The 57,671-nt window shown below is 46.5% G+C and carries 57 protein-coding genes; 51 read left to right on the top strand and 6 right to left on the bottom strand.

What is annotated here, in order from left to right; all coding sequences use genetic code 11:
* Window positions 1–140 precede the first annotated feature (140 nt).
* From CRG97_RS22420 to CRG97_RS22390, 6 genes are all read left to right on the top strand, one after another.
* Complete coding sequence (locus tag CRG97_RS22420) at window positions 141–1,034, top strand: phosphotransferase (RefSeq protein WP_098747835.1); 894 nt, start codon at window positions 141–143, stop codon at window positions 1,032–1,034.
* Window positions 1,035–1,093: 59 nt separating this feature from the next.
* Entirely contained in the window at window positions 1,094–1,462 is a 369-nt protein-coding gene (locus CRG97_RS22415) for a hypothetical protein (RefSeq protein ID WP_153047511.1), read from the top strand.
* A gap of 231 nt (window positions 1,463–1,693) precedes the next feature.
* Window positions 1,694–2,467, top strand: a complete 774-nt coding sequence (locus CRG97_RS22410; RefSeq protein ID WP_098747577.1) for a class I SAM-dependent methyltransferase — start codon at window positions 1,694–1,696, stop codon at window positions 2,465–2,467.
* Between the two features lie 62 nt (window positions 2,468–2,529).
* Window positions 2,530–2,928 (top strand): DUF1801 domain-containing protein, encoded by a 399-nt coding sequence (locus tag CRG97_RS22405; RefSeq protein WP_098747574.1) that lies wholly within the window; start codon window positions 2,530–2,532, stop codon window positions 2,926–2,928.
* 63 nt (window positions 2,929–2,991) lie between these two features.
* A complete protein-coding gene (locus CRG97_RS22400) occupies window positions 2,992–3,804 on the top strand; it encodes a class I SAM-dependent methyltransferase (RefSeq protein ID WP_098747572.1) in 813 nt (270 codons plus the stop codon).
* A 353-nt stretch (window positions 3,805–4,157) separates the two neighbouring features.
* A complete protein-coding gene (locus CRG97_RS22390; RefSeq protein ID WP_237566542.1) occupies window positions 4,158–4,601 on the top strand; it encodes a GNAT family N-acetyltransferase in 444 nt (147 codons plus the stop codon).
* Window positions 4,602–4,676: 75 nt separating this feature from the next.
* Here CRG97_RS22390 and CRG97_RS22385 read toward each other — a convergent pair whose 3' ends face one another.
* Window positions 4,677–5,180 (bottom strand): VOC family protein, encoded by a 504-nt coding sequence (locus CRG97_RS22385; RefSeq protein ID WP_098747568.1) that lies wholly within the window; start codon window positions 5,178–5,180, stop codon window positions 4,677–4,679.
* Window positions 5,181–5,401: 221 nt separating this feature from the next.
* On the opposite strand from CRG97_RS22385, the gene CRG97_RS22380 reads away from it, so the two are divergent.
* The 10 genes from CRG97_RS22380 to CRG97_RS22335 all read left to right on the top strand — a co-directional run bounded on the left by CRG97_RS22380 (window position 5,402) and on the right by CRG97_RS22335 (window position 13,732).
* On the top strand, window positions 5,402–5,878 hold the full coding sequence (locus CRG97_RS22380) for a GNAT family N-acetyltransferase (protein WP_098747566.1): 477 nt from the start codon (window positions 5,402–5,404) through the stop codon (window positions 5,876–5,878).
* A gap of 20 nt (window positions 5,879–5,898) precedes the next feature.
* Complete coding sequence (locus tag CRG97_RS22375; protein ID WP_098747563.1) at window positions 5,899–6,639, top strand: SDR family NAD(P)-dependent oxidoreductase; 741 nt, start codon at window positions 5,899–5,901, stop codon at window positions 6,637–6,639.
* Between the two features lie 54 nt (window positions 6,640–6,693).
* Window positions 6,694–7,173, top strand: a complete 480-nt coding sequence (locus CRG97_RS22370) for an NUDIX hydrolase (protein ID WP_098747561.1) — start codon at window positions 6,694–6,696, stop codon at window positions 7,171–7,173.
* 42 nt (window positions 7,174–7,215) lie between these two features.
* Complete coding sequence (locus CRG97_RS22365) at window positions 7,216–7,749, top strand: GrpB family protein (RefSeq protein WP_098747559.1); 534 nt, start codon at window positions 7,216–7,218, stop codon at window positions 7,747–7,749.
* 21 nt (window positions 7,750–7,770) lie between these two features.
* Entirely contained in the window at window positions 7,771–8,652 is an 882-nt protein-coding gene (locus CRG97_RS22360) for a class I SAM-dependent methyltransferase (protein WP_098747557.1), read from the top strand.
* Between the two features lie 17 nt (window positions 8,653–8,669).
* Window positions 8,670–9,212 carry a histidine phosphatase family protein gene (locus tag CRG97_RS22355; protein WP_098747554.1) on the top strand — a complete coding sequence of 181 codons (543 nt, stop codon included), beginning with the start codon at window positions 8,670–8,672 and terminating at the stop codon, window positions 9,210–9,212.
* Window positions 9,213–9,356: 144 nt separating this feature from the next.
* Entirely contained in the window at window positions 9,357–10,052 is a 696-nt protein-coding gene (locus CRG97_RS22350; protein ID WP_098747551.1) for a response regulator transcription factor, read from the top strand.
* Window positions 10,049–11,584 (top strand): sensor histidine kinase, encoded by a 1,536-nt coding sequence (locus tag CRG97_RS22345; protein WP_098747548.1) that lies wholly within the window; start codon window positions 10,049–10,051, stop codon window positions 11,582–11,584. Before CRG97_RS22350 ends, CRG97_RS22345 begins: the two co-directional genes overlap by 4 nt.
* Before the next feature lie 177 nt (window positions 11,585–11,761).
* Window positions 11,762–12,970 (top strand): hypothetical protein, encoded by a 1,209-nt coding sequence (locus tag CRG97_RS22340; RefSeq protein WP_098747545.1) that lies wholly within the window; start codon window positions 11,762–11,764, stop codon window positions 12,968–12,970.
* 72 nt (window positions 12,971–13,042) lie between these two features.
* The gene (locus CRG97_RS22335) at window positions 13,043–13,732 is read left to right on the top strand and encodes a stalk domain-containing protein (protein WP_098747542.1); all 690 of its coding nucleotides are present in this window, start codon (window positions 13,043–13,045) and stop codon (window positions 13,730–13,732) included.
* A 290-nt stretch (window positions 13,733–14,022) separates the two neighbouring features.
* Here the strand turns inward: CRG97_RS22335 and CRG97_RS22330 are convergent, their stop codons facing one another.
* The gene (locus tag CRG97_RS22330; RefSeq protein ID WP_098747539.1) at window positions 14,023–14,283 is read right to left on the bottom strand and encodes a hypothetical protein; all 261 of its coding nucleotides are present in this window, start codon (window positions 14,281–14,283) and stop codon (window positions 14,023–14,025) included.
* A 139-nt stretch (window positions 14,284–14,422) separates the two neighbouring features.
* On the opposite strand from CRG97_RS22330, the gene CRG97_RS22325 reads away from it, so the two are divergent.
* From CRG97_RS22325 to CRG97_RS22305, 5 genes are all read left to right on the top strand, one after another.
* Window positions 14,423–14,797: a nuclear transport factor 2 family protein gene (locus CRG97_RS22325; protein ID WP_098747830.1), complete on the top strand. Its 375-nt coding sequence runs from the start codon at window positions 14,423–14,425 to the stop codon at window positions 14,795–14,797.
* Window positions 14,798–15,121: 324 nt separating this feature from the next.
* Window positions 15,122–15,556, top strand: a complete 435-nt coding sequence (locus tag CRG97_RS22320) for a GNAT family N-acetyltransferase (RefSeq protein WP_237566541.1) — start codon at window positions 15,122–15,124, stop codon at window positions 15,554–15,556.
* Window positions 15,557–15,585: 29 nt separating this feature from the next.
* Window positions 15,586–16,467: a GNAT family N-acetyltransferase gene (locus tag CRG97_RS22315; protein ID WP_098747533.1), complete on the top strand. Its 882-nt coding sequence runs from the start codon at window positions 15,586–15,588 to the stop codon at window positions 16,465–16,467.
* Between the two features lie 28 nt (window positions 16,468–16,495).
* Window positions 16,496–16,939, top strand: a complete 444-nt coding sequence (locus tag CRG97_RS22310) for a GNAT family N-acetyltransferase (protein ID WP_098747530.1) — start codon at window positions 16,496–16,498, stop codon at window positions 16,937–16,939.
* A 39-nt stretch (window positions 16,940–16,978) separates the two neighbouring features.
* The gene (locus tag CRG97_RS22305) at window positions 16,979–17,437 is read left to right on the top strand and encodes an NUDIX domain-containing protein (protein WP_098747528.1); all 459 of its coding nucleotides are present in this window, start codon (window positions 16,979–16,981) and stop codon (window positions 17,435–17,437) included.
* Window positions 17,438–17,510: 73 nt separating this feature from the next.
* Here the strand turns inward: CRG97_RS22305 and CRG97_RS22300 are convergent, their stop codons facing one another.
* The gene (locus CRG97_RS22300) at window positions 17,511–18,719 is read right to left on the bottom strand and encodes an S-layer homology domain-containing protein (protein WP_098747525.1); all 1,209 of its coding nucleotides are present in this window, start codon (window positions 18,717–18,719) and stop codon (window positions 17,511–17,513) included.
* A 301-nt stretch (window positions 18,720–19,020) separates the two neighbouring features.
* Here CRG97_RS22300 and CRG97_RS22295 point away from each other — a divergent pair, with 301 nt between their 5' ends.
* Together CRG97_RS22295 and CRG97_RS22290 are read left to right on the top strand one after the other, a co-directional pair.
* Window positions 19,021–19,698: a class I SAM-dependent methyltransferase gene (locus tag CRG97_RS22295; RefSeq protein ID WP_076325200.1), complete on the top strand. Its 678-nt coding sequence runs from the start codon at window positions 19,021–19,023 to the stop codon at window positions 19,696–19,698.
* A 40-nt stretch (window positions 19,699–19,738) separates the two neighbouring features.
* Window positions 19,739–20,212, top strand: a complete 474-nt coding sequence (locus CRG97_RS22290; protein WP_098747523.1) for a DinB family protein — start codon at window positions 19,739–19,741, stop codon at window positions 20,210–20,212.
* A 55-nt stretch (window positions 20,213–20,267) separates the two neighbouring features.
* Here the strand turns inward: CRG97_RS22290 and CRG97_RS22285 are convergent, their stop codons facing one another.
* Window positions 20,268–21,752 carry an endonuclease/exonuclease/phosphatase family protein gene (locus tag CRG97_RS22285; RefSeq protein WP_098747520.1) on the bottom strand — a complete coding sequence of 495 codons (1,485 nt, stop codon included), beginning with the start codon at window positions 21,750–21,752 and terminating at the stop codon, window positions 20,268–20,270.
* 220 nt (window positions 21,753–21,972) lie between these two features.
* On the opposite strand from CRG97_RS22285, the gene CRG97_RS22280 reads away from it, so the two are divergent.
* From CRG97_RS22280 to CRG97_RS22170, 24 genes are all read left to right on the top strand, one after another.
* Window positions 21,973–22,332, top strand: coding sequence for a hypothetical protein (locus CRG97_RS22280; protein WP_098747517.1), 360 nt, complete (start codon window positions 21,973–21,975; stop codon window positions 22,330–22,332).
* A gap of 171 nt (window positions 22,333–22,503) precedes the next feature.
* Window positions 22,504–23,772, top strand: a complete 1,269-nt coding sequence (locus tag CRG97_RS22275) for a LamG-like jellyroll fold domain-containing protein (RefSeq protein ID WP_098747514.1) — start codon at window positions 22,504–22,506, stop codon at window positions 23,770–23,772.
* A 148-nt stretch (window positions 23,773–23,920) separates the two neighbouring features.
* Window positions 23,921–24,409 carry an NUDIX hydrolase gene (locus CRG97_RS22270; protein ID WP_098747511.1) on the top strand — a complete coding sequence of 163 codons (489 nt, stop codon included), beginning with the start codon at window positions 23,921–23,923 and terminating at the stop codon, window positions 24,407–24,409.
* Between the two features lie 45 nt (window positions 24,410–24,454).
* Complete coding sequence (locus CRG97_RS22265; protein WP_098747509.1) at window positions 24,455–24,877, top strand: hypothetical protein; 423 nt, start codon at window positions 24,455–24,457, stop codon at window positions 24,875–24,877.
* Window positions 24,878–24,988: 111 nt separating this feature from the next.
* The gene (locus CRG97_RS22260; protein ID WP_237566540.1) at window positions 24,989–25,528 is read left to right on the top strand and encodes a YfiT family bacillithiol transferase; all 540 of its coding nucleotides are present in this window, start codon (window positions 24,989–24,991) and stop codon (window positions 25,526–25,528) included.
* 6 nt (window positions 25,529–25,534) lie between these two features.
* Window positions 25,535–25,975, top strand: coding sequence for an NUDIX hydrolase (locus tag CRG97_RS22255; protein ID WP_098747505.1), 441 nt, complete (start codon window positions 25,535–25,537; stop codon window positions 25,973–25,975).
* A gap of 39 nt (window positions 25,976–26,014) precedes the next feature.
* On the top strand, window positions 26,015–26,479 hold the full coding sequence (locus tag CRG97_RS22250; RefSeq protein ID WP_098747503.1) for an NUDIX domain-containing protein: 465 nt from the start codon (window positions 26,015–26,017) through the stop codon (window positions 26,477–26,479).
* A 120-nt stretch (window positions 26,480–26,599) separates the two neighbouring features.
* Entirely contained in the window at window positions 26,600–27,121 is a 522-nt protein-coding gene (locus tag CRG97_RS22245; protein ID WP_098747501.1) for a hypothetical protein, read from the top strand.
* A gap of 54 nt (window positions 27,122–27,175) precedes the next feature.
* Window positions 27,176–27,868 (top strand): HAD family hydrolase, encoded by a 693-nt coding sequence (locus tag CRG97_RS22240; RefSeq protein ID WP_098747499.1) that lies wholly within the window; start codon window positions 27,176–27,178, stop codon window positions 27,866–27,868.
* Window positions 27,869–27,901: 33 nt separating this feature from the next.
* Complete coding sequence (locus tag CRG97_RS22235; RefSeq protein ID WP_098747497.1) at window positions 27,902–28,795, top strand: alpha/beta fold hydrolase; 894 nt, start codon at window positions 27,902–27,904, stop codon at window positions 28,793–28,795.
* Window positions 28,796–28,798: 3 nt separating this feature from the next.
* Window positions 28,799–29,311, top strand: coding sequence for a hypothetical protein (locus tag CRG97_RS22230; protein ID WP_098747495.1), 513 nt, complete (start codon window positions 28,799–28,801; stop codon window positions 29,309–29,311).
* Between the two features lie 39 nt (window positions 29,312–29,350).
* Window positions 29,351–29,629, top strand: coding sequence for a hypothetical protein (locus CRG97_RS22225; protein WP_098747492.1), 279 nt, complete (start codon window positions 29,351–29,353; stop codon window positions 29,627–29,629).
* The gene (locus tag CRG97_RS34115; protein WP_340390707.1) at window positions 29,610–29,690 is read left to right on the top strand and encodes a hypothetical protein; all 81 of its coding nucleotides are present in this window, start codon (window positions 29,610–29,612) and stop codon (window positions 29,688–29,690) included. Before CRG97_RS22225 ends, CRG97_RS34115 begins: the two co-directional genes overlap by 20 nt.
* A gap of 105 nt (window positions 29,691–29,795) precedes the next feature.
* Window positions 29,796–30,515, top strand: coding sequence for a response regulator transcription factor (locus CRG97_RS22220; RefSeq protein WP_237566539.1), 720 nt, complete (start codon window positions 29,796–29,798; stop codon window positions 30,513–30,515).
* A gap of 3 nt (window positions 30,516–30,518) precedes the next feature.
* On the top strand, window positions 30,519–31,928 hold the full coding sequence (locus tag CRG97_RS22215; protein WP_098747489.1) for a sensor histidine kinase: 1,410 nt from the start codon (window positions 30,519–30,521) through the stop codon (window positions 31,926–31,928).
* Window positions 31,929–32,168: 240 nt separating this feature from the next.
* A complete protein-coding gene (locus CRG97_RS22210) occupies window positions 32,169–32,528 on the top strand; it encodes a hypothetical protein (RefSeq protein ID WP_237566538.1) in 360 nt (119 codons plus the stop codon).
* 215 nt (window positions 32,529–32,743) lie between these two features.
* Complete coding sequence (locus CRG97_RS22205) at window positions 32,744–33,868, top strand: FtsW/RodA/SpoVE family cell cycle protein (RefSeq protein WP_098747485.1); 1,125 nt, start codon at window positions 32,744–32,746, stop codon at window positions 33,866–33,868.
* A gap of 47 nt (window positions 33,869–33,915) precedes the next feature.
* Window positions 33,916–34,530: an undecaprenyl-diphosphatase gene (locus tag CRG97_RS22200; protein WP_237566537.1), complete on the top strand. Its 615-nt coding sequence runs from the start codon at window positions 33,916–33,918 to the stop codon at window positions 34,528–34,530.
* A 28-nt stretch (window positions 34,531–34,558) separates the two neighbouring features.
* Window positions 34,559–35,569, top strand: coding sequence for an LCP family protein (locus tag CRG97_RS22195; protein ID WP_098747482.1), 1,011 nt, complete (start codon window positions 34,559–34,561; stop codon window positions 35,567–35,569).
* Between the two features lie 545 nt (window positions 35,570–36,114).
* Window positions 36,115–36,354 (top strand): VOC family protein, encoded by a 240-nt coding sequence (locus tag CRG97_RS22190; protein ID WP_098747479.1) that lies wholly within the window; start codon window positions 36,115–36,117, stop codon window positions 36,352–36,354.
* A 284-nt stretch (window positions 36,355–36,638) separates the two neighbouring features.
* Complete coding sequence (locus CRG97_RS22185; RefSeq protein WP_098747476.1) at window positions 36,639–38,699, top strand: alpha-galactosidase; 2,061 nt, start codon at window positions 36,639–36,641, stop codon at window positions 38,697–38,699.
* Between the two features lie 16 nt (window positions 38,700–38,715).
* Complete coding sequence (locus CRG97_RS22180; RefSeq protein ID WP_098747473.1) at window positions 38,716–41,325, top strand: carbohydrate-binding protein; 2,610 nt, start codon at window positions 38,716–38,718, stop codon at window positions 41,323–41,325.
* Window positions 41,326–41,466: 141 nt separating this feature from the next.
* Entirely contained in the window at window positions 41,467–43,815 is a 2,349-nt protein-coding gene (locus tag CRG97_RS22175) for a glycoside hydrolase family 95 protein (protein WP_098747471.1), read from the top strand.
* A gap of 620 nt (window positions 43,816–44,435) precedes the next feature.
* Entirely contained in the window at window positions 44,436–47,591 is a 3,156-nt protein-coding gene (locus tag CRG97_RS22170; RefSeq protein ID WP_161952961.1) for an AAA family ATPase, read from the top strand.
* Between the two features lie 114 nt (window positions 47,592–47,705).
* On the opposite strand, the gene CRG97_RS22165 is transcribed toward CRG97_RS22170, so the two are convergent.
* Window positions 47,706–48,599, bottom strand: a complete 894-nt coding sequence (locus CRG97_RS22165; protein ID WP_098747465.1) for a carbohydrate ABC transporter permease — start codon at window positions 48,597–48,599, stop codon at window positions 47,706–47,708.
* A 19-nt stretch (window positions 48,600–48,618) separates the two neighbouring features.
* Window positions 48,619–49,596: an ABC transporter permease gene (locus CRG97_RS22160; protein WP_076325175.1), complete on the bottom strand. Its 978-nt coding sequence runs from the start codon at window positions 49,594–49,596 to the stop codon at window positions 48,619–48,621.
* 174 nt (window positions 49,597–49,770) lie between these two features.
* On the opposite strand from CRG97_RS22160, the gene CRG97_RS22155 reads away from it, so the two are divergent.
* The 4 genes from CRG97_RS22155 (at window position 49,771) to CRG97_RS22140 (ending at window position 57,073) form a co-directional block, all read left to right on the top strand.
* Entirely contained in the window at window positions 49,771–51,312 is a 1,542-nt protein-coding gene (locus CRG97_RS22155) for a response regulator (RefSeq protein WP_098747463.1), read from the top strand.
* Complete coding sequence (locus CRG97_RS22150; protein WP_098747460.1) at window positions 51,290–53,125, top strand: cache domain-containing sensor histidine kinase; 1,836 nt, start codon at window positions 51,290–51,292, stop codon at window positions 53,123–53,125. Before CRG97_RS22155 ends, CRG97_RS22150 begins: the two co-directional genes overlap by 23 nt.
* A 122-nt stretch (window positions 53,126–53,247) precedes the next feature.
* On the top strand, window positions 53,248–54,861 hold the full coding sequence (locus tag CRG97_RS22145) for an ABC transporter substrate-binding protein (protein WP_098747459.1): 1,614 nt from the start codon (window positions 53,248–53,250) through the stop codon (window positions 54,859–54,861).
* Window positions 54,862–54,961: 100 nt separating this feature from the next.
* Window positions 54,962–57,073, top strand: a complete 2,112-nt coding sequence (locus CRG97_RS22140; protein ID WP_098747457.1) for an alpha-galactosidase — start codon at window positions 54,962–54,964, stop codon at window positions 57,071–57,073.
* Window positions 57,074–57,671: the final 598 nt, after the last annotated feature.

Genomic DNA, 57,671 nt, shown 5'->3' with positions numbered 1-57,671 from the left:
GTTTTCATTATGAGGAGCTCTTGGAAGCTCACTGGTAGAGTGAAATAGAAATCCTGAGGGTGTTGAATGGAATGAAGTAGACAATGAGAACTTTTTAGATGATGCTATTACCGTTTAAAGGAGATGCTGCCTTGACAGCCATGGACAGGCTTTGTGCCCAATTGCAATCTGCTGCAGCGAATTTCGGCCTCACTGAAGTTATGCCGAAGATCTTAAGCCGTGGGGGAAATATCATCATTCACTTGGCCCCTCATCCAATCGTTGCGCGAGTTGCTGCGTTTACCCCCGAATCGGATTCCCATATAGGCAAGAAACTTGAACAAGAACTGCGCGTAGCTTCCCATCTCCACGAGAAGGGAGTTCCAGTGCTGCTGCCTGTGCATTTCTTGCAAGAAGGACCATTTGAGCTGGATGGGCGCTGGATGACATTCTGGGAGTACGTTCCTCAAACAGCACTCCCATTTCCTTCACCGAGCGAAGCGGTCAACATAGTAAATAAATTGACCCTTGCCATGGGGCAATATACTGGAGAACTCCCAATTCTGGGTGTATGGGATAGGATTCAACAATCGGTTACGCGATTAAGCGATCATCCAGATGATCGGATACAGCGATTAATCCACAAATTTTATGAAATAGATCAAGTGATGCGTTCAGAATCCCTGCAGCTATTTCCCAGCCACGGTGATGCGCATGCCCGCAATTTAATGACGAGCCCCAGGGGCTGGCTTTGGACGGATTTTGAAGATGTATCCTTGATGCCTCGTTACTGGGATCTGGCTTCATTTGTGGCAAACCTGGCTTTATTTAAAGGGGATCAGGAGCCAACGCTCCGGTTTATGATCAACCGTCCTGACATTGTGGCTGACCGGGAAGCTTTTGGATTTGCGCTGACTGCACGCATATTGATGTCTACATTAGGTAACTTCGATTACGCCGTTTCAGGTCATGGCGATATGGATTTCGCTTGTTCACAAGTGGAGCTTGCAGGGGACTTCATTCATCGTGTGGAACACATCATTAAGGGTCCTTAAGTCAGACGAAGCTTGGTTAAGGGGCCTGAAATCCTTAATAGGAGATTGATCAGCATAATGTGCAAATTTATTGGAAAGGCGTTAGTCCCCATATCCTTTGGACTCTTGCTGGCAGTGATCTGGCTGCCTCTCGGAATTATATTCTATATGAACCATCTGGCTGGCGGCTTTACTTTAAAATACATCTTGCACTTTTTACTCGGCTTGCCCCTAATTGCCGTTTTGATCGGGGTGATTTGCCTTCGAAAGAAATTGGGGTATCATATATTTTCCGTTTCCTTTCTATTGTTGACACTGTTGATTACTGTGCTTATGCCTATAATCGCAGAATCCTAATCATACTCATTGGCGCAGAAGCTTCAGGAGAGGTTTCAAGTGTGGAAAGTGTTGAGCTGCGCGTGGATCATATCGAAGTTATGAGCGAATAATACGAAGCCATCCGGAAGATTCGGGTGATCGATACGAAGAATGGTTCCGGAATAACGAGAGTTCGTATGAACCAATCGTATTTACATAAGTGAACCTCCTAATTGGAGGTTTTTTTGGTTCCTTCTTGGGCACAAATCATCTATTATAGGGGAAAGGAAAATTTTTCTATCTAGAATTGGGTTATAAATACTCGTATAAAAACATGCATTGTTCAAAGGAGGGGATGAGTGTTGAAGGACACCAGTATGGAGTTTTACGAAGGGCTTGCGGATACATATCACCTGATATTTAAGGATTGGCATGAGACGGTTCAATGGCAGGGTGTGTTCTTCAATCGATTTATTCGCTCGTTACACGCAGTGGAACACGAGGGTCCGATTCATCTTCTGGATGCATCTTGCGGAATAGGAACACAAGCACTGGGATTAGCGCAGCATGATTTTATTGTAACGGCTACAGATCTTAGTCCCAAATCCATTGAACGAGCCAAAAAGGAAGCAGACAAGTTTGGGGTTCATGTTCATTTTGGAGTCGCGGATTTCCGCTCACTGGAGCAAGATATCCCTGGGCAATTTGATGTTGTTCTGTCAGCTGACAATGCGATCCCCCATTTATTGTCTGATGAAGATTTAAGAGAGGCATGCCGCAATCTATATGCCAAACTTCGAAGCAACGGTTTGCTTGTATTGTCTATTCGGGACTATGACGAGATTCTGCAGAATCGACAGCGCTCCACGTTGCCCCGAGTTATGGATGAAGGAAAACGTATCGTTTTTCAAGTCTGGGATTGGGCTGAAGCTGGCAATCACTATATAACCAACCAATTTATTATGCAAGAGCTTGATGGGTCATGGAAGACTGAAGTCAACAGCACATCCTATAGAGCTTTATTGAGAACGGAATTAAGTGCAATATTGGAGGAAGCGGGATTCACCGATATCAGATGGCATATGCCTTCGGAATCGGGTTTCTATCAGCCGATCTTGACGGCAAGGAAATTATAATGAATTCCACCTGGGTAAAATGAGTTCCTTCAATTGCCCTAGTATATGAGGAGGAGTTATGGATGGCAAAATTAACAGGTCACGAACAAGTCGTGGAGTATCTTCACCATCTTGAGCATCCATTAAAGGCTGAAATTGAGGAAGTAAGAAGCTTCATATTAAGCGTCGATGATCAGATAACCGAGCAGATCAAATGGAATGCACCCAGCTTCTGCGTTCAGGGCGAAGACCGCATCACATTGAATTTACAAGGGAAAGGTTTCTTTCGCATCATTTTTCATTGTGGGCCAAAAGTTCAAACTCATGACATCAAGGGAGCCCTGCCTGAGGATACTCTATTGGAATGGGCCGCTAATGATCGGGCAATCGTAAAAATATTTAATGTAAACGATCTGGAGGAGAAGAAAGAACAATTAAAAGAAGTTATCGTTCGATGGATTGAAGCGACGAGTAAGGGTTAAGCAGGAAGTAAAATGGTTGTCGTTTAGCGCTATAAGATGCTTTTAAATGGAGGGGTGACTCAGTTGAATAAAGTGATAGATTATTATAATGCCTTCGATGAATGGGGGCGCTTGGATAGGGAGCCCATTGAATTTATCGTCAATCTGCATCATATCTTGAGTATGCTGCCTGAGAAAGGTCATGTGCTGGATAACGGTGCCGGACCAGGGAAGTATTCGATGGAATTAGCGAAGAACGGTTACGATGTGACCTTAACAGACCTTACGCCAAGATTAGTCGAGATTGCGGCTGCTAAAGCCGAAGAATCCAGGTTAACAGGCCAGTTCAAGGGGTTTCACCGTGCCAATGCCAACGATCTTAGCTTATTTCAAGATGAGTTGTTTGACGGTGCACTTATGATGGGACCGTTATACCATTTACAGACAGAATCGGATCGGTCTACGGCTGTCCGAGAATTGAATCGTGTTACCCGAGCAGGCGGTTATGTATTTGTGGCATTCATGACTCGAATTCGGCATCTGATAACATCATTATCATTTCCGGAACAATGGAAACCGAATGATAAAATCAGCAGCATTAAGGAATTTGTTAGGACCGGGATATTCAATCATAGCGATGAAGGAAGATTTACCGGTGCGTATTATTATAACTTGGAGGACATTAAGCCGTTCATGGAATCGCATGGCTTCGAGACGATTAAATTGATAGGTTCGTCAAGTATAGCAGGCTCCTTCAAGGCAGAGCAGTTCGATTATTGGCGGTCCAGTGGGGAAGAGGAATTCCAAGAAGTCATGAACCTGATCTACCGGGAAGCGGAGAACCCAAGCATTTTGGGGGTCTCATCTCATTTATTGTATATTGGGCAGAAACGATAAGGGCTATGAAGAAAGTAATCAGAAGAATGGTTGCAATGTTGGTATTGGTTCTCATCATTTTAGTAGTTACCTGCCCCAATGAGGCCGATTACAACAGATGGTTGTCGAAGGAATATGGAATTACGTGCGTAAACACAGGGATAGAAAATAAATGTAGTAAATCCGGGAAGGAAATCCGGTTTAAGTCAGGGCATAGAAAACATGCTGCCATTTATATGGGAGTCGAACAAATATATACGGAAGATAACAAGGATTATCAATTACGAGCGGTTGGTATTCTGAATACTTTTTTTAAATACTAGACTCTACACAAATAATAAAAATCGCAGGGAAACAGAGGATAATGATATACCATGAACAACATGATCGTTCAAGAAGTTACCGACCTGGGTGCAGTAGACATTACCGAGCTCTTAACTGAAAGCAAGGAAGAAGGATTCAGGAATATCCATAGGCTAGTGAATGAATATAAAGAGGGTATCAATACATTTCAGCTTGAAGATGAAGCCTTGTTTGAATGTCGAGTTGGTCATAGAGTCATCGGCATTTGCGGGTTAAATCGTGATCCGTATTCTGAAGGAAGCATCGGCAGGATCCGCAGACTGTATGTGTTAAAGGAATTTCGACGTCATGGAGCCGGGAGAAGGTTGGTTGAAGCGGTTATTCATCAGGCGAGCAGCCATTATACTAAACTCGTCTTGAAAACGGACAACCCCAAGGCAGCTGAATTCTATAAGAATCTAGGTTTTAAGGAAATTGCAGATGATGAACTAGTCACGCATAAACTGGAGTTATGATGGTATCGCTGATGCCCTGCATTGATCCTATAGAGAGCTGGGAAGTAAGAAAGGCTACCCTAAAGGCAGCCTTCCCTACCCCTCGTAGGCTTGCTGTAACGCATGCATGTCAATTTTTGATTTCGTCTGGAGTAAAGCCTTCATGACTCGTTCCGATTTTGCCAGATCGGGGTCGGTTATCATTTCGCTTAAGTTAGCCGGGACGATCTGCCACGATACGCCAAACTTGTCTTTCAACCAACCGCATACTTGTGCTCTCTCGTCACCGCCTTCAGCTAGCTTCTCCCAATAATAGTCCAGTTCTTCTTGTGTCTCGCAATGAACAATAAATGAAATGGCTTCGTTGAATTTGAAATGCGGACCGCCATTTAAGGCAACAAAATGTTGGCCTTCCAGCAGGAATTCCACAGTCATGATCGCACCTTCGGCAAACTCATGATTGTCATTCTTCTCTGCACCGTAGCGCGTGATACGCTCGATCTGCGAATTTTTAAAAATAGAGATGTAATGCTGGGTTGCTTCCTCGGCTTGGTGATCAAACCACAAGTTTGGCGAAATCTTCTGGACTCTATTCTTCATAATTTCAACTCCTTCATCACAGGAATAGTATGTAATGCAATCGTATCATGTCCTTCTTACCATGATTTCTTACCGATTGCGATTTATTCCTGCCACTTATGGGTTCGCATAACAATGCAGTTAGGAAATTGTGCGATGGTTGCAGGATAACGGAAGTCTCATGTGAAATCCATTAGGTATAGACGATGGAAGAAAACAATAGGCGACTGGGGTGACTAGTGATGATTGAGGTGCTATTGCGAGATGTGTTCGAAGATGATCTTGCCATATTTTTTGAGCAACAACGAGACCCGGAGGCAAACTACATGGCGGCTTTTACAGCGAAAGATCCTTCGGATAAGGCAGCTTTTGATGAGCATTGGGCCAAAATCTTAGGCGATGAGACCATCATCAAGAAAACCGTTTTATATGAGGGACAAGTAGCCGGGCAGATTTTATTCTTCGAACATATGGGTCAGCCCGAAGTCAGTTACTGGATAGGGCGCGAATTTTGGGGAAAAGGCATAGCGACAAGAGCTCTTTCGTCATTTCTCAGAGATATACAAACCCGTCCATTGTATGCACGCGCAGTTAAAGATCATATCGCCTCGATTCGGATTCTGGGAAAAAACGACTTCATCATCTGGGGGGAAGATAAGGGTTATGCCCATGCTCGTGGTGAAGAAGTGGAAGAATATATTATGAAGCTATCTTTTTAGAATAACGGAGGGTTAAAACAATGAGCGGAGGTCATTTCATCATCACGGGAACTTCAAAAGGAATCGGCGAGCAACTGGCCTATATGCTTCTTGAGAAGGGGAATTTCGTGTATGGGATCGCGAGAGGAAAGTCCGAGAGATTGAGCAGCTATTCAAAATACAGACACCATGTATATAATCTGAGCGATACGTTGGGGCTGGAGGAGCTTGTGGATAACATATTTGACGAGATCGATCCCGCTTACGCGGATATGATCTGCCTTATCAATAATGCGTCCATGCTTGAACCGCTGAAGGCCATTGAACTATGCGATGCAAGAGATATTCATATGAATGTGCAAATCAGTTTGATTGCGCCGATGATCTTAACTTCCTGCTTCATCAAGAAAACGGAGGGGCTCTCCATTCGAAAGAAAATCATCAACATCTCTTCTGGCTCCGGAACATATCCAGCACCTACGATGAGCGTATACTGCACGGCGAAGGCTGGGATCAATATGTTTACACAGAGTGTTGGGACCGAGCAAAGGAACCGGCAGAACCAGGTGGAGATCATTGCGGTCAATCCTGGAATGGTGGATACGGAAATGCAAAGACTGGCGAGAGGGAAAAATGAGCAGGAATTTGAAATGGCCAAAGCCTTCGCCCATGCGCATGAGTCTGGACAGCTGCTATCTACAGAGGAAATCGGGGCGCATCTGCTACATATCATCGACAAGGATTTTGAACCTGGAAGCATTGTGAATTATAACGAAATCTAAGGGGCCTTGTCTTGTGAAAGTTGAAGTATATCTTATCTATCGGGGGCTGTTGTCATGATGATGCCAACACATATCGTCGCTGTAGGCGGCGTGGTTGAGAATGAACGCGGTGAAATATTGTTGGTGAAGGACCGTAACGGGTGGGTTTTTCCAGGTGGGCAGGTGGAAGCCGGAGAGAATCTAATGGATGCGCTGATAAGAGAAATCAAAGAGGAAAGCGGCATTGATACCATCGTTTCTCATCTGATCGGCGTCTATTCCAATACATCAACCTATCCGGGACACAGCGGAGTTGCTGAGGTTCCAACGAAGGTGATGATGGATTTTGTATGTAAACCTACGGGTGGAGAGCTGACGATTTCGGAAGAAACGACGGACAGTCGTTGGATCGCTAAGGACGAAGTGCTTCAATTGATTACGGCCCCGGCCATTCGTACGCGATTTCAGGCTTATTTGGATTTTAATCGAGAGGCCGTCTATATGGAATATATTACGAAGCCGGAGTTTGAAATTAAGCTGAGACGGAATATATAAGGACTTCGTATTGGTCTATCATGTATCGAAAGGAATATTCGCATGGAAGAAGTTATTGTAACACCATACAATCCGGACTGGAAAGACGAGTTCGAACGGGAAAAAGCTAAAATTGAGTCAGCACTGAAGGGACTTGATGTCCATATCGAACATATCGGGAGCACGTCGGTGATGGGTTTAGGATCGAAACCGACCATCGATATGATGGCTGGTGTTTTGAAATTAACGCTAGTAAATGAACAATATATAGAGGATCTGGCCAGAATCGGGTATGAATATGTATTTAAACCGGAGTTTCCGGAGCGACTGTTCTTTAGAAGAGGGCAATGGCGGGCGGGGACGCATCATCTTCATATTTACAAGTATCAAGGCCAACAGTGGAACGACCAAATTTTATTCAGGGAGTATTTAAAGAACCATCCGGATACAAGGGATCAGTATTATACCTTAAAAAAAGTTCTCGAAAATCAATATAAACATGACCGCGTGGCCTATACCAACGGCAAGGCTGATTTCATTCGTGAAGTGATCCATAAGGCAAGGCTGGATACGGACGGAGTTAGTCAGGAATCTTGATGCTGGAAGGAAGTAAAGATGATGTCCGAATATTACTGGGATTCTAAAATCGAATATTTGAGAAATACCAGATGGTTATATTACAACGATGACTACCTGGAGTTTCTAGTGAAGAACGTCTGGAAATTGAATGCCCCCGTTAACATCCTGGATTATGGTTGTGGATATGGGGATCTTGGACTGAAGCTTCTCCCGCTATTACCCGAAGGGTCAACCTATACAGGTATAGACAAAGGTGAAGATTTGATCAAGGAAGCAAGAGAAGTGTTTGATAAGCTGCCCTATTCCGCTGAATTCATTCAAGGAGATATTGAGGACATGTTTGTGCATCGTCAGTATGACGTTGCGATCTGTCATGCATTTTTATTACATATGGCAAACCCTCGGATGATCCTTCAAAAAATGGTCGATAGTGTACTGGACGGCGGCCGAGTCATTTGTTTTGAACCACATTGGATCGCCAATGCTGCAAATTATGGCTTCGATGAGGTTCAGCATTCCGAGGTTTTCCGTCTAGGCATATTACAGAAATTGTATGAAGGGAGTTCCAAAGATAGCGGTAAAGATGGGAACATCGGCATGAAGCTGCCGATATTCCTAAGTCAGCTGGGATTACGGAATGTGGAATGCCGAGTCAGTGACAAAGTGAATTTTTTGGACCAGAATATGGACGCTGCAGAGAAGGATCGGCTTTTTCAGTCCTTGAAGGAAGAAGGTATTGGGCAGGAACAAGAAGATTCAGTTAAGGTAGTGGAGCAGTTGGTGCAGAGAGGTTTAACAATAGAAGAAGCACAAGCCCAATATGCCGTCGAACTTAAGTTGTTTCAGGAGTTTGATAGCGATTCGTGGTTAACTTACGCGCCGAATATGAAGATTTCTTTTGGCACGGTTAGTAGAGAATAAATGATCTAAGGAGCCCTATGAAAATTGGATTGGTAAGACATTTTAAAGTTATACATAAACTCGATAGGAAATGGATGACGTCCGATCAGTTTAATGCTTGGGTGGAGGCTTACAATAACGCTGAAATTGAACAATCTGACCTGGACTATGGTTTTTCGGAGTGGAACGTATGCATATCCAGTGATTTATCCCGAGCCATTCAGACAGCAGAAACGATATATCCAGGCCCTATCATCGCAACGAATCGGTTAAGAGAGATTGAGGTTCAATCGATTCATCCTTTTGGAAATCTAAAGCTTCATTACTATATGTGGTTGCTGATGGGGCGTTTGGCTTGGTATTTGTCTCACGGCTCGCAAGCGGAACGGAGAAGCGAAACGCTGGATCGAGCTGGGCATATCATCGATTGGATCGAAGAACGTTACCGTAATCGCAACGTATTAGTGGTTAGTCACGGTGTATTCATGAAAGTGCTGACTCAGGAATTGTCCAGAAGAGGTTACCGAGGAAAGGGATTTGTACAACCCAGGAATGGTGCCATGTATATTTTTGAGAAATAAGCGGGTAAATCAAAGAGAGCCTTGGGTTCTCTTTTTCTGTTGAAGTGTACTGCAGCCCATACAGGTTGAAATATGATGCCGGATACGGTACCATCATTGCACTAGTAAATGTTGTAATCGGCCAGTAAAGGAGTCGTATCTGCAATGACCAAGGTACTTGTAGTGGATGATGAGATTAGTATCTCAAGCGCAGTCGCTTATGCGCTGCGAAGAGAAGGACATACGGTGGAGACGGCAGGGGATGGGCAGGAAGCGCTGGAGCGAGTGGAATCGTTTGATCCTGACGTGATGGTGCTCGATGTTATGATGCCGAAGCTTAGCGGGTACGATGTCTGTCGCAAGCTCGAGAACCGGCAGCGCCCAGCCATTCTGTTGTTGACGGTGAAGAACGATATTGTGGATAAGGTGCTCGGGCTGGAGCTTGGTGCGGATGATTATATGACGAAGCCCTTCGATATGCGGGAGATGATCGCCAGGGTAAAAGCATTGTCCCGAAGAAGCCGTACACCTGAAGCAGTCGGGCAGCAAGCCCCGGACCAGCATGTGATCCGGATATCCGGGCTTACCATTAATCTGTTAAATCGCACCGTTCACGCCGAAGGCAAGCCCCTTGAGCTCACGCCGAAGGAGTTTGATCTCATGGCTCTCTTGGCCCGGAATCCGGAACGGGTATATTCGCGCGAGGCCTTGCTTGAACAGGTATGGGATATGGATTTTGCCGGCGGCACGCGAACGGTGGATATTCACGTCCAGAGATTGCGCAAGAAGCTGGGGAACCAGCACGAAGTGATTCAGACCGTTTATGGCATTGGATATAAAAGCACGGAGATTCCATCATGAGCAAAAGAAAGGTGCGTTTCGGCTTAAAGTGGAAAGTCGCACTTCTTCTCGCCTTGCTGCTGATCGCCGTTGTTGTTGTTCTAAGCACATTGGTTCTGGCCGGGATCCGGGAGGATCAGCGGATGCGCCTGGAGCAATCCTTCGCCCATGAAGCCGAAGCGGCCAATCTCAGGGTTCATCAGGAATTTTTGACGAATCCTCAAACCCAGCCGGATGATTTTATGGAAAATGTCGGTCAACGGCTAGCGGTTGATCTTGGAACCCAAAGCGGTATGCCGGTGACCCTGTATAAGCTGGATGGTACATTCACAGGGACTTCCCTTCCGTTTCAGCCGAAAATGGATGTACAAGACGCACTTGCACACACAGCGCAAGGGCGTTCCGCCTATATTACCGAGGGGGACCAGCTGCTCTATCTTGCCCCGCTTCGGAATATGGATAAGCCGATCGGAACGATTCAATTCCACGCATCGCTAGCTGAGCAGCATGCTTTCTATGATCGGATCCAGAACCTGTTTATCGTGACGGGTCTTGCCGTATTGGCCGCGGGCTTCTTAATCGGTTTTCTATACGTCTGGCGGCAGGTTCATGTCATCAGCAGACTGAACCAGGCTGCGCAGAAGATTGGCGAAGGAGTCTATCTTAGCGAACCGACGGTTAAGCGAAACGATGAGCTCGGCGAGCTGGCACAAGGCATATATGAGATGAGCGGGCGAATTTCCTCCTCGGTGAGCCAGCTCACGGAGGAAAAGCTGAAGCTGCTGGATGCCATCGAACGGTTGCAGGAGCTGGAACAGCAGCAGAAGCAGTTTATCGGGAATATCAGCCATGAATTGAAAACGCCGCTGACTTCCATATTGGCTTATGCGGATCTGCTTGAAATGTATCGTGATGATCCAGCCCTGCTTGAGGAAGCCAGAGGACAGATCAGCAAGGAAGCACAGCGTCTATACCGATTGGTAGAGAAGGCGCTTCAGTTATCGTCCATGGATATTTACGAATTCGAAACCCATGCGGAGCACGTAGAGCTTCTGCCGATTCTGCAAGAAGCGGCAGCCCGACTGGAAGCTAAGGCAGAGCAATCTAACATTACGATTCAGACCTCCCTAACGGATGGTAAGGTATGGGCCGATCCGGAGAATCTGATGCACATGATTCTAAATCTGCTGGATAACGGAATTAAATACAATCGGCCCGGAGGGACCGTCACGCTCTCGAATGAAGTGAAGCAGGATGAGCATGGCCATGATCAGATGATCATTAAGGTAAACGATACCGGAATCGGAATCCCGGACGATGCCAGAGAACGGATCTTCGATCCGTTTTATACGGTGAGCAGTGACCGCTCCAGGGTTCACGGAGGAACTGGCTTAGGGTTATCTCTGGTGCGCAATCTGGCGGAGAAACAGCATGGTTCCGTACAGCTTGCGGAATCGGGGCCCGGCGGTTCTACGTTTGTGATGGTCCTGCCGATGAATCGGCCACAATCGACAGAGGTTATTTCGACAGAAGAAAGTTCAGACTTGGAATAAGGTCTGGGCTTTCTTTTTTTCAAGGTTATCTATTTGTTTACAAGTTCGTTACAAGCTCGATATCGTATCGAGATATTCGCATTCTATACTGAGTTCAACAGGGAAACATGAGGTATGCTAAGACAAAAACTGCAGCTGCCAAAGCTCCTTGGGGGATATGCAGGGGAGGAACCTGTTATGAAAAATAGATTTGAGAAGCATGGGTTCAAGTTGCTGTTTGTTGTTGCTGTTGCTGCAGCCCTCACGGCCTGCCAGTCCCAGGATCGGTTGACGATCGTAGAGCCAGGCAACAGTGCAACCGGTCAGCCCCCTGTATCGAATGCTGGAGAGACGGCATCGGGGGAGCGCAAACTCACGGTTGTGGAAGGGGCGAGTGGGCAACCCAGTCAGGAAGTGGTCGTGAATCAGACTCACCGGATCGCCTCGTCCAACATTGAGGCATGGCTGTCGGAGAATGAGGTCAAGGTGCTAACAACCAAGCTGATCAAGGAAGCGACCGAAACGGAAGAACCGCAATATGCTTATACCACCGAAGCAGTGAACGTAAGTACAGGTGAGCGACGTGAGCTCACGAATCATGAAGAGTCGCATCCAGGCGAACAGCTTGTCAAAGAAGAGATCTCGCCAGACGGTAAATATAGCTTTATTCAGAAATGGAGGGATAAGTACACGGCTGACAATTTCCTGAAGGATTTGAGTACAGACAAGAGCATCCCGGTTAAGGGTGACAATTACATGGAGATTGGGGGATGGCTGGATTCCGACACCTATGTTCTCGCAGCAGGCTCTATGAGCGGCAAAGGCGATATTCGACTCATTTCCACAGATGGCACTTATACCACCATAGCCATTGAGGATGAGGATGTTGAATTTTACAACCAATTCGGAGCGAGTAAGGGCCGGATCTATTATACCGATGTGAACCAGGTGCTTAAGGTCGTTGAACCCGGACAGTCGAAGCCGATACATCTCATTGAAAATGTATGGAACTTTGCGATTTCTCCGGACAGCGAGTACATTGCCGTTGCGACAGCGACCAACACAGGAGGGGACGAGAGTAGCAAACTGCTGATCTATGACGCTGCCGGAAGTTTGCAAGGTTCACTTATCGGAAAAGGCAATCTGATCTCGTACTTGTCCTGGTCACCGGATTCCGCCAGATTAGCCTTCGATGTGTATTCGGAGAATGAGAGCGGGATGAACGGAGTGTACGTGTTTGATACCTCTTCGGGGAAGGTAAGCTGGATGGCACCCTATTATTCTGCAGTGCATCCTGCCGCCCATCCTGTCTATCCTCTGACTTGGAGCCCATCTGGAAAAAGACTGGGAATTGCGATTGATGATAAAGAAGCTATAATTGCGACGTACGTGATGGATTTTAAATAGGGTTATATCGAGCTTCATCATATTACTCATCGACTTAGTGATGTTGGTGAGACAACGAGAGGAATGGATAAAATGAAATCATTAAAAAAATCAATCGTGGCAGTTGCTGTGCTGGGAATGACGTTAACGGGAGCCGCGGGCGTCTATGCGGGGGCAAACCTGGAGAAAATCTCGGCTTACCTGAATCACAGCATCGGTATCAAAGTGGATGGAACCGTATATAACACGGGCAAAAAATTGACACCGATCACATATCAAAACACAACGTACTTGCCGGTTCGCGCGATTGCTGATGTACTGGATGTACCCGTGCAATACGATGCGAAGAATCATCAGGTGCTGATCGGAAGTAAACCTGGAAACGGTCAGACGATCGAGTTAACCACAGTGAAATATAGCGATGCTCAATTAAAAGAAATCAAAAATGCATTCGCCAAATTTGATGGTTTCCAAACACCGTACGCTCCAAGTCAGATGATAAAAGGAGATATGTATCAAAAGACGGGTGCTTCGGAAGATGGCGTCAACATGGTCTTCAAACATATGACGGTATACATTTCCCCAAGAGACTACGCTCATGGATATGACAGCAAACCGGTTACTTTGTCCAATGGGGTAAAAGCGAAATGGTATACACCGGATGATACGGACATGCTGGGATTTCAGATCAATGACCGCTTTGTGACGATCAGCTCACCGGATCATTCCTTAAGCAAAGCACAGCTGGAGAAGGTTGCTGTAAGTGTTGCCCTATTGAAATAAATAAAAAGAGACAAAAACAATAGAGATCTGGATTTGATATGAAAAAGAAGAATAGCGGTTATTACGAGGAAGCTTGCAGGTGATAGAAATATCCTGCGAGCTTTTTCATTTTTAGAAGCAATCTGTGCTGTGATATTTCCTGGGCAATCTAATTTGGTAATACATGGATTGTTGTGAAATAATTAGATGGATTTTATACTGTAAATATATGGGTGACGTGAGGCTGATAACTTGTATCGGAACTCGTAAATAAATTAAAGAAGCAGGGTCGCTGCTCCTTCCATCATTCATTAATTACGCTGCAATAACAGGTAACCGCTAATGTTGGATGTTCTTTTACGGAATACGATTTTGAAACCTACATCATGATCCAGCAAGCAGGCTAAGGCGGTTCTTAGCGATGCATTCGGCGTTAAATCAGCCCGGCAAGGAGATGCATCGCCAATGACACGGGCAGCAAGGATTCTACGCGGGGAGCCCGCAACAAGAGGGTTTCTTGACCAGCTGATTAATACTAAATCCGGTTGAGGAACAGCAGTGACACGACCCATTCAGATCACCTCTTTTACTATAGTAATGTCAGAATATTAAATGATATACCGATGTGAAGTGTGCAAAGCAAAAGGCGGAGTTTTACAAAATCATGGTTAGAACCTAAATTGACGAAAGGGGAAATGTAGTGTGCATCCTATGAAAATGAAGGACATTGTTGAAAAGTATGTGAGAGCCTATAATTCGTTTGATATCGAGGGGATGATTGCTCTTCTGCATGAGGAGATCGAATTTAGAAATAGTTCAAGCGGATCGGTGGATGTGGAGACAAAAGGAATCGAGAAATTTCGAGAAATAGCCGAAAAGTCTAAGTCGTTATTCTCCTATCGTTGTCAGACTATTGTTGGTTATTCGTTAGAGGATGACAAGGTTCAGGTTGAGATCGATTACGAAGGTATTCTCGCAACGGATCTGCCAAACGGCATGAAGGCCGGGGAGCGGATTCAGATGAAGGGAAAGTCCATATTTGAGTTTAGGGACGAAAAGATAGCAGTGATAGAGGATTATAGTTGACAGGTACACCGGCGTGGACACTTCCAAACATCAACAAGCTCATACCATTCGATCGAAAGGATTGGAAGAGTTTAACTAAAGTCGTTTAATTCCAGGAATATTTCGCATCCATATGGTACTATTTGGTTAAGTTGTGTTAAAGACGGGAAATAGAAGAGGGAAGCATGAGAACAATCAAGATACGCTCCGGATCTCTTTAAGAGGACAATGATATGGACATTGGGTAAAAGCCGGTCAATCGAAAGAACTGGGAAGAGGCATTGGCAATGCAGGTTTCGGACTGTTCAATCAAACCAAGAAGTAAAGAGAAAGGGGAGTGACCACTTGTCACAGATTAACATCAATCGAAGCAGTCCTGAAGAAGCGCATTCGGTACGGACGAACCTGATCAAATTTAATGCACAGCATATCGCAGAAGATTTACAGCAGAATTATGAGGAGATCAACTTACATATAAAAGATGAGAATGGTGAAATCGCAGGCGGCATTAACAGTGTATTTTGCTGGAATTGGATTGAGGTCGATATTCTGTGGGTGGATGACCGATTCCGGGGGCGGGGCTACGGTTCGAGATTATTACAGGAGATCGAGAGGATAGCCAGAGAAAAGAAATGTACCTTCATCAAGCTCAATACTTTCAGCTTTCAAGCACCGGTTTTCTATCAAAAGCATGGATTTCAAGAGATTGCACGTATCGACGATGCCCCGAGGGGTTATCAGCATTATTACTTACTAAAAAGATTGGTCATGGAAAGCTAAGTCTTAGTCGAGGAACGGAGCTATAGATAATGGGAGAGGAACAGCAGCATATCCATCCGGTATATTCATTAGTTAAAGCAGAGCCTGTCCTATATTCCAGGTATTTTGCAACATATCGAAAGAACGTTTGGTTCAGACCGAGTTGGAAGCATGTGCAGCAGATGATGGCGGATGCGGACGACTGCTACTGGATCATGTTTGGCGATATAAGAATAGCAGGAATATCAATTTCGGAGAATACGCTGGGATCCCTGTTTGTCATTCCTCCCTTTGGTTTTTCGCAACCGATTGCAGCTTATTTGAAGAAATATATCTTGGATAATATCACTGGAATCACTAGAATACATGCGTACAACGTTCTACCTGAACATATGGCAGCATTCGCAGCAGAAGGCTTTAAACCCGAGCAATCAAGAAAATGCATGATTCGGCCCACAGCGGATACACACAGCCCCTTACTTGTCGATCAATTTAGGTGTGAACAACCAGAACCAGGTGAATTGGTGCAAATAACCCGACTGATGATGGATGCCTATCGTAATCGTATCGATGACCGTGATGATGAGGCTTTTACCCAGGATATACTTTATTATTTTGAGAATAATTCAATGGATATTCTATTAGATGCTTCTTCAACTATAGTCGATCAACAATCCAATGAAATTGTGGGTGTGTGTTTCGTATCCCTCTGGGAGGACCTACCGTTAATTTATGAAATTGCTGTTGCTCCTGCCTATAGGGGGAAGGGATTGGCCGAGTATATGTTACGAAAAGCCATACGCAAATTAGACCGCTATTATGACGTCCTACGATTGTTTGTAACTACGGGGAATAGAGCTGAGCTTTTATATACGAAGTTGGGGTTCTTACCAGGAGATGAACTGACGAGCATGATCTATACCAACGAATAAAACCAACAACCATCCGAAGGAGCTTAACATGATTAGACTGCAACCAGTTGATAAGGATAATTGGACCGAATGCATTAAACTGAAAGCCAAGCCGGAGCAAGAAGGCTTTATTGCCTCCAATCTGTATTCGATTGCCCAGTTTCAATTTCTTGAACATTTTGAAGCGATGGCCATTTATGATGAGCAGACGATGGTCGGATTCGCGTTGTATGGCTTGGACTCCGATGACGGGAACTACTGGATTTACCGTTTGATGATCGACGGAAATTTCCAAGGGAAGGGTTACGGTAAAGCGGCTTTGCGATACATAGTTGAAGAAATCCGAAACAAACCTGACCGGACGGATGTCCTTATGATAAGTTTTGATCCGAAGAACGAACGGGCCAGGCAGCTTTACGTCAAAGCGGGGTTTGAGGAAATCGGCGTCATGCCGTGGTCGGATGGTGAATCCGTAGCGAAGCTGATGCTGTAAACCCTCAGTCTATAAGTATGCGGAGAGGATGATGCTGATATGAAAATCATAGTGACTGGCGGCGCCATCATCCGGGATCATCATGGGCGAATCTTGCTCCAACGGCGCTCGGACTACGGCAATTGGGGTCTTCCCGGCGGCGGTATGGAGGCCGGCGAATCCGTTGAAGAGACGATGAGACGGGAAGTGCTCGAAGAAACGGGGCTGGTCGTCCTCGATCATGAACTCTATGGGATCTATAGCGGACCCAGAATGCAGTATCGATATCCGGACGGAAACGAAGTGGTATTTGTGATGTTTATTTTTAACGCCACGGTGGATTTGAGAGGGAGGACGGAGGAGCAAGGCAGAATACTGATTCATCACGATGAGGATAACGAGTCGTTACAGTTGGAATTCAAGGCATTGCATGAGATTGAGCTAGAGGACATCAGCTCTGTGCAAAGACCGGTATTTGAGGATCTGCAAAGCGGGAAGGCAAACATTTTAAGAACTTGAATATGTCTTGTAACACGATAAAAAGGGAGTGCCTACTGTTTGCAACAGTTGTGCACTCCCTTTGTTAACTTAACTAGAACTTGGGTTCATACCATATGGCTTTGGTAAAGTCCTGGAACGTATCAGCGTAATAATACATAACTTCAATGTTGTTGTTTTCGCCGGTTGCTTTTTGACCCTTGCTTCGGATAATGGGGATGAATTCTGCATAGTATGCGCCATTCAAGGAGATTCGAACAGGCTGCTTAGGGTTGCTCAACTGCTCGTAAGTATAATAGGATGGCTCCCCGTTCACGTTGATCTGCAAGTCGATTTTCTCCGTAGCCTTCAAGGCCAGATAGAATTCCGGCAGGGCATCGCTATTCACTAAAGCAAAGTCATAAACCGGACTTTGTCCGTGTCCTGATGGGGAACCCGCATAGATAAAGTTTCTTGTGCCATTCGGAATGAGATCATCCGGCGATGGTTCCCGGACATAGTCGCTGCCACTATAATAGTCGTAAATTCGATGCAGGACAACTGCGGTTTCTGCTAACGTTACCTTTTGATTCGGGCGAAAATACCCTTTCGCGTCGGGTTTCATGATGCCGGCCTCGGCAAAGCCGAGCAGTGCATAAGCTTTGACGTAATCCAGATCGGAGGCTAAGGAAGGCCCCCATTTTTTGTCTTGCATCAATCCGATTTCGGGTGCCAACGGCTGATAGGCATACTTCCACTTATCATATTGCTTGTAGGAATTGAAATTTCTTTTGGGTAGGTCTTTAATCGCCCGCAATCTCGCGATATCCTCACCGTCGTATAACTCCAAGGAATAACCAATATCATCGAACAGCGCATTCAGCGTAATCAACAAGTCCCAGCGTGTTAACACTTTCTCCGGTATATACTTGAAGGTTTCATCGTCGTAATTGATTCTGTCTGCGGCTCCGATTAATCCGTTCGGCGCTGAAGGTATGCTGCCGTAAACATCCTTAAAAATCTGGTAGGAGGGGTGTCCCTTAGGCACGCCGGGAATGTTGATATTCTTATCGGCTTCGACCCGGAAATCGGTAAACAACCGATGAACCATGAGGGTAAGATCAGATTTGGTCACCATCTTGCCTAAGGTTCTTGTTTGATACTCCATATTCTCAAAAACCCCATGGGATCTCAGGAAATCAACGGACTCATTGGCCCATGCATACTTGGCTTGACTAGATTCCGCCGCACTTGCCACGGATGTCATGCAAAACGATAAAATGAGGGTTAAAGATAATAGTTGACGCCACCTTTTTAAAAACATGAAATCCTCCTGTATGTATCGATGTATTGGATTAATATTCCTCCATTGTAGACGACAAATTATGACAAGGGCAATGTTTTTTTATGTATGCTATCGGGGAGATTGAAAGATAAAGTTATGATTTTGATGGGATTTTTTTGAATGTAACCGTTGACATTACGGAACAAAATGGTAATATTTTAATTCATTAGATATACCGGTTGATTTCAGTACCTATCGGCTTGTACCAGATCATGTTACAGCAGGTTTCTGCTATCTTGGATGGTGAATGCAATGCAGCCTATCACGGAGGAGGAAACGTATGGGAATCGCTTGGTATGACATGGTCGCACGTAGGAATGGCGGCTACAAAGGAAGAGCGGTGTGTACCGTAGTCGGGAGATCGGCGGAAGAGGTGTTTGAGGAGCGGTTAGTGGAGATGCTGCCGCAGTTTCATTCGGTGCTGGATGCAGGCTGCGGGCATGGCGAGTTCACGCTCCGGATGTCCAGGCATGCTGAGAACATCATTGGATTTGACAACTCCGCGGAGATGATCCGAATCTCCCAATCCTTACTCGAGAGCAGCGGAACCCGGAATGTGGAATTTGTGTATGCCACAACGAAGACCGAGATGCCCTTTCAAGATGGTCAGTTTGACCTCATCTATGACCGCAGAGGGCCCACCTCGATCCTGGAACATCCCAGGATATTAGCTTCAGGCGGCACCATCATCGGGATCCATACGGATGTGACTGACGTTCGAAGGCGATTGTCGGAGAATGGCTACATGAATGTCGAGATTGAGGAGTATAATGAAGCGATTACTTACTTCCCGAATGCCCACGAATTTGCATTAAATCTGTCGGATACGCCTGGGAATCCCGATTTCACCTTGCCGGAGATGAAGGGAGAGTTGGACGCCAAGATACGAGAGAATCAGATCGACGGACAGCTTGGGGTTCGTGAACATAAATACATCTGGAAAGCGATGAAGGCGTGACATCAAATCGTTTATCATACCCAAAAAGGAGTGTTGCGATATGGATCATGAGTTCAACCGGAAGTGGCTGGAGGACAAATTTGAAAACATCCGCAGCCGTACCTTAAAAGTGCTGGTGCAGTTAAACGATGAGCAAGTCAATTGGCGGCCCAACCATTCCAGTCTGAGTATATCGACGTTGATCAGGCACATCGAAGGCAACATCCAAGAGCGGGTCATGAAGGGGATTCTGCATCAAGATGTTACGCGGAACCGGGAGGAAGAGTTGGCACAGGTTTTTGTCAGCCGGGACGATCTGATTCAGATCGTGAAGAATCGGTTTCAGTTCCTGATCGATACGGTAAAATCCATGCCTGGCGAGGACTTTGAACAGGTTCAATCGGTACGCGGAAAAGAACGCAGCAACCTCGACATACTGCATCAATGTGCCACGCATTATTCGGAGCATATGGGTCAGATTTTTTACATCGCGAAGCAGTGTTTGGCGGTTCAATATAAACCCACATCGATCTAATAAAGTAAATCCCCCTTAGATGGCACTTTCAGCGATCAAGGGGGACTTTTTTATTTTACGGTTGACCAGGAGAAGGGACCTGGTGAGTTTCTTTTTTCTGCATAATGCTCGTCAGCGGCTCGGGCTCTCGATACGTGATCGATTCGTTGACTCCGACATCCAGCTGCCCGTTATTGAACTGGACACCTATAAGATGCGTGCCGGATGGCGATGAAATACCCAAAGCGCGTCCGTTGGTGGAGGTTCCGTTCAGCCCCTGATTGTTCCCCGGCGTGAAGACGGCCAGTAGTTGAGAAGGCGAGAGCTTATCTCCGGAGACGTTATAGTTGGCAAGGAGCTGCTCCATACTCAGGTCATAACAGCAGGGCTGCTTCTTGATCCAGATCACCTTGGTTTCATTCGGGCGGATGATGGTGTCGGTGCTGTAGCGATCCTTCGTAATGGTCCAGCGATTAGACTTGGATTTATCGAATGGGAGGGCAGGGTCGTAATAGTAGTAGATTTGATATCCTTCCAGATCGATCTCCCGGTCATTTGGATTGTAGATCTCCACATAATTGTAATTCCCTTGCTCGTTCGAGTTAGCGACGACCTCAGTGATGTGCAGAGCCGTGGTCAAGGGCAGCTTGAGCACGGTTTCTTCGGTGGTTTTGTTTGCCTTTTGCAGCGTGCCTTCCATCATGACGGGATAATGATCGCTCGGATATTGGCCGTCTTCATTATAGTTGATAATCTCACTGTGCAGGACATTCCAGCCCTGGCTGTGCAGAATCCAGTCGATCCGGTTTCCGCTGCCGCCGCCTGTAGGGTCCTTGTAATTATGGAAGGTTCCCAGGTCATCGTTGGTGCGTTTCTTGGCGGTGATATGTGCATCCGACAGCCCGTTGCTTGTGAAAATCGAATACGTATCGCTTCCCGGAACAGTATTGAAATCACCGGTTACGACCACGGGGATATCCGAGGCAAAGGCCTTCATCTTGTCGACAATGAGTGCGGCGCCCTTCTGCCGGGAAACCTCGGATTGGTGATCCAGATGCGTGTTGACCATATAAAAGGTTTTGCCGTTCTGAAGATCCTGAAAGCGAACCCAGGTTGCCATCCGCGGAATCTGGTTACCCCAGCTGGCGGAGCTGATCGTCTGCGGCGTATCGGACAGCCAAAAGTGAGACTGCTCCAAGGGCTTCAGCCGCTCCGTATTATAAAAAATCGCCATGTACTCACCTAAGTTCCCGCCTTCACGTCCGACTCCAATCCGATCATATCCTGGCAGATCGTTCTCCAGATCTACAATTTGCCGGTGAAGCCCTTCCTGCGTCCCGATGACGTCCGGTTTATGCTCCAGAATCAGGTTCTTCGTAACAGGGCGACGGTTCTCCCAAGGTTGACTGTCATTGGCGGCATAACGCAGGTTGAAGCTCATCACGCGCAAAGGCCCCGAAGATGCTTCAGCCGCGCTTGCCAGTTCGCCAGAAGCGGATAGCGATGCCGTCGTCAGAAATGTAAGCATCATGAACAGGCTGGTGATTTTGGGGATTCTCATTAAAATTCCTCCTTCGTCATGTGCAAGATCATGTTCCTTCTAAAGTGGATGTTAAATAGGTTTAACCTGTCCTCCCTTCCTGATTTGCCCATATCATATCTTATTTTTAGCTGGTTGCGTATTTACAATTTTTTAGGTTTTTGCTTTTGTTTTGGATATTCGTGGAGGAAATGGATGAGCGTATCAGGAATATACCATTTAGGAATCGAGGTGATATGGTTTGAAGCCATTGAATTACAGCGCATTGATCAGCTCTTTGATTATGGGGATTTCCATCGTTGCGGCGAGTTTTATATTTCAAGGTGGTGAGGGCTCAAAGTCTGTTCCAGCTGTTACGGATGAAGCCTACTCGGTGCAATCTGAAAGTCCGTTAATGACTCTAGAACAAACTGCGGAATTCTTGAACCTTACCGAGTCTCAGGTGAAGAATATCATCTCATCCGAGAATGCGCTAAGAGGGCAGGGAGTTTCTGCGGGTTTACCGATTCCTTATATTGTGGTGCAAAGCGAAATCTACGTTAGCAAAATAGGACTTATCTCATGGCTTGAAGAGGCTACGAGGGAAAGAAGGGTGTATTGATATTACGATAGTTACGATCCAAGGCCCTTTAACTAACGTTAAGACGGACAACAACAGATACTCAACCAGAGGTTGAGTATCTGTCAGCCTACTCTACTTCCGCGTTATGTATTTTCGTTATGTTGTTGTGTATAGTTGTGGCATCTCTTAGAAAGCGTGGTGTCTTGATTGATGAATCAGGCGAACAGCGTAATTAACAACAATATCGGCAGGCTGCGAAAACAGCTCGGCATCACACAAGAGCAATTGGCTAACAGATTGGGTGTCAGCTATCAGGCCGTGAGTAAGTGGGAGAATGGGCAATCCTGCCCGGATATTTTACTAATTCCGATGCTCGCAGATGTATTCGGGGTCACAATTGATGAGATTTTTGGGAGGACTATCCATAACATCGATTTACGGAAAGGCCTCGTACTGGAGTATTTGTTCGATGGTAATGTACGAGACAGCAGCGGAGAGGGACGACATGGACGGCTTGAAGGCGCAAAATATGGCATCGACCGCTTTGGACGGAAGGGCGGGGCTTTAGCGTTGGATGGCAGAAATCATGATGTCCGGATCGACCAACCGCCTATTCTTTCTAATGATGCCTTTTCAATATCCGTATGGTGTTATTATGATACGCACAAGATCCTCCGAGGATGGCATAGCGCAATAGTTTCGCAAGATGGCCACAACCAGAACCGGGCGTTGCAGCTTAGCACGAAGGATGAGTATATTACGATCCATGGTTTCCTGAGAGAACCGGATCTATCGATGAACGCCAAGATCGTGAAGGAACACTGGTATCATGTGACCATGACTTACGAGGAATCCCGTTACCGAATGTACGTGAATGGTCGTCTAGTTGCCGAGCGTTCAGGCAGTTTTACACCACACAATGAAGAACCGATGTATATAGGCAGAAAATCAACCGATGAACCGTACTTCTTTTTCCAGGGACGTATCGACGACCTGCGGATCTATAATCGTGCCCTTCAGGGTTGCGAGATTGAAGCTCTCCATGTTGAAGGTGGTTATAAGCCGGCTCCAATGCCACAGGTGGAATCTGTGGAGGAACACATTCCGGTTCTGGAGGGATTGGACGACATCCGTATGATCTTTACAAAAGATACAATTGGGGCAGCGGCTGACTGGTATACCCGGAATTTAGGATTCAACTTATTAATGCAGGAAGAGGGCTTCTATATGTTGACGTTGTATAACAGCCCGAATTTGTTGTTGGAATGCGTGAAAGCAAGGGAGCCGGAATCTGGACAAGAGGCCTCGTTTATATTCAAAACCAATCGGGACATTGAAGAACTGCGTTCCTATTTATCTGCGGCTGGCGCGAGAGTTGAGCAGATTCGGGACGAAGGCTTCGCATGGTTTCTGGATTTTTCGGATCCTTTTGGACAAGCCTGGATCATTATGCGCGAGAAGGGTAGTCATCCGTTTTGAAGTTTCAACGACATGGTTGGATTGCGCGTAATGTGCGTTAACGGTAGAATGATGTTAATCAGCAAATATTTCATCCAAGAACCCTCCTCGTGGTTAACACCAAAGGTGGGTTCTGTTTGTTTATGATCATGTGCAAAGGAATGTGGGTATGACGGAAAATGGAATTGTGCTTGTGGTCAGTGTTACCCTTTTTCAAGGGGATCAAGTGCTCATCATCCAAGAAAATAAAGCTTCGGTGCGGGATACCTGGAACTTCCCGGGAGGGCGCATCGAGCCTGGGGAAGCTTTGCTTGAGGCGGCTATAAGAGAAGTGAAGGAAGAGACGGGATATGATGTCCAATTGACAGGCACTACAGGGGTTTATCAATTCCTCAGCAGTTTGAATAACCATGTCATCATGTTTCATTTTACCGGGGAAGTGGTGGGAGGCTCGCTTCAATTGGGAGCTGGCGAGATTAAGGATAGCCGGTGGGTTATGCTGCCTGATATCTTGGCAGATGACAGCATGAATTTCCGGGATGTCGAAGTCATGAGACAGATCGTTGAGAATCTCAAGAATGGCGTGCAGCACTCGCTTGCATTGTTTCATCCGTCTTTGCTTCTAACTTCGGGGTCATCGCATATTCATAATTCTTAGCGGATTATTTCGTATTATTTTTTTGAATAAAGGAGCGAAAGAGGGATGATCCAACCTAAAAAAATCGCTTTTGGCGGATTCGTTGTCATCGGTATGTTCATATTACTGTACCTGATGACAGAAACTCATGATGAAATTCAAAGAGCGTATCAAGATTTATCTCCCCAGCAATTATCGTTATTAAAAATGAGCTTATACGGATTCCTGTTCGGAGTTTTAATAGAGTGGAGAGCACTGGGTTGTTTAATTAAGGGGCAAGTTCGATTAAGCTGGCTGTTATTACCAGCTGCTATACTTACGGTCATCATCTTCATTCCTGGTATTTATTGGATCGAGTGGTTTGGAATTGGGAGGCTGTTTGTTATAGAGATATTCGGGAAACCGGAAATTCACATGCTGCTTTCCGTGTTCTCCGGTGTATTGTTTATACGATCTATCTGCAACAACAAACATAGGTCTAACCCATAGATGGGGACTAGTAATAGGATGAGAAGCATGATGGTTCTTTACTGCTGTGGAACACCGTTCATATGTTTTCGTATGTGAAGGATACGATTGATGTATCGAGGAGGTAAGGAAGTGGTCAGCATCCGTTTTCCCCTGGGTTCCTTTGAGCCAAAGGTGGAGCCGACATTGGAGGAGAGGCAGAGGTTCATACAACAGATACCTTCAATCGTACCGACGCTCCGGCAAATCATAATGAAATGTCCCCTTTCCCAACTGCATATGCCTTATCGTGAAGAGGGGTGGAGCATTCAGCAAATCGTGCACCATCTGGCTGATAACGACATGAACGCATACTTGCGATTTAAGCGTGCATTGACCGAGGATGAGCCGGTAGCAAGCTCGTACCGTGAGGATTTATGGGCTGAACTGAGTGATTACACGGAGGTTCCCATTGAGAACTCGCTTTCGCTTCTGGAAACACTTCACTTTCGTTTTCTTATCCTGCTTAAGGACTTACAGCCCGAGGATTTCAAGAGAACCATGAGAACTCAAGTGCTCGGCAGCATTACCTTGGATATCGCGCTGCAGCGATTCGTGTGGCACAACCAGCATCATATCGCGCAGATTACATCCATATTGAACCGTGAAAACGCGAAGCTACATAAGGAGTGAGCCCAATTGAGCTGGAGATCCAAGTATGCTTATGGAGGCATTGTGTTCAATCAGAATCAACAGGTTCTGATGAGAAGTCCGAGCGGTCATTGGGGCGGCTATGTTTGGACCTTCGCCAAAGGCGGTGTTGAAATAAGCGATAGCTCCCCGGAAGAAACGGCAACCCGAGAAGTGTTAGAGGAGACGGGATATAAGTGCAGCATTATCGCGGCCATTCCGGGTGAATATGAATCGGATACATGCTTGACGAAATATTTTTTGATGAGTCCGGAAGGATGGAGTGCTCATTATGATGAGGAAACGCAGGAAAACAAATGGGTTAGCGTGGAGCAGGCCTTTGAAATGATAGAAATGACATCAACCCAAAAAGGTAGACAACGCGATACAGATGCATTAATCAGTGCGATACATACGATGAGGGCATTAATAATAGAGAACAGATTCTAGTTATCCATTCTATTAGGAATCCAAAGGAGCCATCAAATCATGGGAATGTCAGATTACTATAAGGATCTAAGAGAAAAGATCGGAGACCAGTTAATATTTATGCCGTCCGTTGCGGGCATCATCCGCAATGATCAGGATTTTATTTTATTTGGAAGAAAGCATCATGAAGATGTATGGGGACTTGTGGCCGGCGCCATCGAGCTGGGAGAATCCCCGGCAGAGGCGATGACTCGCGAAGCGAAGGAAGAGACTGGGCTTGATATCGTGCCTGAACGAATCATTGGGGTATATGGTGGGAAAGAACGCCGATATACGTACAGCAACGGACATCAAGTGGAGTACCTCACCATTGTGTTTGATTGCCGCGTCATCTCGGGTGAGTTGGATCGTGAGAATGACGAGTTTGCGGAACTCGTGTTCTTTCCAGAGGATCAGCTGCCATCCACGGCAATAAAATATCCGGAGCATATTTTCAAAGCCAATGGGGAACGGGCTGATTTCTGAAGGGTATGACAGGCGGTACCTAAATTACAGCAAGCATGAACTTAACTTGGAGGTGAGCAGCCCGTTCCAGAGAGGGAATACACAAGATGGAACCCGCATGCTGCCGTTCTCGGTTTAGTCATGGGCATATACGTTGTGGTCTACGCGGGCGTGATCATCCGGTTGATCTATCATTATCATATTGCGGTGTCATTTGTATCTGTAATTTGGGTAGCTTTACCAGTACTGCTGCTGCTGTTCATATTGTTTCTAATATCAAAAAAATCCTGGAGCAAGTTAAAACGAATGCATTATGTATCAACCGTCACGATTGGTGCAATGCTCATTGGTTTCTCGCTATATGCCTTGGGTTATAACAAGTTACAACAGCACTTTGATTACAACCGTTGGGTCGGTTATCCAGAACAAAGATCGATCATGGTGGACGATTTTTTACAGAGTCATGATCTGATCGGTTTAAGCCAAGGAGAAGTGACGGACCGTCTCGGCGCCAATGACAATGCCAAATGGGCTAATGACGAAGATGATACAATTGTGTACGATCTTGGGACACAGCGAAGAGCCAATTACAGGAGAGAGGGCCTCTTTATTTACTTGGATGACCGCGGGTGTGTCATTAGCTATGAGATCTTGCCGAAGTAGAAAATACAGATGAGTTCTCTTTCCTGAACCTAGACAATAGAAAGCAGGTTGCCTATGACATTAAAATCGATAATCTTCGATCTGGATGAGACATTAACGGACAGAAGGGCAACGATTGACTTGTTCATTGAGCGATTGATTGCCAGGTACTTCCCGGATACCGATGAAGATACTCAGCTCATGATAGCCAAGCGATTCAAGGAAGCGGATCATAACGGCTATCGGGATAAGCAGGAAGTTTATCAGATGCTGGTCGAGCGGCTTCAGTGGGTGAATCCGCCTACGGCTGATGAATACCTGTCATTTTTCAGAAAAGAAATTCCGCTTTGTATCCAACCGATGGATCAGCTGTTTCCCGTGTTGCGTGAGTTGAAATCCAAGGGACTCAAGCTAGGCATCATCACCAACGGAACCGTTCAAGTCCAAGAGGGAAAGATCTCTCAACTGGGTATATGCGAGTACATCGATTCCATCGTGATCTCTGAGGAGGCTGGCTTCAAAAAACCTGATCCTGCAATCTATATGAAGGCCCTGGATCAGCTTAAGGTACTGCCATCTGAGACGTGGTACGTCGGAGACCATCCGCATAACGATATTATCGGAGCATCACAATGCGGTATTAAACCCATATGGTATACGCGAGATGGAAAGTGGGATTCTTCAGAAGAAGTGAAGCCGTATAGGACCATACATAAGCTGGAAGAATTGATCCGTATTTATGCCGACCACCATGAAGGTAGCACATAAGATAGAGTCTATATCATTGGAGGTGTACTGGTTTTGAAACGGTATAAGAATGAAAATGGGCGAAAGCTCATCTATGAATCTTACGACCGCTTGCTTGCGGGATGGGCGGTACCGTATGAGTCGCACAACATATCCACTTCGTACGGTATAACTCACGTGATAACGGCAGGTTCACCTGATCTTCCTCCGCTGCTGTTACTGCATGGAACCGGCGATAACGTCGCCATGATGTGGATTTATAACGTGGCGGAGTTATCCCGGAACTTCCGCATCATTGCGGTGGACAACATCGGAGGTTCAGGCAAGAGCGAGCCGAACGACAGGTATGCTCGTGATTTCAAACAGGCTGAATGGCTCGACGAGATCCTGGAGGCGATGAATGTTGACGCCGTGTATATCGCCGGGGTATCCTATGGAGCTTATCTGGCTTATCATTACACCATCGTCAGACCGGATCGAGTGAACAAGATCGTATGCTTGGCCGGCGGCATTTCCGGAAGCCAGTTCGAAGTGATGAGCAAGATGATGAGGGCTTTTCTACCTGAAGCTTTGTTCCCATCGGAACGGAATGTGCGTAAGCTGCTCCGTAAGCTGTGCGGTATACATGCAGATGCTTTTGAGAATAACCCGGAGTTAATGCAGCACTGGTTCTATCTGCTGAAGTACTTCAATAATCGGTCCATGATGAAACATACCATTACTATTCATTCGGCTGCCGACGTTCAGGCTATTCGCAACAAATCTTTGTTCGTTATGGGCGAGCAGGATTTGCTTAGTTATTATCCGAAGGCGGTTGCTAGACTGGAGGCGAATGGGATGCGGTACCGCATCGTTAAGGACGCTGGCCATGCGATCAATCATGAGATGCCGGAGCTCATTCATGAAGAGATACTAGGCTTTTGCAGGGAAGCTCGATCGGGGGAATGACCATTGAATATTAGACGATACATCGGACTGATCATCAATGCGTTTGTTTGTCTGATTCTGGTTCTGTTCGGAAATGCGATGACACCCGAACCCGGCCGCAGTTCCGGTAACGGCAATCCTGCCATACTGCTGATTATTCCTCTGAGCCTACTTTTCCTAGTGTTGGTCTATCAATGGATCCGTGTATTTAAGGATTTGAAGATGTCCCTCAGCACGGTAAGCTTTGTGATCTTAGCTCTGGCCGGCTATATCGTAGCGGGTTATGTATATCAGCTTCATCGACTCGAAGCCTATAGAGAAGTCCTAGCCGAGGCATTCGAATTGAGATATGGTGAAGTCGATTGGGCTCATATCGAATCCATTACATCCGGAATTTTATCGATACATATGAACAACCAATTTTTCAATTTGAACACGTACTTTATGATGGTGGCCTTCTCGCTTCTATTGTGCTTTATGTACAAACTGATACAGGGACTCATGAAAAGAAGACAAGGAACTTCCGTGAAGAATTAGTTTTGTGTAAATAAGTTTCATGGTATAGGAGGAAATGACGTGCCGTACTTTGACAGAACAAGAAAATGCTCCATCGTATTCCTGAGTTTGAGCGCACTTTTTTTCATCATGACCATAATTACGTTCTTTAACAGCCAATTCTCTGAAATTCTGGCTTACAACTTTACGAATGACATAAGAGGCAGCATACTTACGGTTATTTTTTTGATGCTTGCCATCGTATTGCTGCTGGCCGGAATATGCCCAATGACAACGAATAATATACCCCAATTGATTTACCAAGGAAAGGTCACTGTATTTGCTGCAACACGCACATAATCCAGTTGACAGGATTCCTTGGTCAGTAGAAGCTTTTGACAAGTTAATCAATTTAGAGTAATATCCACATGTAATAATTACACAGGTAAGAATAAGGATCTGAGTACAAGGCTGTCTCTTTACAGGGGGGGCTTTTTTTGCGTTTTTACGTGTTAGAAATCGAGTTATGGGGGTGGAAGCTATAAATACCGCTAATCGTAATCAAGTACTTATTGTTGAAGATGATGCACATATTAGACGTTTTGTATCGATAAATTTAATAAATAACGGATTTATGGTGAGTGAGGCTGCATTTGGAGGAGAAGCGATACAACTCTTCACTACGAATCGACCAGATGTTGTTGTTCTGGACATTATGCTGCCAGATGCTGATGGATTTGAAATCTGCCGACAGTTAAGAGAGATAGAGCCTGCGGTCATCATCGTCTTTTTAACTGCCCGCGGACAAGATCTGGACAAGATCAAAGGATTAGAAATCGGAGCTGATGATTATATTGTCAAACCGTTTAATCCGTTAGAGCTTGTAGCACGAATTAATGCGATATTGCGCCGAACAGAAACTGCTCTAAAACCGCAAAGATCCGTGATTCAATCCGGTCCAATTCGGATGGATCTGAATTCGAATAAAGTGTTCAAACATGACATCTTTATTGAATTAACGCCGAAGGAATTTCAACTAGTTAGAACCTTTCTAGAACATCCCGATATAGCACTATCCCGGAATAAATTATTAAATCTCGTATGGGGAGAGGATTATGTTGGAGATCCTAAAACAGTAGATGTTCATGTGCGAAAGTTACGGGAAAAGATTGAAGATGATGGCTCCAAGCCACATTGGATTGAAACGGTATGGGGAGTAGGATATCGCTTCAGGAAGGACGGTTAAGAAGTGGGTATTCAGAAAAGATTAGTAGGAAGTTATTTTGTGGTCATCTGTATCACTGTTCTCATTCTTGAGATTTTTCTCATGGTTTACGTGAGATATTATTATCTTCATAATGTAGAGCGGATTCTGATGAATCAAGCGGAGCTATCTGCTTCTTTTTTTCAGCAATATTTTGCCGATGAAGATCTGGAGAAACAATCGTATCGATTATTAAAGGGGTTTGCACATAACTCGGATGCGCAAGTACAGATTATTAATTCCTCAGGCCAACTTTTGCAGGACTCTACCGGACTTCCAGGCGGCAATGACATGACTACGTATTTAGATGTACGAACTGCACTCCAAGGACAACCCGGCACATGGAGAGGCAAGGACCCTTCCACCCAAGAAGCGATATTAGCGGTATCTTTTCCCTTACGAGCCAATAATATCATCGTGGGAGAAGTCAGATTTGTCACTTCCTTGACTGAAACACTACAGACAGTTCATCGTATTTCAATCGTACTGATCTGTGTAGGTCTGTTTGTTCTTGCGATTGTTACCGTTCTTGGACTATTGTTGTCTCGGACCATAACGAGATCAATTAAGGATCTTAAACAGGCGGCAGATCAGATGACAGAAGGAGACTTCAGCATAAGAGTACATAAACGCTATCAGGATGAGCTGGGTTCTTTGGCTGATACGTTAAATATGATGGCAGGTAGAATTTTGAAGAGCGAACAGCTTAAAAATGATTTTATTTCATCCGTGTCCCATGAACTGCGAACGCCATTAACGTCAATTAAAGGCTGGGCCATCACGCTGAAATCGAATGGGAATCACAACGAGCAAATCCTTAAAGAAGGATTGGATATTATTGAATCAGAAAGCGACAGGTTAACTTGTTTGGTGGAAGAACTGTTAGATTTCTCTAAACTGGATAACGGAAGAATTGTCATACACTCAGCACCTGTCCATCTATCAGAATTATTGCATCATGTGGGTAGACAACTTGCCCCAAGAGCTGCTCGGCAAGGAGTCTCACTCGAAATACAAGCAGAGGAGAATCTCCCTAACATTAATGCAGACGAGAATCGTTTGAAGCAGGTACTAATTAATTTAATTGATAATTCACTCAAATTTACAGATGCCACTGGTCGAATTCTTGTACACGCTTATACAGCTCAAGAACAAGTCGTTATTACCGTTGAGGACACTGGCTCAGGAATCGCAGAGGAGGATCTAGAGAATGTGCTGCAAAAATTTTACAAAGTTGATCCACATGCACCTGGCAGTGGTCTGGGTCTATCGATATCAGATGAGATCATTAAGTTACATCATGGAGAATTACGCATAATTAGTGAGGTAGGTAAGGGTACGACAGTCCAGATCTACTTGCCGATAAAAGAAAAAATATATTTAACTATTTCATAACCACTTCGTTCCCTTTCAAAGATAGAATAGTAAATAACCTTGACAATCGAGGAGCTGGTAATCAGAATGCTCAATAAACTCATTAGAATAGGTTTCATATCGACTACGTTATTGTTGCTCGGAGCATGTGGGATTCCCGCAACACCAGTAGATATGATTAAGCCTCCATTATCAGAAGCAAGTATTCAGCGAGATAAAATCAACCATGAACTTATCAAATTACTACCTGACGAGGTTCAATTGTTAGTTCCCACGCAGGGGAAAAACGGTAATGACATCTCGTTCGGAGATATGGACGGGGACGGTATCGATGAAGCTGTCGTTGTATATGAAGAGAATAAAGCAACAGGTAAAATGCTGAAAGCGGCGCTATTTAAGCAAGATAATGAGGAGTGGCGAATCGTATCGGAAGTCAAGGGCTTTGGTTACGGCTTGGAGTATGCTGGATTTCCAGATATCGATCAGGACGGTCGATCCGAGCTCGTGCTTGGCTGGTCGTTAGGGGCTGCAGGAAATGGTCTGGACATTTATGGCTTGAGTGAAGATAAATTGAAGCTGTTATCCAAGAAGGAGTATCACGGTAAGTTCGATCTTGAGTAATCCTTCCCAAGGATTGTAGCTAACAAGAGGGAGGTGTCCTATGATTTGAACGGTAAAATAAGGGCCGACCTGATTGTCTCCGATGGCCATCATAAAACACAATAGTCCGTGGCAATACGTCATGAAAAAAGACGTATGTCTGCTCATCGGATTATTTGTGATGTTCATTTTTAGGGGGATTCCTACAGAAATTCAACAAAATAGAGGTAGCCATCATGTTTATCACCCACATAATTTCAAAACTGGATAAAACCATGCTGTTCATTATATTGTGTCTTGTTGCCATTGGTACGATTGCTATTTATGGAGCCACAGTGGATACGAATTTAGAAGGCCTTCACATTAGTTATTTATATCTATTCGGTGCATTCTGCATTCCTATGCTGGCTCTCGCATTGTTAGATTATAGAGTTCTGTTTGGTAAGCTATCCTACGTTCTCTATGTAATTGGCATAGGGATGCTGGTTCTTGTCAAGTTTACCGGAGAGAACATTAACGGTGCTGTTCGTTGGCTAAGTATTGGAAGTTTTCAGCTTCAACCTTCTGAATTAGCTAAATTATTTACAGTGCTTCTGATTGCTCATTTATTAGGCAAGCGAGAGGGAGCTCAGCTTCGTATTGTTCAAGATATATTACCGATTTGTATCATTTTTATGATTCCTATCATCTTAATCATGCAGCAGCCCGATTTAGGCACTTCTCTAGTTTTTGTGGGTGCACTGCTTAGTATGCTGTGGATGGGTAACATCCGTTCATTATATATGATTCTGTTCATCAGTATTATGATCATTACGGTAGGCATAATATTATGGCTATATTATGCCAATTTCGAATTGTTATCCAAGATGGTAGAGCCTCATCAAATGTCAAGAATTCAGACTTTTCTTGACCCAGCCAGCGATCCCGATAAATCATGGCATGTTAAAAACGCACAATATGCGATAGCTTTGGGAGGATTGACTGGAAGTGACGTATCTTTTTTGCGTAGAGGGTTTGTTCCTTATGCGTATTCCGATTCGATCTATGTGGTCATAGGCGAGGAATATGGTTTTTTGGGTTCTGCGGTGCTGTTACTGTTATATTTCCTTCTCATATATCGTATGGTTCATATCGTCAAAGATAGTAGAGAACTTGCAGGGGCATATCTTGTTACCGGGCTTATAGGAATGTTAGTCTTTCAAATTTTCGTTAATATAGGCATGCATATCGGTTTGGTACCCCTGACGGGTATTTCCTTACCGTTCATAAGTTATGGAGGCAGCTCACTACTTAGTAATATGATTGCAATTGGTTTGGTGTTAAGTGTCAAATTTCATAAAAACGATATCTATATAGAATGAACTAAAGACAACCTTATTATTACAGAAATAGAAAGCAGGTTAAGAAATTGGGCATTTCTCAAACGGATGATCTCGTATTTCAATTCATCAATCAAATGGCAGTAACATTCTCTGCATTAAATCCATTTATGCGTTTTTTATCAGAAAAAGCGGAATACCTCTTTTACCTAGGGATTATTGTTTATTGGTTTACTCGCATCCATAAGAACAGGCAAATGGTGATAACAACTCTCTTGTCAGCTTGTGTTGGATTTAGTGTTGGCAGTATACTTTCTCACTTTTTTTATAGGGATAGGCCTTTTGTCCATCATACGGTTAACCAATTAATTGAACATTCCGCTAACGCTTCATTTCCAAGTAATCATTCGATTGGGGCTTTTGTAATCGCAACAGGTATATGGTTGTTTCGTAAGAAAGATGGCGTAATTTGGCTTGTATTGGCAGGTTTGATTTCGTTCTCCCGAATTTGGAATGGTGTTCATTATCCTTCCGATGTCATCACGGGAGCATTCATTGGTGTAATTAGTGCATTTATGATTTATCAAATGGTTCATCGATGGTCTGTAGCTCAAAAATGTTTGAACGCTGGCATCAATCTTTATGAAAAAATTGAGAAAAATATTTGGAAAAGTTATAAAAAAGCTTCTAAACTCAAAAATTGAATATTATTAGAATTGAGTGGAGGAAATTATGTCTATCAAACCTAAGAGAAAAGCAATTCGTAAAGTTATGATGAGCATTTACCTTGTTATAAGCGCCCTGATACTTGGAGTTGGAATCTATGCGGGGTATATATATTATAAGGCGGATGCTGCGATTCAACGTGTGGCAGCTCCAAAGCTGGCTGGCGATCCGATTGATTATGTAAAGAAGGAATCGATTCAACCTATGACATTTCTTTTGGCGGGTGTAGATAGTCGGGATGGTGGTGGTGGGGTGATGAATACAGATGTTCTTATGCTTGTCAGTTTCAACCCACAAACCCAATCTGCTAGTTTGTTGTCCCTGCCGCGTGATTTGCTGCTAAAACCTAAATCGTTGCCTGCTCATAAATCCAATTATTATTATGCTTATTACTATATAAAGGATAAGTCAGAGGCTATTCCTAATACAAAACGTTTTTTCTCTGATTTGCTAGGTTTTCCGATTGATCATATGGTCGTGTTGAATTTTGATGCCTTACGGCAGACCGTGGACGCACTTGGCGGACTGCAAATCGATGTCGACATGGATATGAAATATAACGATTCCGCAGACGGAACGCATATCGATTTAAAAAAGGGCTTGCAGACTCTTAATGGTCAACAAGTGCTCGACTATGTCAGGTATCGTAAATCAAATCAAGGGACTCGGGAGTCCTCCGATTTCGCACGTAACGATCGACAGCAGCAAGTGATCAAGCAGATCATTGAGAAATTGGGGGATTTTCAAGGGATTTCCCAATGGGGAAACATATTGGACATTATCGGTGAAAATGTGAAGTCTGATATTCCTGAATCTGATCTTCAACAATGGGTCTATAATTTCCCGAAAATCAAGCCGAATCAGATTCGTTCATTGCAGTTGGAATCCAGTTGGAAGAGTCCCTATGTTTACGTAAACAAAGAGGATTTGCAACAAGCGTTGATAGATCTAGCTGATGAAGCAGGTATCCGTTCAGAAATTTCCTTTAAATGGGAAACTATTGGGGTGCTGGAGTGATCCGTGCATTGAGTCCTTTAGTTGGTCAGACCTTATTTAACTTCATCTCAACTTTCGCTATTTAAACAATTAAACGAACCCTTGATGTAACTAGGTAAATTAGAGATCCAATCCTGCAGTTGACATAAAACAAATGTTTGATTCTTCTGGTTCTGCTCTTTAGCAAAAATGAAGTCATGAGTTGCTGGAGCGCAATCTGGTAGACCAGATCGCGAAATCGCCGGTCCGACAGTGGAAATTAGAAGTCGACATGCTTGCTATACTGGCGGCTTTAGCGACTAAGACCCCGCCACCGACTGATATCAGATGAATTATTGGAGAACCTTTTGACGTCATGAATTTGCGTTTATCTACCATTCAGGATCCAATGGGCGCCGTGATCACTATGCAATCACTAAGGATGCCCATAACGAGATATCGGATATGACAACAGAAGGGCTGCCGTGCTGGCTGGTACTTACATCAACTAATGCAGTAGTACCGGGAGAATTCTATTCGAAGCTGTCGATTGGAAACTTGAAAATCGAAATGAGGATGCAACGATTGTGTTTCAGAATCGTAGTCAATATGAATGCGGCCTGAGTATGGTTGTTTCCGATAATGGAGCAGCTTGGTCTGAATGGAATGTTTATTACACCATTCAAGACTGTGAACGAAGTTTAATCAATGCTCGGAGGCTTGGTGCGTATTCCATCATTGAGACTCAGGATAAGCCTGGGATTGGCCGATTTGCCAGTATCACGGGTCCTGATGGTATCAAGTGTTTCATCATGGCTCGCGAGTAGGTGCTTTATTTCAATATAGCTTATGTATTTACGGAGGTTATCCGGGCGATTCGTTTGTCCTCGGGTAACCTTTTTAATTAGGTGATTTCATACCGAAATGAGGCCATATTGCATTTTAACAAATGGGTCGCTCCAGATGCGTTACATCCCGATATGGATCGGAAGATCGTTGTATAGAAAGCGCTTTACCCACACTTCTATAATGGTAGCAAGCTGTAAAAGGCGCTTAATGCTATAACGGCCTGAATGCAGCACAGATGCACGCAGAAGGAGGCAATCCACAGATGTTAGGAAGCAGCGATACGGCGGTGAACGTGGGGGTGAATGCCGAAACTCACATTCGCTTGGCGAATGGTCTGGTGGCCATTGAGGTGGATTTGGAAAAAGGCGGTTACGCCTACGCAGGCAGCAGGGGGTTCGCTCTGCAAGAAGTACGAAGCGGCTTTCGATGGCAGGGCCGGGAATACCACACGGGGAATTATGACCGCCACTATATGATAGGCCAGCCGGAGAAGATCCAAGATTCGTTCGGTACAGGAATCCATGCCGTGATAAAGCATGAATCCGATCTGCTACCAGGCATGGAACAGCATTTTTACGTCTATGAGGGAACTTCATCTTTCATCACACGGGTCGTCATAGTCGGTCAAGAGGACTTAAAGGTAAACCGCATCGCGGTGGTGAAAACCGATAGCGTATCGAGCGGGAGCGAGACGGTTTCGGGAGAAGCGCTGCATGTGCTGCGCGTGCCGTATGACAATGACAAATGGGTGCGCTACCTGACGGAGACGGCCCCTCTGGAGACGGAAAGCTACGAAGTGACGGCCTTGTTCCAGCCGGATAGCCGCAATGGATTGATTCTGGGATCGATCAGTCATGACGTATGGAAGACCGGCATTCGCGTGAAAGGGGAAACCGCAGGCAAGCTGGATGAACTGGAACTGTACGCTGGCGCGGCCGACATCATGACCCGAGATTCCCAGCCGCATGGCTACGTAAGAGGAATGCGCGTCGAATCTCCACTGGTTATGGTAGGGGATTACGACGATTACCGGACGGGACTCGAAGCGTATGGGGAAGCGAATGCGAAGATAGCGCCTGCTCTGAGCTGGGAAGGCGGCGTCCCGATCGGATGGAACAGCTGGTCGGCCGCCATGAGCACGCTGGATCACGACCTCTATGTGGCGACGAGCGATTTTCTGAAGCGGGAGGTTCAGCCGCAGGGCTTTCATAACGAGGATACCCTGTACATTAATTTCGATGCGTTCTGGGATCGCCTGACGCCTGCCGAGATGGAGGATGCCTTGAAAAGGGTCCGCGAGAACGGGCACAAACCCGGTACATACTGGACGCCGTTTGCGTTCTGGGGAAGTCCGGCTGGGTTCGGTAACCCCGTTGAGGGTACCGATGGGAAGTATACCTATGGCGATATCCTGCTTCGCGACCAGGATGGCGAGATTTTGCCGGATGTTGACGGCGGACTTGCGATTGATCCTACGCATCCCGGGAACCTGGCGCGTATCGATTGGTTCATGGATAAATTCGTCTCCGAAGGATTTGAGTATATCAAGCTGGACTTCATGGCTCACGGGGCTCTTGAGGGCAAGCATTACAATCCGAATATTACGACAGGGATCGCTGCATATAATTACGGCCTGTCGTATCTGACGGATAAACTCTCCCCGGAGCGGATCGGCAGACCGTTCTTCATCAACCTGTCGATTGCCCCGCTGTTTCCTTATTCCTATGCGCACAGCCGCAGAATTTCCTGCGATGTGTTCGGAACGATCAAGGATACGGAATATTTGCTGAACTCGCTGACACACGGGTGGTGGATGAACGATACGCTGTACCGTTTTAACGATCCGGACCATGCCGTGATCTATAAAAGCTTCAACCAGGATTCGACGACCCGCCATGAAGGGCGAAGCCGTCTGACCGCGTCCGTGATCTCGGGAACAGTGCTGCTGCTGGGCGATGACTTCCGGCATGAGGAAGCGGCATGGCGCGCCAAGACCTGGCTGGGAAATGAGGCGATCATCGAGATTGCGAGACTGGGCAGAACCTTTGTGCCTGTAGAGGGGAATCTCGGGAAACAGGCTGCGGATACGTTTGTACTGACACATCCAAGCGAACCGGGAACAACGTATATTGCCGTATTTAACTTTGACGGAGCCGAGTCCGAGCAGAAGGGGGTTTCCTTGGAACGCTGCGGCCTCGAGGCGCACGCTTCCTACACGGTCCTGGATGTGTGGGAAGGAACGGCAGGTCAAGCGGAGGGTACACTTGTGGTCGAGCTGGCGCCAGCCGAATCGAAAATCCTGAAATTAAGCCGAAATCAATAGAAGGAGGAGAGGTTCAGTGAGTATTCATCCGTTCAAATTCTTCCAAAAGCCATTCATGCTCTTCTTATCGATTCTGTTAGGGGGGTCTGTGCTAGGAAGCTCCCTCGCTTCGGCAGAACCGCAGCAGCCGAGTCAGGCGGCCGGAGGCATCCTTTCCTACGAGGCTGAGGCATCTCAGAACACGTTTACCGGCAATGCAGGAGCGGTCGATTGCGATTTCTGTTCGGGCGGGCAAAAAGCCGGCAATCTGTACGGCGGTTCCACCCTGACGTTCAACGAGATTCAGGCCGATAAGGCCGGTATATACAATATGAACATGTTCTACATCTCCGGGGATTCCCGCGCGGCTTCGATCTCCGTGAACGGAGCGGAGAAGGAGAATTTCAGTTTTCCGAAAACAGCGGATTGGAACACGATCGGCACCTATCAGATTCAAATCTACTTGAATCAGGGCAGCAACACGATTCTGTTCGATGATGCAGGCGGATACTCGCCCGATTTTGACAAGATTGAGCTGACCTTTGATTCAGCCGGCGATGACGGATCAGGCCCAGATGGCAGCATCGGCGATTTGGGCAAGCAAAAGAAAGCCACGAGCTATGGCTCCATCACCTTAACCGAATATGCCAACGGCTTCAAGGTATCCAATCCGACGTATGAGCTGCTGTACAACACCTCGACCGGATTGTCGCAATACAATTGGAACGGCAAAGCGGTTGCCAAGGGGTTATACAGCGAGATCCAGCTCGACCGAATGGTTGCAAGTAAAGATTATAAACATCATAAATTCTATAAAAATCAAGTAGTCCCATTCCAGGATGCAACCGGCAAGGGCATCAAGGTAACGGTCGTGAATGAGGATGTGGGAATGCCATCGCTCAGCCAGATCTATTACGTCTATGAAGACGGGCCGTATCTGCTTACGGAAACAGTCGCTTCCCATCATTCCGCAATAACTACGGGGAACATAGCACCCATCGCGATGGAAGCAAGAGGCGGCATCGACATCGGCAGCTATGACGATAATCGGGTTCTCGTCGTTCCGTTCGATAATGATGCTTGGTCCAGATACCAGGCGAAGTCGATGAATACGGGCCTCAACAATGGTCTGTATATCAGCTCGGAGCTTACGGCTATCTATGATAATACGAGCCGGAACGGCCTCGTTATCGGATCGGTGACGCATGACACGTGGAAAACCGGCATCTATTGGAGCGGCTCGAATGACAAATTGAACAAACTGCGCGTATATGGCGGATTTACGTCATCCACCTCCACGTGGGACACGATCCCGCATGGAAAGGTAACGGGCAAGCAGATTGCTTCACCGAAAATCATGGTCGGCTTTTTCGAGGACTACCGGACCGGGCTAGAGGAGTTTGGCCAGGTGAATGCAGCGATCCAGCCTCCGTTAGCCTTTGGCGAAGACATTCCTGAAGGCGTTCCGGTCGGCTGGAACAGCTGGGGAGCTTATGCCAGCGATTTAAGCTTTGACAAGGCAGTTTCGGTCTCGAATTATTTTAAAGACCATATTCAGAACCATTCCTTCAACAATGAAGGCAATATCTACATCAATCTCGATTCCTATTGGGATAACATGACGGATCAGCAGCTGACGGATCTGGTTCAGCTCATTCATAGCAATGGACAGAAGGCCGGCATCTATTATTCGCCGTTCGTGTACTGGGGCAACAATATGGAGCAGGAAGTCGAAGGGACGAACGGCAAGTATAAATACGGCGATATCGTGCTGCGTGATTTGGACGGAAACGTGCTGCCGACGCTGGACGGCGCTTACGCCGTAGATCCGACACATCCAGGCGTGAAACAGCGGATCGATTATTACATGAATAAGTTCAAGAGCAAGGGCTTTGAATATATCAAAATCGATTTTCTGAGCCACGGAGCAATGGAAGGCAAGCATGATGACGCCAACGTTCAAACCGGCGTCCAGGCCTACAATCAAGGGATGGCTTACCTGAATGAAGTGCTGGACGGCTCCATGTTCATCAGCGCTTCCATCGCGCCGCTGTTCCCTAGCCAATATGCGCACAGCCGCCGTATCTCGTGCGATATCGACGGAAGTATCGGCAGCACGGAATATCAATTGAACAATCTGACGTACGGCTGGTGGCAGAACGGAACGATCTATCATTATACCGATCCGGACTATATGCACTTAACCAAAGGCGGATCGATCGAAGGCGCGCAGTCGCGCGTCAATGCGGCCGCAATCTCCGGCACGGTCTTCCTGAATTCGGATGACGTAACCGATGCGACGGCACGGCAGTACATGGAAACGCTGCTGACGAATCCGGAAGTAAACGGGCTTGCGATGAAGGGCAAGGCGTTCCGGCCGGTAGAAGGCAACACGGGCACGCAAGCAGCGAACGTATTCGTGCTGGACGATCAGGGAACCCACTATGTAGCCGTGTTTAACTATACGCAAAATGCGGCACAGCGTACCGTGGATCTCGTTCGTGCCGGTATCGCTGCGGAAGGGGCGGCGTCCTATACGGTGACGGATGTATGGAGCGGCCAATCTCAGACGGGGTCTGGCTCTTCGCTGGATGTGACGCTAAAAGCGGCCGAATCCAAGCTTTATAAAATCGTCCCTAATCCATAACAAGAAGTCATAGATTAATCATGAACAACTGCAAGTTCATCGCGGTTCTCGGCTCCATCCGGGAATCGCGATTTCTTGCTTTTGCTGTAAGGGTAGTGCTTGTCTCCATACTGGAAAATGAAATGAAGAGGAGAATGCAACATGTCAGATATGAAGCTTTGGTATACGAAACCGGCCCAGGGCTGGTCGCAAGGGCTGCCGATCGGCAATGGCCGAATGGGGAATGTGGTGGTATCCACTCCTGACAGAGAAATATGGAATATCACCGAAACCACCTATTGGTCCGGCCAGCCGGAGCCGGCTCAAGGGCGAAGCAACAGCAAAGCGGACTTGGAGCGGATGCGGAAACATTTCTTCCAGGGCGATTATCGCGAAGGCGATCGACTGGCCAAAAAGCACCTGGAGCCGGAAAAATTGAATTTTGGCACCAATCTGGGACTATGCCAAGTCGTGCTGGAGTTTGACCATCACGTGAAGCCATCCGAGGGCGGGAAACAAGAGGCAGCAGCTGAGCCGCTGTTCCATCGGGAACTGGATCTGCAGGAGGCGGTGGCACGTTCTTTTTACGAGATCGATGGAGCGGAGATGACGCGAGAGGTCTTTGCTTCCCATGCCGATCAGGTCATCGTTTCGCGGATTCGCAGCAGCCTTGGCTCGTTAGGCGTGTCATTCCGCATTTCGATTCGAGGGGAAAATGGTCCTTTTCATGCTGTCGTTACTAGGAAGGATACGATCGAATTCCAGGGACAGGCGCTGGAAAGCGTACATAGCAACGGGGAGTGCGGGGTGTCCTGCCAAGGCCAGCTGCGCGTCGTAACGGAAGGCGGGCAGGTAAGCTGCACGGATGACACCATAAACGTATCCGGAGCGGATGAGGCGGCGATTTATTTTGCGGTGAATACGGATTACCGTCAAGAAGGTGAGAGCTGGCGTGAGAAAAGCGCGTTGCAGCTGGATCAGGCTGTGCTGCTGGGATATGACGCGCTGAGAGCCAAGCATCTGGCGGATTATCAGCCGCTGTATGCCCGCGTACGATTGGAGCTGGGAAGCTCCGAGCATGCCAGTCTGCCTACGGACGAGCGGATCGGCAGGTTTAAGCAGGGCAACGGGGACGATCCGGCGTTATTTGCGTTGTTTTATCAATACGGCCGGTACTTGACGATTAGCGGGTCACGACAAGACTCCATCCTGCCCATGCATTTGCAAGGCATATGGAATGACGGCGAAGCCAACAAAATGGCCTGGAGCTGCGATTATCACCTGGATGTGAACACCCAGATGAACTATTTTCCGACGGAGGCCGCGAACCTGAGCGAGAGCCATGAGCCGCTCATGCGGTATATCCAGCAGCTATCGGAGGCCGGTCGCTCGGCGGCGCGCCATTATTACGATGCCGAAGGCTGGGTGGCCCATGTATTCTCCAATGCCTGGGGATTTGCTTCGCCGGGGTGGGGGACTTCTTGGGGGTTGAACGTGACGGGCGGACTGTGGATCGCGACGCATATGATAGAGCACTACGCGTACAACCGCGATCAGGCTTTTCTGGAGGAGTTGGCTTATCCCGTCCTGAAGGAAGCCGCAGCCTTTTTCATGGATTATATGACGGTACATCCGAAATATGGCTGGCTGGTGACAGGTCCGTCGAATTCGCCGGAGAACAGCTTTTATACCGGCCATCCGGAGGATGGTCATCAGCAGCTGTCCATGGGCCCGACCATGGATCAGGTCTTGGTCCGGGATCTGCTGGCGTTCTGCGTGAAGGCAGCACAGACGCTGGGCGTGGATGAGGAGCTTCAGCAGAAGTGGCAGACAGCGCTGGATCAATTGCCTCCGCTGATGATCGGCAAGAAGGGTCAGCTGCAGGAATGGCTGGAGGACTATGAGGAGGCGCAGCCGGAGCATCGCCATCTGTCGCATCTGTTTGCCCTGTATCCCGGCAGCCAAATCACGCCGCATCATACGCCGGAACTAGCTGCGGCAGCCCGAGTGACATTGGAGAACCGGAACAGCCGGGCCGACCTGGAGGATATCGAATTTACCGCGGCGCTGTTCGGACTCTTCTACGCCCGATTGCATGACGGGGACCAGGCCGTGCAGCATATCGCCCACCTGATCGGGGAGCTGTGCTTCGACAATATGCTCACCTACTCCAAACCCGGCGTAGCCGGAGCGGAGGCGAACATCTTTGTCATCGACGGTAACTTCGGCGGTACCGCCGCCATTGCGGAAATGCTGCTGCAAAGCCACGAAGGCGAGATTCATCTCCTGCCCGCACTGCCGGCGATATGGCCGACTGGCAGCGTGAAAGGGCTGAAGGCGAAAGGGAATATTGAGGTGGATATGAGCTGGGAGAACGGGAAGCTGGTTGAGGCGAGGGTGAAGGGGAATGAGAGTGGAAGTGTGAAGGTGTTTTATGGGGGGAAGGAGGTTGTATGGGGTGAGGCAGGGGGAGGTAGGAAAGAGGAACCAAGTGATTTTCACAAAGACTAATTAAGGAAGTTGCTGAGCGTTTTGACTTTGAAACAATGACCTGTATCTATATTATAGTTAAGCTTATCCACAAATTTTTATAATGTCTATCATATAACGAAAGATAGCTATTTAAATTAGAATAAAACGTAAATAGAACCTCTGAAATAATTAACGGAGGTTCTTCTTTTGCAATCATTAGTTAGCTAATTTCAGTCGCTCTCAGACTAGTTTCGCAAAAGTGAATGTTAAACAAATTCTTCTGCTATTCAACAAAATATGGTTCAATGGAACTACAAGATAATTACAATGATTGGAGGTTGGTGTAATTGAATAACATCAATGGATATTAAATAATCCGTGCTATAGATGCTGGAGAATTTTGGGGGTTGCACTAATGTTGTTAAGAGAGAGTATTCAAGGCGGATCTGGAAAGTTGTACGCGTGCTCTTCGATCAATTTATTCTTGTTGTAAAAATTTTAACATGCAGAGCAACAAGTGAATGTGACTGCTTATTTAGTCGGAGTGATACGTAATAACTAAGTTAGAAGTGTGCCGTTTGAAGAATAATCTGGAAGTCCTTCCGATGTGTTAAGCAAGTTTATATAGATTGAATACTTGTTTGAAATGGGGCTACAATGTGTGGAATGAAGAAAAAATTAAAAACAACATAATTCTCCCTTTCCTATTTGATTGTGGATTTAATCCTAATGAGCTGAGTTTTGAAGATCAGTTTACAATTGCACTAGGAAGAGGACGATTCAATGTGAATGGGAGAGAGCAGAGAATAGCTAATGGACGACTTGATATCTTATGTAAAAGAGATAGTGATAATCTATGCGTAATTGAAGTGAAAGCAGAAGGAGTAAATTTAACAGATGATGATCGAGTCCAGGGTCTAACATATGCAAGGTTAATGGAGCCAATGGCTCCATTCGTAATAGTTACAAATGGTAGCAAGACAAAAGTATTTAATACTATAAGTGGCGAAGAGGTAGAGAAACCGTATAGTTCTAATTGGACAATAAGTGGTATCCAGTCTGAAATTGAACTGCGTTATGAAGCTCTTCATCAGTTTCTAGGAATGTCTTTAGATAATTTACTGACTTTTTGTAACTTACATAACGAGAGACAACTTTCTATATTTAAATCCTCTAAAGAGGATGACTATTTTAATAAGTTTGATAAAAAATATATATCAGAATTATACGTAAATAGGGACATTGCAGAAGAATCTTTTGAATTGTTTGTAAATCAACACGAAAAAAGTACATTTGCATTAATAGGAGATGCTGGAACTGGAAAAACAAATACTATGCTAAATTTTGTAGATAGCTATCAGCTAAATAATCCAATATTATTTTATTCGGGAACTTTGTTGAATGGATCACTTTTCAAAAAAATACAAAGAGATTTTAATAGATTCTTCTCTAGTGAAGAGAGTACTGAAAGATTATTCAAAAAAATTAGTTATTTAATTCGGAAGCACAGAAAGCCTCTATTCTTGATAATCGATGCTATTGATGAATGGGATTCTACTGACAAAGTTCAACAACTAAATGAATTAAGCGAAGTATGTAATGATTTGGGAATAAAATTATGTATTTCTTGCAAAACGGATTACTGGAATGCATTTATAAAGCATAAAGGGGTAAATACACTTTTATCTCAAAATATTTATCCGGTTTCATGCCTTTCTATTTTTAATTCTAATGAGTCAAGGATAGCATTACAAAAGTATTCAGAAGTTTTTAAAATTGATATAACTCGTGCTGAAGATATAAAAGAACTAAAAAATCCATTCTTTTTAAGAGTAACGAGTGAAGTATGTTTTTTGGAAAACAAACCATTAAGTAATAATTCATCGACAAGAGAAACTTATAAAAGATATATTTCAAAAAAATTAGAAAAACATGATTCTCCTGATGTAAGTATGAAATTGTTAGTTGGTGTGGCCTCGGCATTAATAAAAATAGGTAACCCCCAAATAGAGGAAGATAAATTGAATAATTTGCTTAATTTGAATATTGATCAGATTCTTCCAGCTCGTTTTTTTGCAGATAGCATACTTTATAAATATACAGATTTAACTGGCCGATCAATGATTGGGTTTTACTTTAGCGGTATTCGTGATTATATATTATCTGTTCTATGTTTGAAACTTGATTTATTTAGTAATGAAGAACGTGAAAATATAATAAAACAACAAGGGTTAATAAACTATGTAGCAGAATCTTCTACTAAATGGTTTTTTAAAACCGGAGATATTAACGAAAAAAAGGATATTTTACATGCTGTGATTAAACATGATATTGAATTCCACACATGTATTTTACCAAAATTATTAGGTTTACCAAGTGGTGATTTGGATGTCATTTTTGTGGAACAAAATCAAGTAAGTATTTTGGAACATTTTAAAATTTTGTTTATAAACAATAGATCAAATTTAAATAGATTAAATGAGATAATTGATACTGTTTCGTATTTTAAAAAAAATGAAGAAATAGAAGGTTTTTTAGTTGAATTATTTGAAATTATCGCCGATGGTAATGATGGTTCAACTTGCGCGCATAAACTTGCAAATTTATTAACGGCTTATAATGGAGAAAAAAACACTAATCGATTACTAGCTTTATTGTTGGATAATCGAAAGGATGATTATGTTCGGCGTTACATAGTCGAAAGTCTACATAACAGAAGCGGAATTGATAAAAAGGATGTTTTCAAAAAACTTTTATATTATAAAAACCCCAATGTAAGTACATGGATTAGTTCTTGGTATCTTGAGATTGAAGAAATTGAATTACGAAATGAACTCATAGATATTGTTAACGGAAGCAACGTGAGCCTAGCTTTAAACGCAATTCGATATCTTAATTATTCATCCTTATCTGATACTCCAGATTTACTTATTGATGGGTTGAAAAAAAATAGGTACGAGAACGAACTAGAAGGATGGATATATAGATGTTTGGCCAAACATAATGCGGAAAAATCTATTCCTTTAATGTTAGATCAAATTACTAAAAAAACAGGGAGAGTTAAAGAGCAAATCATCATCTCTCTTGGAGAGTTACAGGCAGTTGAAGCTTTGCCAGTACTTTTGAAAATTGTTGAAAGCCCAGGTATCAGTCCAAACTTGTTTCACTGGATTCCTTCAAGTGTAGCTCAAATTTGTAAAGGTGATTCTGCAATTTTATTGAAAGCAATTGATAATAAGAGTATCCATTACACTGAATTTTTAATTCTAACTTTCATGGAGATGGATGAAAATGTCCCAATTAATCTTATTGATAATTTTATTAATAGTAAAGAAGTGAGTATGGAATCAAAACTTAGAATACTTACCAGATGGGAAGGAATAAAAACTGATAAAGAGTTGGAATTACTGTATAAATGTTTTGAATTAGATGATGGCTTCACTTCGGTAATTATTTCACACTTAATCAATTCGGAAAATAATGTAAAAAGATTAGCGGCTTTTATGAAAAAAGTAATTCCCTCTATGAATCAATCATTAACTACTAATAAAGTTCTAATTATTAATAAAAGTAATTTAGATGAGTTAGCAAATTATTTGAAGCCATGGCTACATAGCCAACTTTTGCTCAGTAACAATTCTGAAACAACTTTAAAAACAATTTTAGTTCTATTGGCTTTATTGGGGGATCATTCTTCAATAGAAGTAATGAAAACTAGAGAGATACAGATAGTAAAAAGAGTGGGCAAAGATTTTTTTGAGGATATAGAATATGCACTTTACTCTAACGATAAATGGCCACTCCTAATTGGATGAATCCTAAGGCCAAAGATGTTAACTAAATTACTTACTGATTCTTTATATATACAATACTAGTTTGAGAATCCAGCCCTTACCCCTCCCGGTAAGGGCTCTCTTTTTTCCCACAATCTAACTCTTGATAGCCCCCATCATAATCCCCTTCACAAAATACCTTTGCACAAAAGGATACACCATAATGATCGGCAGCGTGGCGACCATGGTCACCGCCATCCGGATGCTTTCGCTGGAGACCGGGATCCGCTTGGAGCCCTGCGCCAGCTGCTGCGCATCGGACATCATGCCGGCGGTCTGGAACTGGTTGAGGATTTTGACCAGGACGGCCTGTAGGGTCTTCAGCTCCGGCTTGTAGGTATACACATAGGAGTCATACCAGGAGTTCCAGTGGCCGATGGCCAGGAACAGGCCGATCGTGGCGAGCACCGGCACGCACAGCGGCATGATGATGCGGAAGAACGTCTGCAGGTCGTTCGCGCCGTCGATTTTGGAGGATTCCTCGATTTCGCCGGGGATCTGCTCCATGAAGGTGCGCACCAGAATCATCAGGAACACGCCGATTAAGCCAGGGAAGATATAGACCCAGAAGGAGTCGATCAGCCCCAGGGATTTGATGATCATATACGTCGGGATCAGCCCGCCGCCGAAATACATCGTGAACACAAAGAAGAAGGAGAAGTATTTCCACCCGAGCAGATTGCGCTTGCTGAGCGGATAGGCGAGCAGCGTGATGAAGAAGATGGATGCCGCCGTCCCGACGACAGTACGCAGCACGGTGATCTTGATGGCGCTCCAGATCTCCGGATTCCGGAAGATGGTCAGGTAGCTCTCGATGGTTGGCACGCGCGGCCAGAAGAACAGATTGCCCCGCATCGTATCGGTCGCATCGTTCAAGGAGATGACCAGGATGTTCCAGAACGGATAGAAGGTTACGAGAAAGATGCCGGTCAGGAACAGGTATAAAGAGGCATCGAAGATACGCTCAAGCACGGTTTTTTTGCTTAACATGGATGTACCTCCTTATGGTTTAGAATAGGGACTGCCCGTTCAGCTTCTTCGCCGTATAGTTGACGATGACCACGATGATGAACGCCACCACGGAGCTGAACATGCCGACGGCTGCCGCATAGGAGAACATGCCGTTCTGAATACCGTAGCGGAAAGAATAGGTGGACAGGACGTCGGAGTAATCCCGCGTCAGGTCATTGCCGAGCAGGAAGTGCTGGTCGAAGCCCGCGTTCAGGATGCCGCCAAGCGCCAGAATCAGCAAAATGACAATCGTTGGCTTCAGGTGGGGCAGGGTGATGTACCGGATCTGCTTAAAGCGGTTGGCACCATCGACTTTGGCCGCTTCATAGAGCTCCTGGTTGATGGACGAGATGGCTGCCAAATACATAATCGAGCTGTATCCCATATCCTTCCACGTATTGCCGAGCGCGACGATCCACCAGAAGTACTTGCCGTTCTGCAGGAATAAAACGCTTTCATCGGTAATGTGGAGGAATTTCAATATGCCGTTAATCGCGCCGTCCGAGGAGAGCAGGGTCACGATGATGTTGGCCGCGATAACCCAGGATATGAAATAGGGAAGATAGGAGGCGGTTTGCACCGTCTTTTTGAACTTCACATTCTTAATCTCATTAATCGCGATGGCGATCAGGATCGGCATCGGGAAGGAGAAGAGAAGCGTGATCAGCGTGGAGGCCAGCGTATTTCGCATGACGATCCAGAAATCGCCGTTGTTGAAGAAGTAACGGAACCATTCCAGGCCGACGAACTCGCTCGTAAACAGGGTCGACCAGAAGCCGCCGAGCGTCGGCTGGTAATTGACGAAGGACATGTATAGACCAACCATGGGCGTATACGCAAACACAATGGCCCAGATCAGTCCGGGCAGCATCATCAGGAATAGATACTTCTGCTGCTTCAGCATGGCCCAGCGGCTTTTTCGATGAGGACTTAAGTTCAAGTCACTCCGCGTCTGTAAGGTTGTAGCAGGTTTCATATGGGGCACCTCGCATCTCAAGTTAACTCAAATTATAAGACTCGGAAAAAATGAGTGTCGATATGACAATGTAACGAAAGATGCTTGAAAATAACTTACATTGCTTGTTCCCATAGTTAAAATAACGAAATCGCTATAATATGAAGGGATAAAGCCGACACAGGGGGTATGAGCATGTATAGCATTTTTCTCGTAGATGACGAAGAGCTAGAGCTAGAGATGATCCGAGATTATATTCGTTGGGAAGAGATGGGGATATATGTGGCCGGAACTGCCCTGAACGGCAGGGATGCCCTTGAGAAGATCGAGGTGATTCAGCCCGATATCGTACTGACGGACGTCCAGATGCCCGTCATGAACGGGCTCGATATGGCGAAACGGGTGAGTGAGTTATTCGACTGGATTCAGTTCGTCTTCCTGACTGGACACGATGAATTCAATTATGTGAAGTCGGCCTTAAACGTGGGAGCCGTCGGCTATTTATTGAAGCCGCTGGATCTGAGCGAAATTGTAAGCGTTATCGATAAAGTCAAACGGCGCTGCGAGGAAGTGCGGATGAAGAACCGCTCCATTCGCGTGACCAAATCCAATATTGTACGAGAGATGATATTCGAGCAGAACGAGGAGCGATTCCGAAACCTCGCTGCCAGCTACCATAAGCTGTCCCGCCATACGGAGCCGAGAACGTATACCCTTACGCTGCTTGGCATCGATGCTCCGCACGCTGCGCAGCCGGGGCTGTCCCTCGAGGATGGCATGGCGCGCCTGCAGACGCATATGGAGGAGTGGCTTGCGGACAAGAAACTCGAGGCGGATCTGGTCATCTGCCGGGAAGGCGAGCTGGGCATCTTCATGGATGCCGCCAGCCATCTGAGCCGCTTTACGTGGGAGGATCTGCTGAAGCGGATGCAGGATACGCTGGGCTTTACGATGACCGCGGCCGTGAACGAGGAGCCGGAAGAGCTGTCCCGCATCCAGGATTTATACCGGGAGACGCGGGTGATGTTGGAGGAGATGTTTTACGTCGGGAACGGGAGAGTCATCTATGCCAAGGACGTGTTGCGGCTGCTGGAGAGCCGGCAAATTCCTCCTTTCCAAGAAACGGCCTATTTCGAGGACATTCATCAGCTGGCATCCGAGCAGGCAGCGCAGAAGCTGCGGGATTACTTCAACCGGCTGGTCATGCTGCGAATCCGAAAAACCGAAGTGTGCGACTTTGCCATCGGACTGGTGGAGCGTCTGCTGGAGGGGATCCACGAACCGATCACGGAGAGCCACAAGCGTGCGGAGCTTTACCATGCCATCTATCAGTGCCGAACCATTATTGAAATCGAAGCAATCATCATGGATTTCGCCGGGCATGCGATTCGGACGCTGGAACACCGGTTCATGGACAAAAATGCAAGGCTGGTGCACCAGGTGCGCACGACGATCGACCAGACCTATCACCAGGCCATCACGATCAACAGCTTGTCCGATCAGGTATATCTGTCTCCCAACTACCTGCGTTCCATCTTTAAGGAGAAAACCGGGATGACGATCCATGATTACCTAACGAGAATCCGGCTGAACAAAGCCAAGGAGCTGCTGGCCGACGATTCGCTCAAAGTGCAGGACATCGCCCAAAGGGTCGGTTATGAGAGCACATCCTACTTCATTTCCTTATTCTTAAAAAGCCAAGGAGTTACGCCGAATGAATACCGCAAAAACATCTAGCCCGTCCGGCCCGTGGAGCCGTCTGGCAGGGGCTTTCCCGTTCGCGCACTTACGCGCATACACCAATTGGCGGCTCCGGCACAAGTTCTTTTTCATCTTTCTGATCGTGATCATCCTGCCGTTCTCGCTGCTGATCTATTATTCGTATTCTTCGACCCGCAGCACGATTACGGAGCATACCTATACGGCCTTGGGCGGATCGCTGGCACAGATTAACACCAACGTGGAGAAGCGGCTGGAGTATTACAATCAGCTGTCGAACATCCTCTACATGGATGCGCAGCTCCGCAATTATCTGTCTACCGATTATGAGCAGGCGTACTATTATCTGGATGCCTTCCAATATATCAACCGGACGCTGCCGTCCCTGATGACCCTGAATGCCAACATTCTGGGCATCACGATTTATACGGGGAACCATACCCTTTATTCCGACGGCCAATACGTCAAATATACGGAAGAGCTGCCCCGGGCGAAGGAGGAGCAGGTGCTGGATGCCGCCGGCAATACGGTGTACTTCCATTCCGGGAATTTCAAGGCCGATGATGCACATATCACCATTGCCCGTTCGTTAAGTTATTTCAGCCTGCAGCATCCGTACGGGATTTTGACCATGGACATTAACGCGAACGAATTCTACTCCCTGATCAAAATGGAGAACGACAACAAAAGCGTCTATATTATCGACGAGTTTGGCGGCGTGATCAGCACGGGAGATCAGAACCTCCAATCGAACAAACTGTTCGACGTGTTTCCGATTCAGGAGCGGATGACCCGGGATGCGGGTTCATTCGATATGAAGATTAACGGCCAGGAGCGTTTTTTCACGTATAAAAAGCTCAGCAACGGCTGGTCCACGGTCATCACCGTGCCCTACGACGAGCTGCTGGCCAATGCGAATCAGGCGACCAAGAACGTCATCTGGTTCTCCGTACTGGCAATTGGCATTGCCATCCTGATGCTCTATTTTACGACCAAGGTCATGACCAAGCGCATTGAGGTGCTGCTGCAGCAGATCCGGAAGGTGGAGCGCGGAGATTTCCGGCTGTCGATTAAGCCGATGGGACATGACGAGATTGGTCAAGTGTCCTTTGCGTTCAATAAGATGGCCTCGACCATACAATCCCTGATCCATGACGTGTACGTGAAGGAGATCGCAAGGAAGGAGTCGGAGCTGAATACGCTCCAGGCCCAGATCAACCCCCATTTTCTGTACAACACCTTGTCCTCGATCTCTTCCCTGGCGATCAAAGAAGGGGCTATGCAGGTGTACCAGATGGTCAATTATTTGGCCAAGTATTACAGGGTGTCGCTGAATAAAGGAAAGCGCATCATTCTGCTGGAGCAGGAAATCAATCTAGTGAAGAATTATGTCGCGATCCAGAAGATCCGGTTCCGGGACAAGCTTCATATGCATTACGACCTGGATGAGCAGCTGTTCGGGAACACGACGATCAAGCTGATTCTGCAGCCGTTCATCGAGAACTGCATTAATCATGCCATTGGGGACGAATCGGGAATCAACATTAACGTGAAGCTCAAGCAGGAGGGGGACGACATCTTGCTCCAGGTCATCGACGACGGCATCGGGATGAAGCCCGAACAGCTCGATCACGCGCTGAACAAATCGGATAATCTGCCTGGATACGGCGTGAAAAATGTGGATGACCGGATCAAATTGACCTACGGGGAAGAATATGGCGTCAGCATCTTCAGCCGGCTCGGCATCGGAACCGCGGTGACCATTCGGATACCTGTAATCTTCGATAGGCATCCTGCAAACGAACGGGACCCGCAGCAGGCGTTACCCTGAATGAAAGACATTTTGCATCATGGATTGTAAGATTGCGTTATAGATCAATGAACTCCCGATTTTTACAATGATAGATATATTCGAGCTTTTGAATATGACGACCTTAGAAAGGGGTTCAGGGAATGAAGAAATTAAAATTGATTCTGGCAGCAGCCCTCGTTATGACAACGCTTTCGGCTTGCGGCGGCAACCAGAAGGCGGCATCGGGCGGAGACAGCGGTACGAATGCGGACAGCAGCGCGCCGATCACGTTAACCTGGTTTGACCAAAACACGGGGGATGCCTTTACGAATCCGGTCGCTAAAGTGATTACGGAAAAAACAGGCGTGACCGTCGAGATCCAGCAGCCTACGGGCAATCCGGTTGAGAAGCTGAATCTGATGCTGGCCAGCGGCGATCTTCCGGACGTTATTTTGATGAGTCGTGGAAGCGATATCATGAACAAGTATATTACCTCGGGCGCGGTGATCCCGCTGAATGACCTGATTGAAGAGCACGGACCGAATATCCAAAAAATGTACGGCGACACGCTCGCCAAAACGCGAAGCGAGGACGGCAACAATTATTATTTCTCCAACTGGTACGGCTTGGAGCAGTACCCGGTATTCGGATTTATGATGCGCATGGATATTATGAAGGAGCTGGGCGTCGGCGATAAGGTGAACAACGGGGAACCGTTTACCGCGGAGGAATTCGAGGAGCTGCTCGTTAAGTTTAAGGAGAAATATCCAACCATCGACGGAAAAGAGAGCATTCCGATGACGCTCAACGGCGAGAATGTCGGAGCGGTGACCGGCAGCTTCAAGGGCATGTACGGCATGATGCCGTATTACGAAACGAACGGGGGGCTGAAGAAGGACGTCCGCGATCCGCGTTATCTCGAAATGGTCAAATATCTGAATTCCCTTTACCGCAAAGGCCTGCTCGATAAAGAATGGGCAACGATGAAGACCAAGCAGTTCGAGCAGAAGCTCGGCAACGGCAACGTATTTGCCACGGCGGAAGCACTCTGGAATGTAGGAAATGCGAATGCGCTGCTCAAAACCGAAGCAGCCGATAAGGCAACAGAGGAAGAGCGTCAGTTCTACCAATATAAAGTGCTGGCCCCGGGCGTGAAGCCGGAAGAGGCCACTTACGGACCGAAGAGCTCCCTGGGCTGGGACGGCGTTGCCATCAGCCGCTCCAACAAGGATCCGGTCCGGACGATGAAGCTTCTGGATTTCCTGGCCAGCGAGGAAGGCCAGTATCTGCTGATGTGGGGAGTAGAGGGCGAGCATTGGGACATGAAGGACGGCAAGCATGTACCAAGACAAGAAGTGCTGGACGCCTTCAAGAAGAATTGGGACGAAGCTTCCCGTACGACGGGCATTCGCAAGTGGACCTGGATGATCAAGAACGGTCCCGGCGAGGACGGAACCCCGTATGACTTGATGGGCCGTTACCAGACCGATCCGGTCACGGATCTGGCGATCAAGAACCTGGCCGATACGTCGTTTGATACGGCGCCGTACGACAACCTGGGTCCGGCTGGCGGAACGCCGGAAGCCATTATGGAAACGAAGGTGAACGACACCATTAATAAATATTTCCTGAAGATGGCCCTGTCGCCGTCCGAGGACCAAGTGGTGGAATCCTATAACCAGATGATGGCCGAGATCGAGGCGGCTGGTCTGGCCAAGCTGGAAAAGATTTATACGGACAACTTCAACAAACGTCAAGAGCTGTGGGGCAAATAATCTGGCCAAGGGGAGTCAAAAGATGCTTCGTCTTTTGGCTCTCCTTTTATTCTTGCGCAGGCAAAAACTATATCAACACGAATCGGAAGGATGATATTCTGTGACCATTCAATACCAAGAACAGTTTCGCGTGTTTGCGATACAAACCGATAACAGCTCCTATCTGTTCGGCATCAACGACAGCGGCAATCTGCAGCATCTATACTGGGGAGAGCCGGTCGCGATCGAAGACGCGGCGCCGCTGCTGCGGCCGAGATCACACAGCTCGTTTGACGCGGAAGTCCATTCGGAGGTGGAGGAATACAGCTTCTGGGGCGGCGTCAAATACAGCGAGCCCAGCCTGAAGGTCCGAATGCCGGATGGTGTGCGGGACTTGGCGGTTCGTTATGCCGGACATCGCACGCTGCAGACGGAAGGCAGGGAGACGCTGATCATCGTCATGAAGGACGAAGCGTACCCGCTTGAAGTGGAGCTGTCCTACCGGGCGGTTCCCGAGTGCGACCTGATCGAACGTTCGGCCCGGATCGTCAACCGCGGCGAGGCGGATATCGTGCTGGAGAACGTGCAATCCGCGGCATGGGTCATCCCCTATCTGGCGGAATACCGCCTCACGCACGTGACGGGAAAATGGTCCGGTGAATTTCAGCTGCGCAGCACCTTCCTCACTGAAGGAAAGAAGGTGCTGGAATCCCGTAGGGGTTTTACGGACAGCCATGCCAACCCGTGGTTTGCGTTGGATGACGGACATGCCACGGAATCGGCGGGGCAGGTCTGGTTCGGGGCGCTGGCCTGGAGCGGGAACTGGAAGATTACGGCCGAGCGGACGGTGTTCGATCATGTTCGGGTGACCGGAGGCATCAATGATTTCGACAGCGAGTGGGTGCTGGAAGCGGGAGAAGCCTTCGATACGCCCGGCTTCGTCGGGGGATACAGCAGCGGCGGCTTTGGCGGGATGAGCCGGCGGCTGCACCGCTATCAGTATTCGGATGTCCTGCCGGGCCGCGATACGAGACCGGTCCTGTATAACTCCTGGGAGGCGACGTACTTCGATGTCAATGCCAAGGATCAAATGGCTTTGGCCGAAAGAGCCGCGTGCATGGGCGTGGAATTGTTCGTTGTGGACGACGGGTGGTTCGGCGGACGCAACCATGATCGCGCCGGGCTTGGCGATTGGTTCGTGAACCGGAAGAAGTTCCCGAACGGTCTCGGCGAGCTGATTGACAAGGTGCATGAGCTCGGCATGGATTTCGGCATCTGGGTGGAGCCGGAGGCCGTCAATCCGGACAGCGATCTGTACCGGGAGCACCCGGATTGGGTGTACCATTTCGAGACGCGGGAGCGCTCGGAGCTTCGCAATCAGCTGCTGCTGAACATTTCGAAGCCGGAGGTTAAGGCTTACATTTTGCGGTTTATGACGGACCTGCTGGAGAAGCATGACATCAAGTTCATTAAATGGGACATGAACCGGACTGTGACTGAACCCGGCATGAAGGATCATCCGCTTCACCGCCAGAAGGAGATCTGGATTCGCCACGTTCAGAGCCTGTACGAGATCTGGGCAGAGCTTCGGCGCAAATTCCCGCATGTGGCGTTTGAAACCTGCGCCGGCGGCGGAGCGCGCATCGATCTGGGCATCTTCCGGTATGCCGACCAATCCTGGCCGAGCGATAACACCGATGCCTTTGACCGCCTCAGCATTCAGGAGGGGTTCTCGTACACGTATGCTCCGCGGATGATGACCTGCTGGGTGACGGAGTCGCCGACAGGGATGAATCGCAGACAGGTATCCCTGAAATACCGCTTCCACAGCGCCATGATGGGAACGCTCGGCATCGGCTCCAACCTGAATGAGTGGAGCGATGAGCTGGTTGCGGAATCAGCCGAATATGTGGCGCAGTATAAATCCATTCGCCATCTGGTTCAGTTCGGCAGCCAGTATCGCCGCGACTCGCTTCGGCATAAAGGCGTAATGGCCGTGCAGTACGGCAGCGAAGACGGCAGCGACAACGTGCTGTTTGCGTTCCTGCACAGCCAGAAGCTGGGCGAGCCGCTGCCGAGACTGCAGCTGACCGGACTGCAAGCCGATCAGTCGTATGGCATCGAGGGGCTTGAAGGTACGTGGAGCGGCAGGGCACTCATGAACATCGGGATCGAGCTGCCGCTGCGCGGGGATTTTGACAGCTTGGTGTATCGGATACAGAAATTGGGATAAGATACTGCCTAAATAGAAAGCGCCGTGTTGTCTTATAGACAATGCGGCGTTTTTTGCGGTTGACTTCCACGTTAACGTCAATGTTATGAATGATATTAGATTACATTATGGACTTAAGGGAGGAACGAAATGTGGATCACCATTATGGGTTTAGCCTTGAGTATGCTAACCAATGTACAGTATCGAATGGCTCCATATTCGCCCTATGGAGGAGCGAGGAGGGGCACACACCATATATTAGGACTACAGCGCACCGTTACTATCCAGTCGTACTCGCAGCCAGCTGTCTGTGGTGGCCCTAGAGATGGGGATTACAAAAAGTGTGGTACAGACGATGCTGGAACGTTCAAAAAAGAAGATTGCAGATAATAAAGCAAACAGCCTTTTCCTTGTGGGTTAGGCCGTTTTTTTTACGCTCTGATATTCAATCTTTGTTTTCAAGTTTGCTAATGCGCTCTTCTAATAGATTTATTCGTTTGTTGAATCTATAAAAAGTTGGGGTAACTCCAATAATAATTAAGATAATAAACAATATGCACCTAGAATAAAAAGTGGACACCTCTTAAACTTGTAGTAATAATAAACCTACTAAGACAAA

It is taken from the genome of Paenibacillus sp. EZ-K15, from assembly GCF_002573715.1.
GTDB lineage: Bacteria > Bacillota > Bacilli > Paenibacillales > Paenibacillaceae > Paenibacillus_AQ.
The sequence above is the reverse complement of the archived record's forward strand: the minus strand, read 5'-3'. Positions and strand labels throughout refer to the sequence as shown.

What these genes read in the sequence shown, in the direction of transcription:
- CRG97_RS22335 (WP_098747542.1), top strand. Translation starts at nt 13,043, where the DNA reads ATGAAATCATTAAAAAAATCAATCGTGGCAGTTGCTGTGCTGGGAATG.
- CRG97_RS22285 (WP_098747520.1), bottom strand. Translation starts at nt 21,752, where the DNA reads ATGAGAATCCCCAAAATCACCAGCCTGTTCATGATGCTTACATTTCTG.
- CRG97_RS22310 (WP_098747530.1), top strand. Translation starts at nt 16,496, where the DNA reads ATGATTAGACTGCAACCAGTTGATAAGGATAATTGGACCGAATGCATT.
- CRG97_RS22265 (WP_098747509.1), top strand. Translation starts at nt 24,455, where the DNA reads ATGATCCAACCTAAAAAAATCGCTTTTGGCGGATTCGTTGTCATCGGT.
- CRG97_RS22360 (WP_098747557.1), top strand. Translation starts at nt 7,771, where the DNA reads ATGTCCGAATATTACTGGGATTCTAAAATCGAATATTTGAGAAATACC.
- CRG97_RS22175 (WP_098747471.1), top strand. Translation starts at nt 41,467, where the DNA reads ATGTCAGATATGAAGCTTTGGTATACGAAACCGGCCCAGGGCTGGTCG.
- CRG97_RS22300 (WP_098747525.1), bottom strand. Translation starts at nt 18,719, where the DNA reads ATGTTTTTAAAAAGGTGGCGTCAACTATTATCTTTAACCCTCATTTTA.
- CRG97_RS22270 (WP_098747511.1), top strand. Translation starts at nt 23,921, where the DNA reads ATGACGGAAAATGGAATTGTGCTTGTGGTCAGTGTTACCCTTTTTCAA.
- CRG97_RS22345 (WP_098747548.1), top strand. Translation starts at nt 10,049, where the DNA reads ATGAGCAAAAGAAAGGTGCGTTTCGGCTTAAAGTGGAAAGTCGCACTT.
- CRG97_RS22150 (WP_098747460.1), top strand. Translation starts at nt 51,290, where the DNA reads ATGAATACCGCAAAAACATCTAGCCCGTCCGGCCCGTGGAGCCGTCTG.
- CRG97_RS22145 (WP_098747459.1), top strand. Translation starts at nt 53,248, where the DNA reads ATGAAGAAATTAAAATTGATTCTGGCAGCAGCCCTCGTTATGACAACG.
- CRG97_RS22405 (WP_098747574.1), top strand. Translation starts at nt 2,530, where the DNA reads ATGGCAAAATTAACAGGTCACGAACAAGTCGTGGAGTATCTTCACCAT.
- CRG97_RS22155 (WP_098747463.1), top strand. Translation starts at nt 49,771, where the DNA reads ATGTATAGCATTTTTCTCGTAGATGACGAAGAGCTAGAGCTAGAGATG.
- CRG97_RS22245 (WP_098747501.1), top strand. Translation starts at nt 26,600, where the DNA reads ATGGGCATATACGTTGTGGTCTACGCGGGCGTGATCATCCGGTTGATC.
- CRG97_RS22330 (WP_098747539.1), bottom strand. Translation starts at nt 14,283, where the DNA reads ATGGGTCGTGTCACTGCTGTTCCTCAACCGGATTTAGTATTAATCAGC.
- CRG97_RS22365 (WP_098747559.1), top strand. Translation starts at nt 7,216, where the DNA reads ATGGAAGAAGTTATTGTAACACCATACAATCCGGACTGGAAAGACGAG.
- CRG97_RS22290 (WP_098747523.1), top strand. Translation starts at nt 19,739, where the DNA reads ATGGATCATGAGTTCAACCGGAAGTGGCTGGAGGACAAATTTGAAAAC.
- CRG97_RS22350 (WP_098747551.1), top strand. Translation starts at nt 9,357, where the DNA reads ATGACCAAGGTACTTGTAGTGGATGATGAGATTAGTATCTCAAGCGCA.
- CRG97_RS22315 (WP_098747533.1), top strand. Translation starts at nt 15,586, where the DNA reads ATGGGAGAGGAACAGCAGCATATCCATCCGGTATATTCATTAGTTAAA.
- CRG97_RS22355 (WP_098747554.1), top strand. Translation starts at nt 8,670, where the DNA reads ATGAAAATTGGATTGGTAAGACATTTTAAAGTTATACATAAACTCGAT.
- CRG97_RS22220 (WP_237566539.1), top strand. Translation starts at nt 29,796, where the DNA reads ATGGGGGTGGAAGCTATAAATACCGCTAATCGTAATCAAGTACTTATT.
- CRG97_RS22295 (WP_076325200.1), top strand. Translation starts at nt 19,021, where the DNA reads ATGGGAATCGCTTGGTATGACATGGTCGCACGTAGGAATGGCGGCTAC.
- CRG97_RS22195 (WP_098747482.1), top strand. Translation starts at nt 34,559, where the DNA reads ATGTCTATCAAACCTAAGAGAAAAGCAATTCGTAAAGTTATGATGAGC.
- CRG97_RS22390 (WP_237566542.1), top strand. Translation starts at nt 4,158, where the DNA reads ATGAACAACATGATCGTTCAAGAAGTTACCGACCTGGGTGCAGTAGAC.
- CRG97_RS22275 (WP_098747514.1), top strand. Translation starts at nt 22,504, where the DNA reads ATGAATCAGGCGAACAGCGTAATTAACAACAATATCGGCAGGCTGCGA.
- CRG97_RS22370 (WP_098747561.1), top strand. Translation starts at nt 6,694, where the DNA reads ATGATGATGCCAACACATATCGTCGCTGTAGGCGGCGTGGTTGAGAAT.
- CRG97_RS22205 (WP_098747485.1), top strand. Translation starts at nt 32,744, where the DNA reads ATGTTTATCACCCACATAATTTCAAAACTGGATAAAACCATGCTGTTC.
- CRG97_RS22385 (WP_098747568.1), bottom strand. Translation starts at nt 5,180, where the DNA reads ATGAAGAATAGAGTCCAGAAGATTTCGCCAAACTTGTGGTTTGATCAC.
- CRG97_RS22325 (WP_098747830.1), top strand. Translation starts at nt 14,423, where the DNA reads ATGAAAATGAAGGACATTGTTGAAAAGTATGTGAGAGCCTATAATTCG.
- CRG97_RS22380 (WP_098747566.1), top strand. Translation starts at nt 5,402, where the DNA reads ATGATTGAGGTGCTATTGCGAGATGTGTTCGAAGATGATCTTGCCATA.
- CRG97_RS22340 (WP_098747545.1), top strand. Translation starts at nt 11,762, where the DNA reads ATGAAAAATAGATTTGAGAAGCATGGGTTCAAGTTGCTGTTTGTTGTT.
- CRG97_RS22420 (WP_098747835.1), top strand. Translation starts at nt 141, where the DNA reads ATGGACAGGCTTTGTGCCCAATTGCAATCTGCTGCAGCGAATTTCGGC.
- CRG97_RS22185 (WP_098747476.1), top strand. Translation starts at nt 36,639, where the DNA reads ATGTTAGGAAGCAGCGATACGGCGGTGAACGTGGGGGTGAATGCCGAA.
- CRG97_RS22250 (WP_098747503.1), top strand. Translation starts at nt 26,015, where the DNA reads ATGGGAATGTCAGATTACTATAAGGATCTAAGAGAAAAGATCGGAGAC.
- CRG97_RS22160 (WP_076325175.1), bottom strand. Translation starts at nt 49,596, where the DNA reads ATGAAACCTGCTACAACCTTACAGACGCGGAGTGACTTGAACTTAAGT.
- CRG97_RS22375 (WP_098747563.1), top strand. Translation starts at nt 5,899, where the DNA reads ATGAGCGGAGGTCATTTCATCATCACGGGAACTTCAAAAGGAATCGGC.
- CRG97_RS22165 (WP_098747465.1), bottom strand. Translation starts at nt 48,599, where the DNA reads ATGTTAAGCAAAAAAACCGTGCTTGAGCGTATCTTCGATGCCTCTTTA.
- CRG97_RS22240 (WP_098747499.1), top strand. Translation starts at nt 27,176, where the DNA reads ATGACATTAAAATCGATAATCTTCGATCTGGATGAGACATTAACGGAC.
- CRG97_RS22305 (WP_098747528.1), top strand. Translation starts at nt 16,979, where the DNA reads ATGAAAATCATAGTGACTGGCGGCGCCATCATCCGGGATCATCATGGG.